Consider the following 57117-nt stretch of genomic DNA (forward strand, 5'->3'; position numbering starts at 1 on the left):
GAGTTTGCACATTGCGCTGATTTTCTGCGTGCTGATTGTCTTGGTACTGCGGTTCAGTCGCTTCGCAATTTCGCCAACACTTGATCCACTGGCGAAGAGGCGGATTACCTCCAGCTCACGCGGCGACAGTAACTCCAATGGCGAGGGACTCCCTGCAGCAGGCATTGAGCTGTCAAGTGGTAGATCCGGTGAGCGATACTGCCGCTGCGCAGCCAGGGTCGCCAGGGCCGTGTTGAGTTCCCGAAGATCCCCACTTTTGCGCACAACGCCGCTGGCGCCAGCGCGGTACATTTCTGCAACGATGGTCGGGCTGGACACCATGGTCAGGATCAACACTCTGACACTTGGAAAACGCCGGGCGAGGTAGGAAATCAGCTTGATGCCATCGCCAAGATCATCGTCACTGGGCATGTTGTAGTCCGAAATCACAATATCCGGCTCACGCGCCTGCACAAGCGTGACAAGGGCTGCCGGCGTCTGGGCCTGTCCAATCAACTCAAATCCCGGGTTCCGGTCGATGAGATCGCGTATATCGGCCAGCACGATTGGATGATCATCGGCGATGACAATTGTGGTGTTCATATGCTCTGGGGATGCCAGCTGGGATCTCGGATGATCTTCGACAGTGGCCGACGGCCACGGGGGGGGGGGGGGGCAGCATCACTTATGCGTAGATGGTTGCGCCGTCCTCGCCTGAAAGACGAGTGCCACGTGGCGCAGTCTCCGCCCCTGCCAAGCAGGCCAGCAAGGTGTGGACACTGCCCCTGAGTCCCCGAACGCTGTCCCGCATGCAGAGGGTCATCCTTGCGGCGATCATTGCTCAGCTATCAGATAGCACCACGCTTGATGCAGAGCAAGGACTGCTCTCGGGGAACCAGATCAGTCCGCTGGTTTGTGAAGGCACACCAAAGGGCTGGCGATGGAGGGCACAGAAGCGGCCTGGATCAGAGCCGTCAGAATTGGCTGCACCTCAGCGTCGTCAGCCTCAGCTCTGATGAAGATCGGGGCGCGCAGATGCGCTGCAGCCAGGGCACGTTGCAGCTGTGCGCGCTGGTGGCGCAGGCCAGGCGCCAGGACAACCAGTTGTGGATCGATTCCATTTAGGAGGCAGACTTCCACAAACCGCGTTGCCAGATCGGGCTGGAAGAATGCAGCTACCGACTCATAGGCAGATGACTGCAGCAGGCATAGGCCCAACTCCAGTGGTACTGCCATGTCGATGCGCATGCGGCGGCGGAACTGCCGCGCGACCCTCGTCCGGCACCCGTCTGTCCCACCCAGCAACAGCATCCTTGCCATGCATCCCCCACCCCAACTACGCAGACATCACACAGTTGAAGCCACAGTCGCCTTGGCACCATCAGGCGGGTCTGAAATCCGATCGGGCGGAGGTTATACAGCCGGTCTGCGATACAAGAGTGCTTTGTGATATACGTCCGCTTGAAGCTTGGACCGCTTGGCGTAGCGGCCCGGACCGAGCCCCTCGACGCACACCTGGCGGCAGCCGGTTTGCCGAAGCCATTCCCACTCCACACGCCCACTGCCTGCCCTGGGATTCCTGCGTGAAGATCGATTCGCCGCCTGTCAACATGGTGTTAAAGAGGATTGCCGGCTCCGATTGGCTCGCGGTCGCACTTGCGGCGCTTTTGATCTTGGCAGGCAGCACGCTTGTGCTGCTGGTCGAGCGTGCAATCCAGTTGGCGCAGAGCAATGTCGCCCTGCAGTTCCGCGAATTGGAAGGCGCCTTCAGCGAGCAGGAGCGGTTCCTGCTTGGATGGAAGCTGCACGACGCGGATCTTGCCGCGCACTTGGGCGCAACCAGCGCGACTTCGGGCACTTCACAGTTGGACTGGACACTGGTGGGCCAGGGAACTCCGAATGCGAACGCAGAGCCAGCAGCGCTGGCCCGCGGATTCATCGACTTCTATCGGGATTTCTGGTCTCAGTCACGCTATCGCCCATCCCAGTGCCTGCTGGTCAACGGAAGCGGCACGCAGGGCGTGCTTGTCCCTTCCAAGTACAGCTCCCAGTATCAGAAACGCGGTGCTCCCACGCAGTTGCGCTCTGCGCTGGCCAGGGTACGCGAGGCGGTGCAGAGTCGCCCTAGATTGAGTGCGGGCCACGTGGCCTGGACTGAAGAGCCTTGGATCGACGGCCAACTGCGCTACGTTGCTGTAACCCGTGCGCCGGAGGACGGTTCGCTTTGGGGCGAAGCGGGGAGCAGCACCGTTCCCGCCATTGCTTGCCTGATGGAAACCGATGGGCTGCTGGCCGATCTGCAGGCTGGCGGCGCAAGTGAATTCACCCGGCTTTCGTTGTTCACACCAGCCGGAACACCACTGGTCGGTGATGCCAACGTCGCGCGGAAGGGACCCGCCAAGCGTTTCGGCCCGCAGGGTTTGGAGCTTCGCATGGAGGGACGCGGCGGTTGGACGGCGGTCTATACAGTCAGTCTGCGGAAACTGCTGCTGGGCAACGAAGGGACATTGATAGCGGGTGCCCTGCTGGCATTGGTGACTGGCCTGGCCGCTGCGCTGCTTTTCAGGGCACGTCGCCGGGGCATTCTCGGACAGTTGCGTGCGCGCGACGAGCAGCTGCTGGAAAGCCAGGAATTCAGCCGCGCGTTCCTCGACAGTGCGCCGGTCGGCGTTTGCCTGCTGCGCAGGCACGATGGCAGCATTCTGCTCGACAATGTGCGGGCCCGGCGCTTCCTTGGGGGCGACCACGACCACGGTGGATGGCAGGCCGCGTGGCGGCATCAGGTCCAAGCCGTCGATGGTGAGGGGGATATCCCCTACACCACACCCGACGGCCGCCACCTGATGATTAGCGCTACGCCGGTGAGGTTCGACGGCGAGGATGCCCTGCTCTGCCTGTTTGTTGATGTGACGCTACAACAGCAGAGCGAACAGGCGATGCGCGCTGCACAGGCCGACTCTGAGGCGGCCAATCAAGCCAAGAGCCAGTTCCTGGCAATGATCAGCCATGAAATCCGCACCCCGCTGTACGGCGTGCTGGGCACTTTGGAACTGTTGGGGTTGACCACGCTTGAGCCTCGCCAGCGCGAGTATCTGCGCACCGTGGAGGCTTCGTCTTCTACATTGTTGCATCTGATAGATGACATCCTGGACATCAGCAAGGCCGAGGCCGGCCAGTTGCAGCTGGTTGAGGGGTCTTTCACCCCGGAGGACCTGACCGAAGACATTGTCACCGCCTGGAGTGGTGCTGCCCGCAGCAAAGGCCTAAGTTTCTATGCCGTCATCGATGCGCAGGTGCCAGCCACCATGACCGGTGACGCTGCGCGGATCAGGCAAGTGCTGAACAATCTGATCAGCAACGCCATCAAGTTTACAGAGCAGGGCCGTGTGACACTGCGCCTGAGCAAGCGCTCAGCAGAGGATCACGAACTGCTCTGCTGGCAGGTTTCCGATTCGGGAGTGGGCATCTCGTTAGAGAACCAGGCACGGCTCTTCGAACGCTTCTACCAAGTGCATCAGGGCAATCATGGAAAGCAAGGCACGGGGCTGGGTCTGGCCATCTGTGCGCTGCTTTCGGCAATGATGGGGGGCAGAATCGCAGTCACCAGTGAACTGGGGCTGGGCAGCAGCTTCACACTGGAGATTCCGGTCCGTGATGCCAGCGCCGCACCGGCCCTGCCGGCGGCAACGCAGTGGCCATTGACGGAAACTCTACTCGTGCGGGGCGAGCCGCCGGCTGTGATGCACAGCCTGGTCGAGCGCCTTACACGGCGAGGATTTAGTGCGATAGCCTTGGGTCCACAGCACACTCCGCCGCCCGGCGATTCTTCGCCGCTGCTGGAGATACTGCTGAGCGGTACATTGATGCCAAGTGCATGGGGCGGCCCGCACGTGGTGGCCACCTACTCGGGAGGTGAGCAACCTGAACTGGCCGATGGATGCTGGTGGGTAACGCCCCACCGATTGGATGCAATAGTAGAGGCGATTGCCATGTCTACCGGTACAGCGCCGGGCATCCATATGACGCATCCGTTGCAGGCGGTGCGCCAATTGGGATTGACGGTCCTGGTAGCCGAGGACAATCCGATCAACCAAGCCATCCTGCGCGACCAGCTTGAGCAGCTGGGGTGCCAGTCCGTCATTGCCGCAGATGGACGCGAAGCGCTGGGGTACTGCGGCGAGCGCTCCTTCTCGCTGCTGTTGACCGATCTCAACATGCCGGTGATGGACGGGTACGCTCTCGCCACCGCCGTCCGCCAGAAGGGGCTGAATTTGCCCATCGTAGGCACTACTGCCAATGCCGACCCGGGCGAACGGGAACGTTGTCGACGCGCGGGCATGAATGGGCTACTGATCAAACCGATCACATTGAAGGAACTGCAGTCCATGCTGCTGAACCTGCCGTCAATCTCGAGCCAAAACAACGGTGGACGAATGACGCCAAACAGCGCTCCACCAGTTGCAGCAACGATCGACGAGCTGGCTACCGCGCAGCCGCTGGTCGTGCCATCGCGGCACCGTCTCTTGTTCCTAGAGACCATGAGCCAAGATCTTGCGAAACTGCGTTACGCCATCATGCAAGAGTCTGCCGCTCAGACCGCAGCAGTCCTGCATCGAATCTGCGGAGCGCTGACGATTGCCGGTGCGTCACAGCTTGCTGAGCTGGGAGCTTCGGCCGAAGACGAACTGCGCCTTAGCCCACCATTGCCATTAGCTTGGGATCACGTGCGCCGGTTCGCCGCCATTCTCGAGGCATCCCTGCTGGGCATGTCCGATGCGGCTTCTTAACCGACGCGGATGCTCATTAGAGAATTCTTCACTGCAGGCTACCCAAGATATCTCACTGTCCTCTCCTACCCCCGATAAACCGTCCTAATCCCCTACCCTGATCAATGGTCGCTCTCGGCCAGAAGCGAACGTTGGTTGTCGGCTACCACGCGCCGTCCAAGAGATGAGAAGGAAGCTTCTCTAGTGCCCCCTGCGGTGCATCCACTTTCCAATACACGAAGCAACAACCGCACCCATCAAAGTTCGGGGCAGATAGCCATGTTGGCTCGCCAGTGTTCCAACCATTGCTCGACAAGCTCCCACTCGGCGTTGAACGTAGCCACGGCTCCGGCGTCGTCGGCCTTACCTAGCAGGACACTTATGACAGCTCGCGGCATGGGAGGAAAATGTCTGCTTTGGGTCGAAAGCGGAGAATAGCGCCGGACCAAGCCCCGACGCTGTGCTGATGTCTGCTCCCTGCCAAAAGCGGACGTAGCGCGTGCCTCTGCTTCCAAGCTGCGTAAGAAGAGCCTCGCCTACATCGGGCACGGATCGACCTCTTCTATCCTACGAGGCCCCGCCCGCCTTGAGAGCCAGCATGCACGACAAGCTTTGGGGTTGGCGCGCTTGCTGATGGCGATTCGAGCTTGATACGGTCGCAATAGTTGCGATAGATAGGGGGAGTGACAGCGCGCTTGTTAGCGTGTCCTTGTTCCCATTCCTGGTGCTGCGAATGGAAAAGCGCGGCCTTGCCGCTGCGGCACTTTGCGTCCTCTTGGCCGTCGCAGTGTGGATGCACTGGCCCGAACCTGCAGGCGAGCAAGTGCGGGTCTATCAAGTACTGCACGCGTTCGATAACCGGTTGCTGCGAAGTGATGCGCTCGGCTTCGTGGCCGCAACGGCCGAAGAGGGTTTCGAACTGCACACGCGCTATTCCGAAGCGACATCCTTCTAGATCCGATGCAAAGGCGTTCGGGTGCTGACGGTGGAGAACGCGTCGCCGCGTGTGATGATCCGGATCCCTATGGATGTACTGCAGCGTGCGCCTGATATCGCATACCTGCACACCAACTTCCGCCGTTGGCTGACCCAAGACCCGAACCGCGCGCGGTTGCAACTGGTCAACGTGGAGGGCGTGACCCGCACCCGTGGCAGTGAACTGCTGCTGGGCTATCGCTGGCAGGACATCAGGGTGACCGGCAGTTATGTCTACACCGATGCGCGCGACCCCAGTGAGGAAGGTGCTGGCCGCCGTCCGGTTTCACTAACGCCCCGGCACAGCGCAGGCCTGGTGGCCATGTGGGAGCAGCATGACCGTGGCCGAATCGGCCTCGAGGCCTACTACACCGGCGTCCAGGCGCTTGATGACAATCCCTGGCGTAGATGCAGCCGGCCGTCCCTGGAAGTCGGTGCGCTGGGAGAAATCGTGCTGGGAAAAGTCAGCCTGTTCCTCAATCTGGAAAACACCCTCAGCGTCCGCCAAAGCGGTTACAACTCGATACTGCGGGCCCCGTCGCGCCGACGATGGCCAGTGGACCGTGGGTGCTTGGGCACCACTGGAAGCACTTGTGGTGAACGGTGGTTTGAGGATGAAGTTCTAGCTGGCGATGTTCTTGTCGGCCTCTGGCCTGCCCGGCAGGCCAGAGGGGTAAAGAGGGGCATTACTCAGGTGCCGACGTGGAACGGGTTACAGTGTTCGGTAAGCCCGAGATGCTCCAGGGCAATCTCCAGCCCCAGCGCATAGCTCTGCGCACCGTAGCCGCTGGCCACGGCCAGCCTGCGGCCAGAACCTGACGGGATACAGGCCTCGCGCTCTGCGCCGTCATCATGCACTTCCACGTAGGCGTTGTGCAGATGCGGCAGCAGACGCTGCAGGCGCGTGCTGTCGGCACAGGCACCCGGGTCCAGCAGGGTTACTTCGCCGCGGCTGTGGTCGGCCACACGCAGCGCGTCCAGCAGCTCCTGCTCCGACCCGCAGGCGCGGATGGCGATGGTGGTGCCGGCATCGATTGCACGTTCCACCAGCGCCTTCAACACCGGGCTGGGCAGCGGTGTCGCGGTGCGGATAAGACGACCGGTCGCTTCCGGGCCACGAATGATGAAAATGGACATGTTTCAGGCCTCCAGAGCCAGGCGATGGCGGATGATGCCGAGCGACAGCGGGTAACCACCCTGCGTGCTGCGGTGGTCGGCCACCACCGCCGCCGGCGCGTGCTGCAGGCGCAGCCGTGATTCAAGATCGAACCCGGCCATGCCCTGCACCTCGATGTACTGCGCCGGCAGTGTTTCCAGCGCGGCACCCAGTGCACCGGACTGCTCATGCCACTGCTGCTCATCCACGTTGCCCAGCTCAAGCACGACCCAGTCGTTGGGGCGTGCTTCAATCTGGCACAGGCACTGGCTCACCTCTTCCACGCAGCTGCATTCCCTGCACACCACAGCATGGTTGCCCAGGTGTGCGGGCAAGTCCGGCGTTTCGTTGCTGCGGGCTGCGTGGCGTATCACGATGACGGTCATTGTCGTTCTGGTTTCACACCCTGCGGTGCGGTGATGCCATGGTCTTCGCGGCGGCCGTAAAATCGCCAGACGTTTTTGCGAGCCCCCACATAAAATCACCGTAATGGACCGCCACCAGTCCCCCGGCTGCAAACAAGCCGTGAAATTTTATGAAGAATTTACGCGGCATATCAGCCGGGGAATGGGCTTTTTACAGGCATCGATTCGACAATTTCTCATCGGCTGAACAGCCATTCCGTGAGTTGTCCTTTCATGTCTCTGCATCTTTTCCCGGGCCAGCCCTTCAGCGCCCAGGCGATTGTCGCCCGCGGTATCGCTGGGCTTGCCCTGTTTGCCGGCGCGGCGTTCAGCAGTAACGCGGCCACCGTCACCGGCTCGGCGGCCATTGCCAACGACTACGTCTGGCGCGGCTCCAGCCAGACCCAAGGCGACGCGGCCGTCCAGGCTGGTTTCAAGGCCAGCGCAGAATCAGGCTGGTACGCATCGGTGTGGGGCTCCAATGTCGAGTTCGCACCGGACACCCATGCCAGCAGCGAACTGGATTTCGTTGCCGGCTGGTCGGGTGGCCTGTCTGATGACTGGGCACTGGACGTCAACCTGACCCATTACCGGTACCCGTCCACCACCGTGGACCTGAACTGGACCGAATTGAACAGCACCGTCACCTGGAAGCAGAACTATTGGCTGCAGGTAGCGTACTCGCCCGACGCGCTGGCCACCGATGAGCGCGGCATCTACGCGCAGCTGGGTGCTCGCCTGCCGGTGAGCGACACCGTGCGTCTGGAGGCAGCGGTCGGCCATTACTGGCTAGAAGACGCCTACAACGACAGCTACACCCACGGCCAGCTCAGCGGGATCTGGGCCTTCAAGGCGCCCTTCGAACTGCGCGTGACCGCCCACGCTACCGATTCGGCGGCCAAGCGCATCTTCCCTGACCTGGCCGGCTCGCGCATCGAAGCCGCACTGCAGGCATCGTTCTGAGCTGAGCCAAGCATCGCATCGTAGTCACCTCACCCCTGCCATCGGGGGTGTGCGTGCTGGCCGCTCCAGCCGCACGACCTGCGATCCAACCACAACAAGGTGGGACATCCCATGTTTGAGTTCCTTTCCGTGTTCGCGCTGGCCCTGCTGCTGGGCTGGCCTATCGGTCGCTATCTGGCGGCCGTCATGCGTGGCAACCCCATGTGGGGTGACCGCGTCTTCGGCCTGATCGAACGGCCTCTCTATCGCATCCTGGGTGTCGCACCTGGCCAGGGCATGGGGTGGAAGCAGTACGTCAAAGCCTTCCTGATCAGCAACCTAATGCTGGGCGTGCTCACACTGGCGATCTTCATGACCCAGGCCTGGTTGCCGCTCAACCCCAATGATGCGCCGAACATGCGCTGGGATCTGGCGCTGCACACCATGGTCTCGTTCCTGACCAACACCAACCAGCAGCACTATTCCGGCCAGGCCCAGCTGTCCTACTTCGCGCAGATGACCGGCATCCTTGGCCTGCAGGTGATCACCCCGATGATGGGCCTGGCGCTGGTGGTGGCGACCCTGCGCGGCCTGTTTGGCGGGCGCACGCGCGAGGCACTGGCCAGCACGGCCAACGCCGCCTCGAACAAGACGCCGACGGCTGACGTCGAGCCGGATCTGGGCAACTATTGGGCCGATATCATCCGCCCCGCCGTGCGCCTGATGCTGCCGCTGTGCCTGCTCTGGTCGCTGCTGCTGACCTGGCAGGGTGTGCCGTCCACCCTAAACGGTGGCCCAGTGGCAACGCCCATCGACGCTTCAGCCGGCATGGCCGAGCAGAAGATCCCGCTGGGCCCGGTGGCCTCCATGGTCGCGGCCAAGCAACTGGGTACCAACGGTGGTGGCTGGTATGGCCCCAACAGCACCGTGCCGCTGGAAAACCCGACCGCCATTTCCAACCTTCTGGAAACCCTGGCGCTGATTCTCATTCCGGTCAGCATCGCCTTCATGGTCAGCGCCTTCACCGGCCGCCGCCGCTTCACCGCCTTGGTGGTCGGCACCATGCTGTCGATGTCACTGGTGTCGGCCGGCGTGGCCCTGTGGTCAGAATCGCTGTCCTCCACCACGACCGACATCGCCTTGATGGAGGGCAAGGAAGTGCGCTTCGGCGCCGAGCCTTCCGCGCTCTGGGCCGCGCTGACCACGCAGACCTCTAACGGCTCGGTCAACGCCATGCATGACTCGCTGGCGCCGCTCACCGGCATGGTCACCATCAGCAACATGCTGGTCAATTCCATCTGGGGCGGCGTGGGCTGCGGCCTGCAGCAGTTCATCGTCTACCTGTTGCTGAGCGTGTTCCTGGCCGGCCTGATGACCGGACGCACGCCGGAGCTGTTCGGCCGCAAGATCGAAGCCCCGGAAGTAAAGCTGCTGGCCGTGCTGGTGCTGCTGCAGCCGCTGGTACTGCTGACGCTGACTGCCATTACCCTGGCCGTACCCAGCCTCACCGGTAACTCCAATCCCTCCTTCCACGGCATCAGCCAGGTGTTCTATGAGTTCACCTCGGCCTTCGCCAACAACGGGTCCGGCTTCGAAGGTCTGGGAGACGCCACCTATTGGTGGAACCTGAGCTGCGCCGTAGTTCTGGCCCTGGGCCGATACCCTGCGCTGATCATCCCACTGGTCATCTCGGCCATGCTGGCACGAAAGCGTGCCGTGCCTGAAAGCCCGGGCACGCTGCACGTTGAGACGCCGACCTTTGCACTCACCCTGATCGCTGTGGTCGTCATCCTGACCCTGCTTCAGTTCATGCCGGTTCTGGTTCTGGGCCCCATCGCCGATCACCTCGCGCTCAAGGCCTTCTGAGGATTCCACAATGACTGATACTTCCATGCACAAGGGGCAGCGCCCCGGCCGCCCGGCGTTGCTCGATGCTGCCGGCTTCAGGGCCGCTGTCATTGCTTCCTGCGCCAAGCTTTCCCCTGGCCACGCCTTTCGCAACCCGGTGATGGCCGTGGTGTGGCTGGGCACCCTGCTCACCGCAGGCCTCACCCTTGGCGGCAAGGCTGCCGCCGGCCCCGGCTGGGCGGTTACGGCGCTGCTGCTGGTAACTGTGCTGTTCGCCAATTTCGCCGAGGCCGTTGCAGAAGCACGCGGCCGAGGCCAGGCCGCCTCGCTGCGCCGCGCACGCAAGGATCTGGTGGCACGCAAGATCGCCGATGCAGCCAGGTCCGCCAGCGAGGTCTCGGTGCCCGCGGCCGAGTTGCGGCCGAACGACCTGGTAGTGGTGTCGGCGGGCGAGATCGTGCCGGCCGACGGTGAGATCATTCGTGGCTTGGCCACCATCAACGAATCGGCGGTCACCGGCGAGTCGGCCCCGGTGCTGCGCGAGGCCGGTACCGACCGCTCCGGCGTCATCGGTGGTACCAAAGTACTGTCGGACGAAATCGTGGTGCGAGTCACCGCCGAGCCTGGCAACAGCTTCTTGGACCGCATGATCTCGCTGGTAGAAGGTGCCAATCGGCAGAAGACCCCCAACGAAATCGCGCTGGGGCTGCTGCTGATCACGATGACATTGACGTTCCTGATCGTCGTGCTGACCTTGCCGTCGATTGCCGGCTTCGTAGGCATCACGCTGGATCCGCTGCTACTGGTGGCGCTGCTGGTGTGCCTCATTCCGACCACCATCGGCGGCCTGCTGCCGGCCATCGGCATCGCCGGCATGAACCGTGCGCTGTCTGCCAACGTGCTGGCCAAGTCGGGCAAGGCCGTGGAAGTGGCTGGTGACGTGGACGTGCTGCTGCTGGACAAGACCGGCACTATCACCCACGGTGATCGCCAGGCAACGGCCTTCCACCCGCTTGCAGGCGTGGACCTGGACCGTCTGCGAGAAGCCGCGCTGCTGTCCTCGCTGGCTGACCCGACTCCGGAAGGCAAGTCGATCGTCAAGCTGGCACGCCAGCCCAACACGCCCATCGAAGAGCCGGCCAACGCACACTTCGTGCCGTTCAGCGCACACACCCGCATGTCCGGCGTCGATCTGAGCCTGGCCGATGGGCAGGTGCGCGCCATCCGCAAGGGCGCCATCGATGCCATGGTGAAGTACGCGCAGTCGCTGGGCTCGGAGCCCTCACCTGAACTGTCCGCACGCGTGGAACAGGTTGCACGCAACGGCGCCACGCCGTTGGTGGTAGCCGATGGTCGACACCTGCTGGGCGTCATCGAACTGTCCGACGTGGTCAAGCACGGTATCAAGGAAAAGTTTGCCCAGCTGCGCGCCATGGGCATCAAGACCGTGATGATCACGGGCGACAACCCGTTGACCGCTGCAGCCATCGCCGCCGAAGCGGGTGTGGATGACTACATCGCCGAAGCGCGTCCGGAAGACAAGCTGGCCCGCATCCGCCAGGAACAGGCCTCCGGTCGTCTGGTCGCCATGGTGGGTGACGGTACCAACGACGCACCTGCGCTTGCACAGGCCGACGTGGGCCTGGCGATGAACTCGGGTACGCAGGCCGCCAAGGAAGCCGGCAACATGGTGGATCTGGATTCGGATCCGGCCAAGCTGCTGCAGGTGGTTGAAGTGGGCAAGCAGCAGCTGATCACACGCGGTGCGCTGACCACCTTCTCGCTGGCCAATGACGTGTCCAAGTACTTCGCCATCCTCCCGGCGATGTTCGCGGCCGTACCTTCAATGGCCGCGCTGAACGTGATGCACCTTTCCAACCCGACCAATGCCGTGATTGCGGCGCTGATCTTCAACGCGATCATCATCCCGATCCTGATTCCGCTCGCTCTGCGTGGCGTCCGCTTCCGCGCCGCGAGTGCTACGGCGCTGCTGCGCCGCAACGTGCTGGTCTACGGCTTGGGCGGCGTGCTGCTGCCGTTCCCGGCCATCAAACTGATCGACATGGCGCTGGCCGCGCTGTTCGGTGCCTGAGGACAACCCATGAACAACATCATTGAACACAATCCGTCCAACGCATCCTCCGCACGTAATGGTGTCTGGCGGGCATCGATCGGCCTGGCGATCATCTCGCTGCTCGGGTTTGGTTTCGTCTACTCGCTGGCCGCGACCAACCTCGGCAAGCTGATGTTCCCTGCAGCCGCCAACGGCAGCCTGATCAAGCGCGACGGCAAGGTGATCGGCTCATCCTTGGTGGCACAGCCATTTGCTGATGATCGCTACTTCCAGTCTCGCCCGTCGGCAGCGTCCTACGACGTGATGGCCGTGGCCGGCAGCAACCAGGCGCGCACCAATCCGGAACTACGCAAGCGGGTGGACGAGGCCCGCGCGGCCGTCGCAGCACGCGACGGCGTTTCGCCCGACGCCGTGCCCAGCGATATGGTTACCCAGTCCGGCGGCGGCATCGATCCGCACATCTCGCCGGCGGCCGCGAAGAACCAGGTGAATCGCGTGGCCAAGGCACGCGGCATGCAGGCCAGCGAGGTTGAAGCGTTGCTTGCCGAGCACACCGAAGGCATGCGCTTTGGCCTGTATGGCGCTCCGCACGTAAATGTGCTGGAACTGAATATAGCGCTCGACAGCGCAGTACCGGCCCCGTCCAAGAACTGACAGCTGCACGCCGCTATCTGTCGCCCCTGCCCTCGTGCGGGGGCGGCGTTGCCTTAGAGCGCAAACGCGCGCACCCCTGACGGAACCTGCCCATGAACGAAGACCGCAGCGCCAAAGCTGATGCCCTGGCGGGAGAACTACGCCGCCAGAACAGCGGTCATCTCACCGTATTCCTCGGCGCTGCGCCGGGCGTAGGCAAGACCTACGCCATGCTCTCCCGCGCGCGCGAGCTGCATCGCCAGGGCATTGACCTGGTGGTTGGCATCGTCGAAACCCATGGCCGCTCAGAGACCGCTGCGCTGGTGGAAGGCCTCGAACTCATCCCGCGCAAGCGGATTGAATACCAAGGGCGCAAACTGCAGGAACTTGATGTCGACGCCATCCTGGAACGGCGCCCGCAGGTTGCCCTGATCGACGAACTGGCGCACCGCAACGTGCCCGGCAGCCGCCACGAGCGGCGCTGGCAGGATGTCATCGACCTGCTTGACGCTGGCATCGATGTATACACCACCGTCAACATCCAGCATCTTGAAAGCTTGAATGACGTAGTGCATCGCATCACCGGCATCCGGGTCAGCGAGACCGTCCCGGATGCGCTGTTCGACCGCTTGCGCGACATCCGTCTTGTCGACCTGCCCGCACGCGAGCTCATCGAACGCCTGAACCAGGGCAAGGTCTATCTGCCAGAACAGGCCACGCAAGCGCTGCAGGCCTTCTTCTCGCCGTCCAACCTCGCCGCACTGCGCGAACTGGCGATGCAGACAGCGGCAGACCATCTTGAGGAGGATCTGCGCGAGTCGCAGATCGCGCGCGGCCTGCCCGGCATCGCGCTGCGCAACCGGGTGCTGATCGCCATTGATGGGATGGGTGCCTCAGAGTATATGGTGCGTGCCGGCCGCCGCATTGCACAGCGCCGCGATGCGCCATGGACCGTAGTGACCGTCCAGTCCGGCAAACCGATGGATGCAACGCGCCAAGCAGAGCTTGACCGCGCATTCGCGCTCGCCCGCAGCCTGGGCGCGGACGCTGAAGTCGTGCATGGCTCCCACGTCGCCGATGCGCTACTTGACCACGCCGAGCGCTGCGGCGCGTCCACCATCATTGTCGGCCGCACGCGCGAGCGTCCAGTGGCGCGGATGATCAACCGCACGCTCACGCAGCAACTTCTGCAGAGGGGGGCGCATTACGAGCTGGTCATCATCAGCTCGCCCGAAGTTCGAGCCCGCGCCCGCCGGCGCCTGCGCGTTCCGGATCGCTCGTTGCTGCGGCATGACCTGACCGCAGCGGTGCTTGCCACACTTGGTGCGATCATCGCCTCCTGGATGGCGCAGCGCTGGCTGGGCATTGATGACATGTCCATGGTGTTCATCGTTGCTGTGATCCTGGTGGCCACCCGCACCAGTATGCTCGGTGTCGTTGGCACAGCGGCGTTGTGCTTCTTCAGCTACAACTTCTTCTTCATCGAACCCACGTTCACCTTCAGCATCAGCGCCAACCGCGGCGTGGCAACAGTGGTCATTTTCCTGGTGGCAGCACTCGTCTGCGGCAGTCTGGCAACGCGTCTACGCGCACAGATAATGGCGCTGCGCGCTGTCAACGCCCAAGCAACAATGATGGAGCGTCTGGGCCGCGGGCTGAGCAGTGCCGCAGACCTGGGTCAGGTGCTCCACGTGGGACGCATCGCGATGGAACGCAGCCTGGGCGTCTCGGTCTGGATGCAGTCCGGTGATCGCATCGAGCAATCCCCCGGCACCGTGCTGCAGGGCACCGACCGCGCCGCCGCCGATTGGTCGCTGGGTCATCGCCAGCAGGCAGGCCGCTTTACCGACACGCTTGCTGCGTCGCAATGGTGGTTCGTTCCCCTGGTCGCCAACCGCACTGTGGTCGGCGTGATGGGCCTGCGCTGGGGTGAGAGCAATGCCCGGCTGGCACCGGAACAACGGCGCCTTGCCGAGGCCATGATCGACGACGTGACTCAGGCCATCATGCGCACACGCCTGGTCGCCGATCTGGAAGGGGCCAGGGTCAGCAACGAAACCGAGCGCCTGCGCTCTGCGCTGCTGTCATCGGTTTCACATGATCTGCGCTCCCCGTTGGCGTCCATGATCGGCTCTGCCAGCAGTCTGGTCAGCTACCCAGATGCGCTCTCGGCCGAGGACAAGGCCAACCTGCTCGACACGATCCTGGAGGAGGGCGATCGCTTGGATCGCTACATCCAGAATCTGCTGGACATGACCCGGCTGGGTCACGACGGGTTGACCCTCAACCGCGACTGGGTAGGCGTGGACGAACTGATCGGCTCGGCATCCGGTCGCCTGCGCAGGTACCAACCGGGGGTGAAGCTGGACGTTACCATTGCAGCCGACGTGCCACCGATATGGGTGCACCCTGCACTGGTGGAGCAGGGGCTGTTCAACATCTTGGAAAATGCGGCGAAGTTCTCGCCACTTGGCGCATCCGTGGATGTCCATGCGCGACTGGTCGGAAAAGACCTGCAGCTCGACGTGCGCGACCGTGGCCCCGGCATTCCCGAGGATGAGCGCAAGCGCATCTTCGACATGTTCTACAGCGTTGAGCGTGGTGACCGGAATCGGAAGGGTACCGGTCTTGGCCTGACGATCGCCCAAGGAATGATTGGTGCACACGGAGGTTCCGTCGAAGCCTTCTCCGGGCCTGATGGCGTAGGCACCGTCATCCGCATCACCCTGCCGATGCTTCAACCGAGCGTATCTTGAGCCTGCCAAATGCCCGCAAAATCAGAAGCCAACGCTGACGTCCATGTGCTTGTCATCGACGATGAGCCGCATATCCGGAGATTCCTGCAGATCAGCCTGAAGGCGCAGGGCTACACGGTCCTGATGGCGGAGACGGGTCAGGGGGGCCTGGACATAGCACGTAGCTGCGCGGTAGACATCATCGTTCTGGACATCGGTCTTCCCGATATGGATGGGCACGCAGTACTTGCGCAACTGAAAGAGTTTTCGCAGGCGCCCATCATCATGCTCACGGCCCGGTCCGGGGAATCAGACAAGGTTGCGGCGCTTGATGGCGGCGCCCATGACTATGTCACCAAGCCTTTCGGCATCCACGAGCTGATGGCTCGCGTCAGGGTACTGCTGCGATCGGCAGACAGGGATGCGGAGGCCCCATTCTGCTTCGACGATGGCTCCCTTCGCATCGACGAACAAACCCATATGGTGACATTTGAGGGCAGGCAGCTTGTGCTCTCGCGCAAGGAGTACGCCTTGCTGCTTCTGCTTGCACGCAACGCGGGACGTGTGGTCACCCAGCCGGTGATACTGACCGAGATATGGGGCCCATCCCATAACCGCGACGCTCACTACATCCGCATCCTTCTGGCGCGACTTCGACCTAAGATCGGGGATACGGCTGCAGCTCCCCAGTACATCAAGACGCTGCCAGGTGTGGGGCTTCAGTTCAATCCAGCAGAGTGAGCCAGTCTTAGCAGTCAAACTCCGTGGCATGAGCACAGGAATTACGCGGCAGGAGTGACCACTTTTGAACTCAAGGCCTGGGGCTGCCGGTCCGATGCCTGGAAGGCTTACGTCTGCTTTCGGCCAGAAGCGGACATCCGGCCGGAAGCGGACATGCAGTCCTCCAAGCCCACGGCCTGGCAGCAGTACAGTTCCCGACTACTCTGCCATCACGCTTGGCTCAACCGCCCTGTGTAAGCCACCCGGAAGGCGTTCTTCCCTAGACCCCATCGTTAAAGGCTGGCCAGGCCGAGCATAGCGTAGCGGCCCATATCGTTGCGTTTCGGGTGGGGCGGAGCCGCGGTTTCGTCGTATAGCGCACGCTCGCGGGGGACGCACCGCAATCCCAACCCAGGATTGCCACTGCCCGCGCGGCGCTGGGCGCTGACTGTCGCAATTGGCTTTATTGGGTCGGCAGTTATAGGCTTGAACCCCTTCCCTTGGAATAGGCCTGTGGCTTTGACGACTCTTAAATCAATCAACGCTGAGATCAAGCAGCTCGAAGCGCAGAAGAAGCTTGTTGAGAAACGTGACAGTGAGGTGCCACAGGCACTCGCTGTTCTCCAGAAGTACTCTAGGGTCCTTACGGCCGCTCAGCGACGCCAGCTCGCGAAGCTCGTGGGAAGCGATGGCGATGCGGACGCAGTTGCACCAGTGCGCGCTGCGAAGCCCTCGAAGTCGTCCGTCAAGGGACGCTCACTCGGCAAGGTTGCCCCGAAGTACCGTTTGCCTACCGGCGAGACTTGGACGGGTAGGGGACTGACGCCGAAGGTCTTTGCTGCGTGGGCTAAGTCCACTGAAGGCAAAGCCTGGAGTGCTGCGAACGTTGGCGAGAAGTATCCTGCCGCCAATTCAGTCAAGCCACAGGCTAAGGTCGGCAAGGCTGTGCTTAAGAAGGCGCGTAAGGTCGGCGCCAAGAGTAAGGCGGCGAGTGCTCCGGCCAAAAAGGGCGCCAAGAAAATTGTTCGAAGGGCTGTTCGTAAGACAAAGTCGGCCTGATTTGCGAGCGGGTCTTCGGACCGACTGGATTCAAAGAAATTTCAAACCTGTACTACCACCTTGAGGACGCTACCGAGAGTCCTTGCGGATAGGGCACCGCTGGCAGCCTTGTAGAAAGTACACGTGATGACGAACAGCAAGGTCGAGTGATCTACTGCGTGATGGTGGTCGCCACAGCAGTGCTGGCGGGGGTGGTGAAGTGCACCGCCCCAACCAACTGTATCAACTGCAGCTTCATGGATCTTTGATCCCAATTAGCGACATACAGAACGCACAAGGCCCGGCTAGTCCGGGCCTTGTGCGTTTCTGCTGTCAACTACAGAGGAAATGACGATGGTGAACTCATTTGAGCGTCTGACCAGGCACATACGAGGCCTTTGGTTGACAACCTTAGGCCGGAGGCTTGGGCGCTGCGACGCTCCGACAAACGCCGATCGAGGAGGCGAATGTGGAAAAGTGAAGATGCTGCGTAGACCGCTGGCAAAGAGCGTCACCCGAGCGGCGATTGCCATCGGCAGCAAGACAGGAGGTCGATCATGATGCAATCCCACGGTCGAGTGGATCCTCCAGACCGTAGCCAGTACGCTGCGATGGAGGCGGCTTCCCAGCTTCGAGATGACCGGGCGATCGCCCGAGCCCTGCGGATACTGCAGCGCCGAGCCTGCAAGCCAGGGCAAGCTATGAGTGATTTTGCCACGTGCGGTGCGTTCTTCCGCCTTCGATTGGCTCATGAAACGCGCGAGCACTTTGAGGTGGCGTTTCTCGACTCACAGCACCGGCTTCTGGCGGTGGAAAGGCTGTTCTCGGGAACAATCGATGGTGCCAACGTGTATCCAAGGATTGTGCTTCAACGAGCACTGGCCTTGAACTCAGGAGCTGTGATCCTGGCCCACAACCATCCCAGTGGGAACCCAGACCCGTCAGCTGCCGATAGAGCGATTACGACACGCCTCAAAGAGGCTCTTGGCCTGATCGATGTAAGGCTGCTGGATCACTTCGTCGTGACGGCAGACCAGGCGCTATCGATGGCTGCGCGGGGAATGATCTAGCGGCGCGGTTGCCACTCCATTGAGGCCTGGCAAGTAAACTTGGTGCTGTTGAGCCTCACTAAACGTAGCCCGTATGTTAGGAGGCGTCCCCATAGGCTGCAATTTTGTCTATGAACGCTTGCCGCCTATCGGCTGGTAGCTTTGTCAGCGAAGCGAGTGCCATAGCTAGTTCGGCCTGTTGCTTCTCGCCGAGTGCTCCCAGGCACAAGATCGCATCTGCCATCGCTGAGCTTCCTGCAACAAGGTAGGCGGGTGGAACCTCAAGTGCAGCTGCCAGCGCAAAAAGCGACTCAAGGCTCACAGCCATTGATTCGCTTTCATACCGGCTTATCCGTGCCGACGCTGTGTCTTTATCCAGCCCCATGCGGACTCCTACTTCACGTTGACTAAGCCCCCGCAGAGCACGGGCTTGTCGCAAGCGTGCAGCAACCACGCCGCGAGGAATGGGCGTATGGCTGTTCATGAACGGTTGGAGGGCTTGGGCCGCATGCCAACAGGATGACGCCACTTCTACGCACGGGGTAGACTCTACGTGACACGTAAGTCTGCCGCAACCACAAAACCAGTCATTGGCCGCCCGCAGCGGATTGCGTGTCGCTAGCAGCGGGAATCAGCCAAACGGCAGATCAATTAACAAGGAGCAACACACTATGGGCGTCATTCTCTACAACCTTCTGATGACCTTTTTCCTGATCCCTCTCACGATCAGGGCATACCTGAGCCTGAAGAAGAACCGGCTCCCGCTGCCACACTTCCAAAACAACGTCGTGGTCAACCGGGTCAAGCTGCGCAAGGCAATCGGGATCTGGTCGCCGATTCTCTTCTGGGCCTTCCACGGCGGCTGGCTGTTGTTCAACTGGTCCATTGATGCCTGGATCGGCGTGCTGGCAACCATTGCCTACATGGTCTCCAGCGCTTTGCTCTCCAGCCAGATCAAGGTCAAGCAGATCGGCGTCATTCCCGAGCAAGCCGCTAGTGGCGACGGCCCTGCCTGAAGGGCTTTGATGGGTCAGCTAATGGCTGGTCGTTTCGTATGTTTGGAGTGGAAATGGAAAAAAACGATAGATGAGCAGCGAGCAGCCTGGGCGAGGGAACGAGCTGCGGAGCTGTGGGCCAGAATCAGTACGTTGGAAGCTGATTTGAGTGGCTGTTGGCGAGCTCGTTCTCGTCGGCGGCGAGCAGCCGACCGGCTGATCAAAGAGGCGGGTTTCTATGAGCGGCTCGCGTCGCAACTCGATGGGCTGATGGTCGCCAACGATTCGTTGCCGTTCTAGCCCATTTCCTGAAGCAGAGGAGAGGCTGGCAGGGGGCAATGCCCCCTGCCAGGATGCGAGTCATATTCATTTTTTGCATCGCAGGCGTATCAGTCAGCCTCGGGTTGGTCGATGTGGTGGAGCGTCAGCCAGCCGGGGAGCAGGGGGCACGCCGGCCATGGGGCTTGTCCAGCCGCCTAGACTGGGTCACGGTTGTGGGCTCTGGCTCCGCAACTAGGCAGTGCGGCGAACATGGCAAGGACTTAGACTCGGGTCATCAATGGTTAGGAGGGAATGGGCCGGTAGAGGTGCTTGTTCTGGGGCGTTACGGAGCGTAACGTGAGGTGGTCCCAACGGACTGGGAGAAGCGATTCGGGCAGACGATGAAGATCGAGTTCCTGACGATGCACAGGTCGAAGGACAAGGCCGCCGACTACGTTGTTCTGCCGGGCATGGTCAATCGTAGCTTCCCCAGCATCAAGCAGGACGATTCGGTGATTTCGATGGCGATGCCCGATGGTGACAGCTTCCCGTTCAGTGATGAGCGTCGTCTGTTCTACGTCGCTCTGACCCGTGCACGACGAAGCGTCACCATGTCCACGGTTCGAGGTAGGCACTCGCCGTTCCTGAGCGAGCTGTTGAAGGAAGGCGTTGTCCAGCTTGCTGGAGTGACGGGAGAGTCGATTGAAGAGGAGCAATGCCCTGTGTGCAAGATCGGTGTCTTCGTAGACCGGGTCGGACCCCGAGGGACCTTCAAGTCATGCTCGAGCTATCCGCATTGTGAGAACAAGCCGAAGCGGCGAGCCTAGCCCACCAAGGCAGAGTGTCTTTCCCGAACACATGCATGGGCCATGGATGCACGCAGGGGCTCGGATTGGCGGTGTTTCAATTCAGGTTACAGCCAACGTCAGGCGGGGCTGGAATGTCCACCCCCCTGAGCTCTTCATCAACACCGTGTCCTGGATGCTGCGCAACTCTGTGGCGATCAAATAGCCTGATCACTTCAAAGCATGAGCTAGCTTCGCTTTGAGTGCGCTGATCCGTCTGGACACAGAAGCATGGCCGCGAAGGCCAGACTCGCGTGCAATGGTTGATGCGTTCTTCCCCATGCGGAGGGCCAGGACGAGCCGCCGTTCCTTCTGGTCGAGCATGGCGAGCATGTCTCGGAAAAGAACCTGCTCATAGGGCTCATTCTCCGCGAGATCGTAGGCCGGCGCATCATCGATTGTTTCTACGATATCGACCTTGAGTTTTGCGCGCTTGGAGTAGAAGCTTCGCTCGAAATCCTCCTTGATCCAAGAGTTTGCGTCTGAAAAATCCTCGTGGACGCGGTGCGAGTGAAGAAGCTCGATCAGCGGGTCAAGTGATTCCATGACGCCATCACCATCTACTGCGCAACGAATAACATCCTCTCTTTCATCACTGTCGAAGACATCCCAAATGTCTCCGCCCTCCAGCGGGCGCTCTACTTTGAACTTGTGTCGTTCATTTTCGGGCAGCGGGGCAAGGATTCGCTCGCGCAGGATATCTACCGGCTTCCATGATTCTTCCTCATGATCTGTCGGCTCAAAGAAGGCGTCGCGTCGATCCAGCGCAAGACGATAGATTCGGTGCGCCCAGTACCTGGTATCCCCAGCAAGCAGGCGCAGTGGCGAGTTCGCCGCGAAGGCATTCGCTCCAAGCCGGGCACGTGGCGATAGAACCGACCACACGTGATGAGAGAAGGCGGCACGTGCACGCGCCCCATACCCTGCATCCAGTGAGCGGTGACCGAAGATCAAGTTCATGGCAGTCCGGCGACGCTCCAGATTGTGTTGCTGAAGCAGGGCATCCGGAAGCAACCCGGCGAGCATTACATCCAGTTCAGAGATCCCGCCGCTGGTTGGTACCAGAATCATGTTGGGGTTGCGGCGATCCTCGAGGCATGGAATCGATGCCTTGAGACCATCCATCGCCCTGCCGGAGCGAAGGAATCCGGCCCGCTGTGTCGAGTTCCATTCGTGGATATGGGCAGTCTGCTCAAGCCGTCCCTCTGCGGGCTCATCCACGAAGACCAGCTCAAGTGGTCCGTGATCCCAGCGATCAACCTGAGTGACTTCGGCTTGGTAGAAGTGAGCATTGGAGATGTGTCGCATAGCTACCTCGGATAGGGGTTACCTATATCCGGCACCAGCAAGCCGAATTGTGACTTGGCCTTCATTCCCTCATGCATTTCTTGCCTTTCCTGGGAGTGCACCCGCAGTTACGGGACTTGAGGGTTCCTCGCAGCACCGCGGCCGCCGCCTTGAGGAAGTTAACAAAAAAATAACAATTTGGCGAATCTTATTCCTCGGGGGGATTGCTTATCAAGCCGAAGTGGACTCGCTCCATCGGTGTGGGATCAGGCCACACACGAGTGCTCGCAGCGGCGAACCATTCAAAGAGCGAGAAAACCGTATCGATCTGATTCGACCGCGGAGTACGTTAGGTCTTGGCCAAACGGGTTCGGTCACGTGGGGGCGGCCGCAAATCTATGCCGGATTTCGCTCGGTTCGCGCCTGGGACGAAGGGGACGGATTCGATCCCCTTTCGATAACCTATTGATTCATCTAAAGATGAGCGCGCTGACTTCACTTGAACGGAGTCATCGAGATCGCTCATTCCCAAAACGTTGATTTTTTGAGCATGGGCTTTGCGTGTGCCATCGGCTCAAATGCGTCCCAGCTGGTTACCGCCAGCTAGGACTCCGGCCGGATTCCTTCCTACCGCAACTCAAGAGGAATCCAATATGAATCTGCACGACTCGTCTCTGGCGTACTTGCCAGATGGAACCAACTCACTCGGCGATGTCTCGGCCGGCCTTCGGACACAGATCGGCTTGCTGGAACGTCCGACCTTGAGGCTCAAGGAACTGTTGCAGTTCCTCTCGGTCGGCCGCAGTCAGGCCTATGTGCTGATGAAGACAGACCCGGACTTCCCCAAAGGCGTTCCCCTGTACGACGGAGAGAATTCGCCCAAGTTCTACTGGACCCACGAAGCCGTCGCCTGGTTGCAGGGCCGTGTTGCCAAGTCCGGCGCTAGCAAGGGAGGGCTGTGAGCATGAACAGTCTCGCCGACGCCCTGGCTGGCATCCACACTCCTTTGGACCGCCTCCAGCACGCCTTGGCTCAGGATCTGAGTCTGGGCAAGAGCAAGCTGGAGATGGACTTCCGTGAGGCCTACCCGGTACTGGAGCAGCACTTGATGCAAGGTATGCGCAAGCGGTTGGCGATGGAACGCTTCAATGCTGCATACAGCCATAAACTGAACCAGCCCCAGTTCCGCAAGCTGTTGAATGCGGAGCGGGAACGCCGAAAGGAGTCCGGTGATGTCGTGGTCTGCTCCTGTTGTGGGCGCCCCGTCCAAGAGTCGGCAACCGCCGATCAGGGAGAGTCCGAATGACGACATCCTTCGGCAGGGTCGCCCCCCGCTACCCCCTGAACGTTTTCCTGGTGGTGGCGCGAGAGGCCGGTAACGAGATCTCCCGCAACGTTCAGGCACCGGAGGCGCTGATCGGGATGAGCTTGATCAACGCCATCTCCATGGCGTGCCAGGGACTGATCGACGTCAAACTACCCACAGGTCAAGTCAGACCGGTATCGCAGAATCTTCTGATCATCGCCGAATCGGGCGAGCGCAAGTCGACCGTGTCTTCGCTGCTGTTTGCCCCCTTCCGCGATGCGGATACTGAGGCGATGGCATCTCACAAGCTCAAGAAGGATGCTTATCAGGCTGAGCTGGGCGCGTGGGAGGCGAAAAACAAAGGCTTGCGCAGCGCTGTAGCGCGAGCGGTCAGTCGTGGCCTGGACAGTGACCAGCTGGAGGCTCGGTTGCTGGAGCATGGTCGCTCCAAGCCGATCGAGCCTCGATTGCGCTACTTCATGCGGCAAGAGATCACCGGCAAGGCGATCACCGAAGCATTGGTGGGCGACGGCGAATCGATCGCGATCAGTACCGATGAAGGCCACGTCTTGTTCCGAAGCGAGGCCATGTCGCACCTGGGCCTGTTGAATCGCCTGTGGGACTCCCCGAGCGTCTTGGTCCGTGACAGGGCAGACGAGAATCTGCTGGCCATGAACCCGCGCGTGTCGGTCAGCATCATGACCCAGCACGAACCGCTCAAAGCGTACTTGGACCGGAAGGGTTCAGTTGCCAAAGGAAGCGGTCACTGGGCGCGCTATCTGGTGGGCTGGCCGCAATCAAACATGGGCTTCCGTCAGGTGAGCGGCGAGGAGCCGACCTGGGAGCATCTGCCGGTGTTCCAAAAGCGGATCCGCGTGCTGCTGGATCGGTATCGAGCGCGGATCGAATCAGGATCGATAGAGCGAGAACTGATCGAGTTCAGTCCGGATGCGAAGAGCCGCTGGGTGGAGTTGGCGCAAGAGACTGAACTTCTCTTGCGCCAGGGTAGCTATCTGAGCGACATCAATGACTTTGCTGCCAAGGTGATGGAAATCTTGGCACGGCTGGCTGCAGCGATGCACTACTTTGCGGAGGAGGCCGGTCCGATCTCGGTCGATACGCTCAATCGAGCGTTCGAGATCGTCAAATGGCACGAGAGCGAGTATAAGTACCTGTTCTCACCTGACTCTGCCGTGCCTCAGGACCTGGTCGATGCCCGGGCCGTCGCCCACTACCTGAAGACGCGGATCTGGGGCGGCCTGTTCTCCAACACCTGGATCCCGCGCAATCACGTCTTGCGCAATGGGCCCGTACGGAAGCGTGACCGGCTGGCCGCTGCCTTGGAACTGCTCCAGACGCGTGGGGCGATACGCATCGGGACGTCGTACGGTGACCGGAAGTGCCACCTGCAGTTGATCAACTGCTTCTTCAGCCAGCAGCTGATGGCATTGTAGAATGGGGCGGGGTACGGGGGAGGCGAGGACACTCGTCTTCCCCGTGCCACTGCATAGGCCGCCTTTTTTCTTCTGCAGTCAGGCCAAGAGCTGAGCGATTCTGCGACAAAATCGCAGAGGCGCTAGTGTTGAGAGAGGACGGGCGGGGTGCCGGCATCATGGCCAGCCCGATACGCCACATACTGGGCCTTCTCCCCATCAGCCAACTCTTTGACCAATAGCGGGCCCAGATGGCGCTCTGCCCGCCGGTCCAGCCCTTGGTCTCGAAGGCTGCGGTGGTCGACTCTGGTGCTGTGACCGCACTCGGCCAGCATCTCATTCTGGGTATCTGCCACCAGCTTGCGCCTGGCCGTGACCACCTGGCGCAGCTCCATGGGGCTCTTGCCCCCGCTGTCCTTCCTGCAGCCGCCTTCAGCCGGATGATTCGGGTTGTAACGCGAGAACGTTCGATCCGGGGTACGTTCGATTCCATCCGGGACGCGGTCGGAACACATCAGGTGTACGTGCGGGTTCTCGATACCGCCTAGCGCGCCAGCAGGTGCATGGATCGCGTACTGATACGGTTTGGCTCCAGCCAGGCGCTGAGCCAGACGCTCAGCCAACTCAATCAGTTGCGTTTGGGTCAGCTCGCCGGGCAGTGCGATCTCATGCTCGCGATAGGCAGCGCCGTTGGCGCGCTCGTGGCGATCGGCCATGCTCCAGAACGCTCTGGGATCGTTGTCGGCCCATGTAGGTAGATTGCCGTGACTGGCGTGGACCAAGTCTTCCCGTTCGCTGTGCGATCCCTCTCGCAGGATGTATCCGCCGTGTCTGCGAGCGGTGCCCTTCTTTCCGCTTTTGATGCTGTAGTGGAAGCTTGCCATTGGTGTATCACCCTTTCTCTATGGGTAAAAGAAAAGGCCGACAAGATTGCTCTTGTCGGCCTGTGCGAAGTGGAGTGGTCCGTTAGCAAATGCAGTGTGCTAGAGAAACGGTAAGTGCGCGTGCTACAGCCCCTCATGCCCACTGATGCCATCTACTAGCGAATTACAAATGATCCACCTATCGATGCGGTCATCGCTGGCCTGATGGTGGAACGTTTCCCATCTCCATATACATAGGGTCAATGGAATGGAAAATTATCTATCGCCACCCAAGTGCTCTATTACAAAGTCCTTGGCGTTGAGAACGCAAACATAGTTGAGTGCCGCCAGCGCCATTGACATTGCGACAATGTCGTTCAGCTGAAGCGCCGACTGGAACGTGTGAAGCATGGCTGTCTGATACCGCATCCAGGCATGGTGACTCTCTATGGTGCCTTCGAACGAAGCCTGATATTCATAGAACCGATTGAGGTAGATCTGCATCACGCCTTGGTGCTGATGGGGGTCCTTTAGATCGAGTCCTTTGTCGAACAGGCGCTGTGGACTGTCGCCTTGATCCGTTTGCCCGTACCAGTACGGCTTGTACTTTTTCCCCTTGGCTTGTTGATAGCGGAAAGAAGCCAATGCTGCAATCACATCGTATACAGTCAACAACACTGCTTCCGGATCGGTGCAGTCAAATGAACGATAGGCATATGAGATAAGCAGCCTCTTGGCGCGATCCTCGTGACCCTTGAGCTGCTCGACGGTTGTGGCAACGCGGGTCGCTTTGTGAACAAGCGCACACATCTCCTCCGGATGCTCTAACAGCAGATGGTGGAACGTACTGACCGAGAACGCGCGGGCAGTCGGGCCTTGGTGCCATTTCGAATCATGAGCTGCCAGGAGGCACAAGCGCTCGGCGTCATCTCGGATGTCACCTATTTCCAGCTTGATGTGAGTTGTATCCAGATGCCGCGTGTGGTGCTGAACAAAGTGCCGGAACGGTAGAGTCTGGAGATAGACGTACATAGCCTCATTGGCACGGGGCCTCATGTCCTCTGATTGCTCAATTCGAATCGCAGATAGCAACTGAGCAAGATGGTCGAATGCAACCGCCATCAATGGCTCGCTGCCGCACAGGCCGTCACGTAGGACTTCCCGCACGGCATCGTTGGTCTGTTCGACATGCAATAGAAGCTTTTCGGCTACAGAGTGGGCCTCTCGATCACCAATCAACCTTAAGAACATACGTACGCGCGCAGGCTCGATCTCTGTGGCCAGAGCTTCTGTCAGACTCTCGATGATCCTAGAGGCCTCGCTATCGCGCGGAATGGTAGTGACGGTGCTGAACTCCATTGTAGCGTCAGCTGCCGTGGCGGGTGGTGTGAGCAGGCCGAAGACATTTCTGCTGCTATTGAGATCGGTCAAGAAGAGCAGACGGACGGTCTTCAGGACTACGAGCGGTAGAGGTCGATCCTTGTCGGTGACATCAATGCCGATCGACTTCTGAAGAAAGGCCAACGTCCGCTTTAGGCTTCTGGAGGTGATTGGCTCACCGTTGGCCTTAGACAGCTCCGCATCCAAATGCTTCAACAGGTCGTTTAGGGTGAGAGTCTTGTCCACATCGTTACGGCCAAACTCGAATGAAAAGCTGCTGGTCGATGCCGCTTGAGATGATTTTTTGTCCATATCGAAAATCATACTGAGTTGGAGTGGGGGATCTCATCAGAGAGTCACCATAGCTTCACGTCTCTAGAGGGCTGAATCCACTCCTGGTGGATCTGCGTCGCGAAGTTGCTCATGTTCGGTGCTGAGACCTCAAACCGTCACGGCTGGACTTCCAATATGCCCGCAATGCTACCGCTAGAGCCGGCCCTGCAGGCTGTTCACCGCCATCAAGCGTGCTAATCGGTTGACCCTGGCGGTCTCGTCTTTCGGCCACATCGTTGCGCATGCGGTGAGTTCTAACGTGTTGCGGCTCTCCTGGTAAAGTTGGTGCGTTCATGCCGCCATGCTTTCATTGTTGACTTGTCGGGCGATCGCACTCCCGTGGTGTGCCGGTGCCCCGAAGGCCAGAGCTCCCTTGGGCTCTGTGTCTCTGGCTTCTAGCGGGTCAGAAGCGCCTCGCGAGTCCCCAACCGCCGCTCACGCTGGGGCAGGTGACAGAGGGTTGGCCCGCATGCTGAACCACGCCCCGTGTGAACCCAGTACTGAAATTCTCTAGCTCGATGATGAGCAGTCAACATCGTCTAAATGGAGCTTGCATTTCCTGCGAAGCCGGGTTGAAACCATTCTTCTGCCATCAGTGCAAAAGAAGTCGTGATGCTCTCAGCGGCAGAATGGCCGGATCGGGGTAGGGTGATTTAAGTGTTTCGGAATTTTCCTATGGCTAGCTTGCCGGGATGCTGAGAAGATTGGCAGCAAATGGAAATTTCTCATTTGGCTTGCTTCGCAGCTTCGCCTGAGGATTTCCTCAGGTGAGCAAGAATTATCTCAGCAGAATTTTTAAAGTTGCTTACTCAGTAGTGCTAGGATTTCAAGAAGAGGCTAGAGCAGGAAGAGCTCGGCAGTGGGACAATTGTCGCTTCTGCTGCAGCCGGTTGGCTTCATGGAGGCTCGCCTATGCTGCGTCGCCAGCCATCCGAGAAGTGGCAGGGATTCGCGGTGGTCACTGACATGCCCAATGCCGTCACTAATGACACTCTGCAGATCGTCGGTTCTTAGACGAATTCGCAACCGCTCTACATGTGCAATCGAACTCTCTATGGGTGTCACGCTGGGGCCAGAAAGCACCTGCTGCACGATGGTGCTTGCCTCGGGTAACCGATTTGCAGAAGTTAGTGAAGACGCATAGGCGAGCTTCGCAATCGCATCGATGGCATGGTCGGACGCAGCGCCTTCACTTGGAGGCTGAACGCCACTGTCATGTTCACAGAGAAGGCATCGGTGGATCCAGATGTCACGTTGCCCACTCTTAATTGCAAGCGCCTCATCCCACGAGCTCGCGGAATCGCTAAATCGTCCAGCGGCACGGTACGCCGCGCCGAGATTAGTCAGGATCACCCTCTGGAGTGATGAATTCTCCGGACCTTTGAATGAGTCACGGTGTTGCTGCAGGAGAGAAATGATCCGGGGAATTTCCCTTTGATCGGAATTATCCGTTGCAATTACTAGGGCGTTGGCAAGCTCATTGATCTGAACGCCGAGCGCCAGGTGAGGGCGAGAGGATCGTGCGACTCCAAACCAATGGGCGGCGCGATGTGGATCACCCAGCGCGGCTGCTGAATCGGCAAGTGCTACCGCTATTTTATCTAGCCTGTCGCCAAGATGTTCGCTCGCGAATACCTCTAGGTCCGAAATGTCCGCGCCTCCGCGCTTGGCGCGAAGCCGAACGCAACCGCCAACGGCCTCTGCGCGCGTAGCATCCGTTGCTGAAGAGAGGGCGAGATTGACGAGTCTGTCGGCTACGTCCGTCTCGTCAAGTTCCTCCGCTGCCAATGCCCCAAGAATGAGGAGTTGCGCATTGGGCACTTGGCCTTCGGCCTCAGTCTTGGCAATTGCCAGAACGTCCGAATAGCTTTCCATGCCGTAGAGCGCGCGGCACCGAATACGCTTGACCGCATTCTCATTTGAAGAGCCCACTCGCGCGTCGAGTATGGCTAGTGCCCGCAGTGGCATCCCATTATTAATCCAATCCTCTGCGGTTCTGAGGTCATCCGGTAGTGATTGGTCAATCTCAGCGGTCAAGCTCGGCATCGTGCCGTTCACGAGCCCTAGGTACTCACTGATTACCCGCACATCTGATGGATGCATCACGAAGTCAATGAGATGCTTCTTCAGCAACGATGAAGCTTGGACGATAGATGACAGATCTTCGAGCGCGATTATCGATACCCTGTTGGACTTTCCGTGCAGGCGAGCATTTCTGGCATGCTGCTGCAACCTCGCATCTCTGCTGTTTAGGGTAACAATGCTGTAGTAGTCGAGGGGGGGCTCGAACTCGTGGCACAGCTTCAACTCCTTGTCGAAGATACCTGTGGTGAGCTTTGATCGAGCATACGCCTTGCACTGGTATCCCCAATGACCGAGGTTGGGACTACGGGCGTGAACGTACACGTCGACGCCATTCTGGATCTGCCCGCTAACGCCAATCCGCTGAGCCTCCAGCTCGGGCTGATGCTTCTCGTTAACGTGGAGGAGCACGAGCTCCTCAAGCATCTCGCTGTCAAGTGAATTCAACCAGCTATTGATAAGGTTGCTTGCCATGAGCGTCTAGAGATCCATTGCCAGTTATAGCCGGAACGCGAGGTGTACGTGCACGGCAGTTTAACTTACCAGCGCAGCCAAGCAGGATAGAGTCGCCCAAGCCTGGGCATCTTTTCTGGTTCAATCCTATCGATGCTGGCGAGTTCGGGTGCCTTGCTTCCGGCCCTGTGCCTCTATCGGATCCAACCTGCCTCGCGGACGCCCGTCGCGGCCGCTGTGCTGGCCCCGGAAGCGTTGTGTTAAGGACAAACTTCCACTTCTAGGCGACTATGGGGTAGATGCTTGGGTGCGCAGGCACTCCAGGCCAACTCTTAAGGCTGCTCTGGTCAAATTGGCCTTTCCAGGAAATCAGAGCCGACGGCCCAACCGTCGCGACGTACCCCAACTCCGATCCGGAACCCACTTGGAAATCGACCCTCTGCGATGCCGACCAGGCTATGTGGGCTAGCAGCTGCTTGACGGCAAGAAGCGCTGAGAAATGAGAGAACCGTTGGGAGACATGGGGTGAGCGTGGGAATCGAATCCCAATTCGCCCAGCCGACGCGGTACGGTCCGTGGTGGTCAACCACATCTATTCTCTTCCTCGCTGCCGGAGAAAAGCATCACCGGAAACAGAACGAACACCCCTAGAGGAACCAACGCCATCACAACGAACCACCCAGACTCATGAATGTCGTGCAGTCTTCGAACGGTCAGCGCGAGCATTGGCAGAGGGAAAAGTATGAGTGCAACGACGATCCCCATGTCCGAGAAGCGAGGACAGTTCCCAGCTGTGTAGATCGGAGCCGATCAGCCAGTATCCGGCATTGACCAAGCTATAGCTGAGCGCAGCGACGAGAGCCGCAAACAGAAAGAACGACCAGAATTCTGTCCGGTTGGATCGGCCTGAAAAATAAACGCCCCGTTTGATTGGCAAAAGTGCAGCGATCATTCGCGCTCCGTACAACGGGTGATGAGAACCCATGGCTAACGATCTTTTAGCATCTCCAAACTAAAGGTAGTCAGAGCAACTCCCCAAATCATGCGAAACTTGGCGCAGTGGATTTGAGGCCGAACGACCGATGCAACTCACCCTTGGTGATGCGGAGGGCCTGGGCAAGCGCAAACAGACCCGGCGCGAGATCTTCCTGTTGGAGATGGTACGGGTAGTACCGTGGAAGGTGCTGCTGGCTCAGATCGAGCCGTACTACCCGCGCAGTCCGCGTGGGCCGGCCGGCGTACTCGATGGAGACGATGTTGAGCGTCCGCCTGTTGTAGCAGTGGTACGCATTGAGCGATCCGGGCATGGAGGGAGCGCTGCACGAAATCGCTGCGATACGGCTGTTCGCTCAGCTCAGCTGGCTTAATGTGATTCGGGATGAGACCACGATCCTCAACTTCCGTCGTCCGCTGGAGAAGCATGGCTTTGCGGCGAAGGAGTGCCCTACCAAGCGATGGCGCTTTGATGCGAGGGCCTCCCCCTCCGCTTCGGTACTGCACCAATGCCGCCGCGCGCCTCTTAGCTCGAGTTCACCGGAGCAATCATCCATAGGGGGCCGTGAGCATCCGCGGCGAATTGGGGTACATTTGGGGGTGCGTAGGCTAAGTTGAATCAATAAAATATCTTGTAATCAATAGTTTGGGGGTTCTTTGTGGTTCGGATAAGCCCATCGTACAGTCAGCGCCCCTTTGCTTTGCTCTTTCTGGACTTCGGCTGGAGTCTGGCAGCGCGCTGCTCGAGGTACTCGCCCAGCAGGCCGAGCGCCTCGGAGAACTTGATCCGCTCCCGGCCTCTATCCGACGTCCCCGCGCTCGCATTTCGACACGAGCGTCTGCGTGTTGCCCAGCCGTTCGGCCAGATCGACCTGCGACACGCCGGCCCGTTCACGGGCCCCCTTGGGACCCGGACGCCGTGCAGGTCCGGGACGTGTGCGCCAACTTCACTGAGGAGTTCGGCATCGTCGCCTGTGGCCGGGCCAACGCCAAGAATGAGTGTGGCGGGTACATCGGCCCCCTGGGCTTTATGTCGGGCGACAAGAGCGTCATCCTTTGGGGGATCACTTCGCCGTTGAAGAGTCGGGCGTCTGCCTGCAGGTCGAGGGTGGCAATTGGACAGTGGCCGTTGACAGCGCATAGGATCATTAGAGGGCAAGGGAAGGGAATGCCATGGGGAGACAGGCAAGCCGCCGATGGATCGAACGGGCTTGGGGCGCGTGTTTGTTTGCTCTGGCCCCGCTTGCCTTGGCCGCTGATGACCCTTCGCCCTTGCATGCCCAGTTTCAACTGCCTGACGATCGTGTCGACTATGTCGCCGCCAAGCTGGTAGTGGATAGCATCATTGATCCGTCCACTGACACTGTGGCAGTGCGTCGGCAAGTCGATCAGTGGGAGCACGCTGTACGCGGCAATGTGCCTGGCAACCCGACGGCGCGACAGGTCCTCGACGCTTTGCTCAAGACGCTTTACATGCCGGGCGAGTGGAACCAGGGGAAGCCTTTTACCTACGACCTGTCGGACCCACTGGGTAAGAATCCGAAGAACAAGCAGCTAGCTACCTACTTGGCCACGCGCAAGGGCAACTGCGTCTCAATGCCCATTCTCTTTGTCATCCTGGGCCAGCGGCTGGGGCTGACTGTCGCGCTTGCTACGGCGCCCAATCACCTGCTGGTGAAGTTCGCCGACGACGCAGCAGATGTGGTTGAACGTTGAAGCCACTGCGGGCGGCTTCAAATACGACAGCAGCTACCAGCATGAAACGGGGATCACCGAGGCGTCATTGGACAATGGACTTTACTTGCGCCCGCTGCTGCCGCACGAAGGGATAGGCGCCATCGCCAGCACACTGATGGAGCACTACGGGGCGAAGAAGGACGCCGATGCGCTCATGGCCGTGGCCGATCTGGCGCTGGCCGCCAATCCGAAGGACCCGGTAGCGATGATATGGAAGGCGAATGCCTACTACATCCAGACCCAGCAACGCATCCGCTCCAGGTATTCGAATGCGGAAGATCTGCCACCTGAGTTGCACGGGGAATTTCACCGTTTGACTCGCGAGAATCTGGCATGGCTTGCCAAGGCCGAATCACTTGGTTGGACGCAGAAAACGCCGGAGCAGGAAGCTAGCTACCTACAATCCATCCAGCGCGAACGCGCGAGAAGAGGACTGTGATGCGCATTGCCATTCCAGGGCTGTTGACCGTGGCGCTGTGCGCCATCGCTTCCAGTGCGTCGGCCCGGTTCGTTTCAGCCGATCCCGTACAAGCCGATCCAAATACGGGCGCCAACTACAACCGCTACTGGTATGGGAACAACAATCCCTATAGCTTTACCGACCCGGACGGGCGCCTGTCGCGTGGTACCGGCTGGACGGACAGGCAATGGAATCAGTTCGACCGCGCCCAGCAGAGCGCCGCTGGCAGCTTGGAGAAAGCGGCGGGCAAGATCAACGGTGCACTGGCCGAAGGGGGCAAAGCACTCCAGCGTGCGGAGAAGTCTTTCCAACGCAACTTCGGTGCTGGCTCAGCCACTCCAGAGAACATGGCGAAAGCTGCCTCAGATATGAGCTCAATGGCTGCGGCATTGCGGGATACCAGTGCGGGCGCCATTCCAGCCAATGGCATGACGGGTGCGCAAATCAATGCGGCTTATGGGGTTGGTGCAGATACGTTGGGGGGCGTGCCTTCCACCGGGCCGAAAATGGTCATCGTCAACACCACGCACGCCAGTTTCAATGATCCGTCGAGGTTGGCTTGGGGCGCGGGTCACGAAGTCGGGCATGCCGTGCTGGGGTACAAGGACCAGTTCTTCAATGGCGACGTGGCCTACAAGTTCGGATCCCCCCTGCAACAGAAAATCTTCAAGACGCTGCCCAGCCAGCAGCGCCTTATCAATCCTGACCACATCATGGACCACGCTCGATGAGCAGGATTCTGGCAGTCACCTTGCTATGCGTGGCGATAGCTGCCTGCGCCAGCCCATTTCGACGCGCGGAACCTCAGGATTTCAGGGTTTCGGTGGTGGATAACCCGGCGAAGAAACGATACGACGTAGCCTTGGCGTCTGCCGTTGGCGCGCCCTTGTGCCTTTCGAAAGAAGGCTGGCCTGCCGAAGACGGTACATTTCCGATGGGGTACGAAGGCGCTGTCTTGACCACAACCACGGGACCTCTACATCCGAAGGCAGCTATGACCACCTACTGCCCCGGAGGATGTGGTGAAGTTCGCTTGGAGCCAGGCCAGACCTTGCGGGCAAGCGTTGCCTACGCCGCATTCGGTGATGCCGAGGTTATCGCAGTTGACCCGGTTCGCTCGCTCTCGTTTCCCGTTTATCCCTACTACTGTGCACGGTAGTTCCGGCTGAGAGCGGGGCTTGCGACGTCGTGAAGCTTCGCGCTGATGGCCCCAATGTTCCGCACTACCGAGCCCCACGCACCTGCAACGCCACATACTCGGCCAGCCCCCGGCAGGCCAGCATCAGCCCTTCGCGCGCACCGTCGCCGATATCGTCTTTCTCTTCCCCATCCACGCGCACGCGCTCGGCGGCGTGGTACAGCTCCAGCAACGACACCAGGCCCACTGCGGCGCGATCCCTGCGAGCGGCAGCCACCGCTTCACCAGGTGTGCCTGCCGGCCCCGTCCACGGCTGTCCATCGGCGGCGTCACCGGCCTGGATGCGCTGCAGGCAGCCGGGCAGGTTGATCGGCGCGGGCGCCTCGTTGGCGGCGGCGAAAGCGGCTTCCAACGGCTGCGCCAGTTCGGGCGGCAGGCGCAGCGCGGCCTCGCCCAGGGTGGCGGTCAGGTACGGGTGATGGGTCTTGGGCATGCGGGCGTCCTCGTCGGCAACAGAGGTGCCACCCGAAGAGGGTGGCGGGCGATGCGTGGCTTCCAAGACCGGAAATCGATGAGCCGGTGGGCACAGGGCCCCCACGCACCGCCCGCCGTCGATTGGCGAACGGATTGCCAGCCGACGCCGCTTTTGGGAAGACGGCGCCGGCTGGCAAGCGTATACAGCTTCGATTAAACGGGCTTGGAAGTCCCGACCACCTTTGCAGGTGGCGATTCATCATGCGCACGCGAAATCCCCGCCTGCCAGTCGTTTGTTTCGATGGCATCGGGTGATCTGAAAGGAAAAATGAATTATCGCGTTTGGCCTGATTCGAGCAGTGCAATGCCAGAAGCGACATATCGCGCGAGGCTGCAACCAACGATGAATCCTGATGCGTCATTGCTCTCGCACGGCATTTCATGGCCCCGGAAGTAAAGCTGGCTTAACTTCCCCGGCAAGGCTTCCAGAACACCCTACCAGACATGAATCCCCACGCGTGCCACCCGGATCTTGATATTCCTCACGGACAGCCCGCAGCGCTCCACCGCATACTGCCGCCACACGCCCATCCTGGGCCCCTTCAGGATCCGCACATGCGTCGCCACGCCCTGTCGCTCACCGTCGCACTGTTGTCCACCGCTTTCGTTACCCCAGCTATGGCCGCCGTGCCGTTCTTCAACGCCAGCTGCCCGGGCGGCATCGACGTGCACGCCGACGAAGGCGGGCCGGTCTATGTGCAGGGCCGCGCGGCCACGCTTAAGCGCTTCAACGACCGCTATTTCGAAGCACGCGATGTCAACAGCGGCATCACCCTGTCGATCAGCCGCAACGATGACGGCTCGCCGCAGGTCAGCTACACCGGCCGAGGCGGCGCCAATGGCATCTGCCAGGTCAGTAGCAGCGGTGCGCCCGCGCCCGCCACAAACAGCGCCCGCCCTGGCGACGCTGCCGCCGGGGATGCCGCGCTGCCGCGCGAAGTCACTTGCGAATCCACCGGCCAGCAACAGGTGTCGTGCGATCTGAATACCCGTGGCAATGTGGAAATCGTGCGCCAGCTCAGCCGCACCCGCTGCGAGGAAGGCAAGAACTGGGGCCTGTCGCGGCACTCGGTGTGGGTCAATGGCGGCTGCCGCGCGGTGTTCCGCAATGTGTCTTCGGTGACCACCCCGGCGCCGGCAGGCGATACCGCACTGGGCGCCTGCAATGTGCGCAAGGGCGCGCAGGGCGCCCTGGTCACCCAGATGCCGGTGGGCAGCGATTACCAGGAGCTGATCATCGATTATCCGGATGGCCGCTTCCTGTGCATGATGCGCAACAACGGCCAGGTGCAGAGCTTCACCCCGCTGCGCCGCCGCGGGGGTTGAGTTCGTCGCGCCCGCCGCCCTATGGTGGCCCCCCCTTATTGACGTCGGGTGGCATCACCATGTCCCATCTTCTGGCCAAGGCTGCTGAAAAGGCGGATCTCGACCGGATCGATGCCTTGCTGGATGCAGGCGCCGATATCGAGTGGCAGCACAAGGGCACGGGGCGCACTCCGCTGCTCTCGGCCGTCATTGCCGGAAAATGCGATGCCGCAGCGCGATTGCTGGATCGCGGTGCCAACATCGAGCATGCCTGCAGGGCACTGGGCTACACCGCGCTGGGTTGGGCCGCCGCGCATGGCGATACTGACATCGGCGACCTGCTGATCGCACGCGGCGCCATGCTCGACCCTGCTTCGCCGGAACAACGGCGTACGCCGCTGATGCTGGCATGCGCCCGTGGGCACCTGGCGATGGTCGAACGCTTGCTGGACAGCGGCGCGTCCGTGGCACCGCTGGATTTCGAAGGGTGCAACGCGTTGGCGATGGCCGATGAACGCGGTTACGCGGAGGTGGTGGCGCTGTTGCACGCCGCCGGTGCGACGCCGCCGCCTGCGTTGATGGAAGCACCGCCGCTGGAGTGGCCCCAGCCCGACGCCGGAGGTGAGCCCGCGTCGGTGGTGCGTGGATACTTGTTGGCATATCACGAGTGGGAAACGCGTGGCTACAAGGATTCCCGTGCCGGTGGCGGACTTCTGCTCAGCTCGGGCTTCCAACAGGAGAAAGCGGACATCCTGGCGGCCTGGTGTACCGACCGCAAACGGGTCTATTCGACCGGCGTTTCGGTCGGGAACCCCCCGCGGTACGTACCGGAGGATCTCTTGGTGTCAGTTGCGATGCCGACGGTCTCGAGGGCCGAGGTGCTGGTACGCGACGACCCTCAGAAGGCGCGTTCCCTGCGTTACGAACATCTGTTCGTACTCAAGCGTGTGGGTGGGCGGTGGCGGATCGACCTGCGGAAGAAGCGTGTGTTCCACATCGAGACCTGGGCGGCAGCCATCCTCTAGTGTGAAAGGAGCCTGGACACGAACCCCGCCCTGCTGCACCGCCGCGAGTGGTGTCACACAGCTCTGGCTAGACTGTGCTTCTTTTTCCCCCGCAGGAGGCACCCATGGCCCATCCCATTTCCGTATCCCTGATCGGCGTTCCCACCGATGTCGGTGCGGGCCATCGCGGTGCACGGCTGGGGCCGGAAGCGCTGCGCGTGGCGGGCCTGCCGGAGGCGCTGGAAGCGCGCGGCGTGGACGTGCGCGACCTGGGCAACCTGGATGGCCCGCGCAACCCGTGGACCGCGCCGGTGCAGGGCTACCGCCATCTGGAGGAAGTGGTGGCGTGGAACCATGCACTGATGGAAGCCAGCTATGCCGAACTGCAGGCCGGCCGCATGCCGATCATGCTCGGCGGCGACCACTGCCTGGGAATCGGTTCGATCACTGCCGTGGCACGCTGGTGCCGCGAGCAGGGCAAGACCCTGCGCGTGCTGTGGCTGGATGCACATTCCGATTTCAATACCAGCGATGTCACCCCCTCGGGCAACATCCACGGCATGCCGGTGGCCTGCCTGTGCGGCCTCGGCCCGGAGGCGCTGACCCACCTCGGCGGCAGCGCACCGGCGATCACTCCCACCCAGGTGCACCAGATCGGCATCCGTTCGGTGGACCCGGAAGAGAAGCGCCTGATCAAGACCCACAAGGTGGATGTCTACGACATGCGCTACATCGACGAGAACGGCATGAAGCGCACGGTCGAAGCAGCACTGGCGGGCATCGACGAGAACACCCACCTGCATGTCAGCTTCGACGTCGACTTCCTCGACCCGAGCATCGCGCCGGGCGTGGGCACCACGGTGCCGGGTGGGGTGAACTACCGCGAGGCGCAGCTGGTGATGGAGATGATTGCCGACACCGGGCGCATGGGTTCGCTGGACATCGTCGAGCTCAACCCCTTGCTGGACAAGCAGAATGCCACCGCCGAACTGGCCGTGGACCTGGTCGAAAGCCTGTTCGGCAAGTCCACCCTGATGCGCGACTGAGCTCTCCGCCTGAACGGATCGATGATCCGTTCACACGCGCTCCACGCCCCTGCCGCCAGATTGCACATCACGCGGCGGCAGTGGCATTGGCTCCTTCCGCCGAGCGACCGAACCCCATCCGCGAATGAAGCGGTATAGCGGCGAACCCAAGGAGAAGCCCATGAAGCGCGTAGTTGCCCTGATGCTGTTGTCGATGTTCTCGGTGGCCCTGCTGGCCGGTTGCAACACCGTTGCCGGTGCCGGCAAGGACGTGCAGAAGGCTGGCGAAAAGGTTGAGGATGCCGCCAAGGGCCGTTGAGCCTGAAGTGGAACGGAAAGCAAAAAGGCCGGCGGGTGCTCCCCCCGGCCTTTTCTCTTGCGCGTTTTTCTGCAGCGTACGTGTCGAAGCGTAGTGAACCATTCAAGCAGGTGAGCAGTGCTTTCATGGTCGGTTGACCGGCACTCAACAGCCGCTGCGCGAAGCTGTAGCCACGGTAAGAACGCCGTTGCAACCAAGGACTCCCAGCAATGAACAAAGACATCATTTCCGGCAAGTGGTCGCAGCTGAAGGGCAAGGCCCAGGCCAAGTGGGGCGATCTGACCAACGACGACTTCGATGTGGCTGAAGGCAATGCCGAGTATCTGGCCGGCCGTCTGCAGGAACGTTATGGCTGGGCCAAGGATCGCGCTGAGAAGGAAGTCCGTGAGTTCCAGGATGCCGTGAGCAAGGACTACCCGGACTACAAGTAAGCGCTACGGTTTTCCCCCACGGCACAACGCCCGCACCGAGAGGTTGCGGGCGTTGTGCTGTCTGGGCGGCCGATCAACGCGCCGGCGGGTCCGGCACATAGCGGTTGGGGAACGCCTGCGGTTCGCGCGGCAGGCGCGACGGCGGTGTATCGACCAGGATGCCGCGCGCGCGCAGATTGCGGGCGCTGTCGTAGCGCAGCTGCAGAACCTGCGCCGGGCTGCGGCTGGCGCGTTCGAAGTCGGTATCGCGTACCGACGACTGCTCGCGTGCGCCGTGGCCGGTGCCCAGCCCAGGGGCCTGTGACTTGCTGGCATAGCCCTCGATGCGGCTGTTGCTGGCGCTGGCATCGGCCGCCGCTTCGGCCGTCGGGGCCGGTGCCGGCAGCGGCAGGCTGCGGCGCAGGATCGGATCCGGACGCCAGCGGCGCGCTTCCTCGAACACCGCCACGCCGACCACGCCGACGTTGTCCGGGCGACCGGTGCGGCTGGCATAGCTGCCGCTGGGGCTGCTGAACACGAACTGCGCCACTTCATCCTGGCTCTTGCGCCAGCCGGTGATGTCGGCGCGCTGGCCGGGGTTGAGCACGTAGCCGGTCTGCGACGGATCGGCATCCTCGCCGGAGATGGCGTTGACGCCGTCTACCGACAGCACCACCAGCACCCGGCGCGGGCTGTCGTTGTACAGGCGCACGGCGTAGCGGTGGCCGCGCTCGCCGGCCACCCAGCGCTGGCCCTCGGCGGGGTAGCTGCGCAATTCGGTGCCGCGGTCGCGGTCGACCAGAGACATGCGCACGGGGCCGCCCTCGTAGGCCGGCGGCGGCACCGGGGCGGGGCGGAAGCCGGCCAGGGGCAGGATCAACAGCAGGGGCAGCAGGCGTTTCATCGGGCGTCTCCAGCGGGGTTGCGTGAATGAACGCGCCGCAGGCCCTGACGGGGTTGGTGGCGTGCAAGGTAAACTGGCCCCGTTCATCGAAGGTTACCCCACGCAGTCATGACCACCCGAGTCCTTACCGGCATCACCCCCTCCGGCACGCCCCACCTGGGCAACTACGTTGGCGCCATCCGTCCGGCCATCGCGGCCAGCCGCGCGCCGGGGATCGAGAGCTTCTTCTTCCTGGCCGACCTGCACAGCCTGATCAAGTCCCAGGACCCGCAGCGCACCCAGCGCGCGACCCTGGAGATCGCGGCCAGCTGGCTGGCCTGTGGCCTGGACCCGGAACACGTGTGGTTCTACCGCCAGAGCGACATCCGCGAGACCACCGAGCTGATGTGGTTCCTGACCGCGATCGCCAGCAAGGGCATCCTCAACCGCGCGCACGCCTACAAGGCGGCGGTGGACAAGAACCGCGAGGAAGGCGTGGACGAGGACGCAGGCGTCAGCGCCGGCCTGTTCATGTACCCGGTGCTGATGGCCGCCGACATTCTGATCTTCAAGGCCAACCAGGTACCGGTGGGCCGTGACCAGATCCAGCACATCGAGATGGCGCGCGACTTCGCCCAGCGCTTCAACCACGTGTATGGCAAGGAGTACTTCCCGCTGCCGGACGTGGTGATCGACGAGCAGGTGGCGACGCTGGCGGGCCTGGATGGCCGCAAGATGAGCAAGAGCTACCACAACACCATTCCGCTGTTCGTGCCGCGCGAGGAGCTGAAGAAGCTGGTGTTCTCGATCCTGACCGACTCGCGCGCACCTGGCGAGCCGAAGGACACCGAGGGCTCTGCGCTGTTCCAGATGTACCAGGCCTTCGCCACCCCGGAACAGACCGCCGAATTCGCCAGGGCGTTCGCCGCCGGCATCAGCTGGGGTGACGCCAAGCAGCAGCTGTTCGAGCGCATCGACAGCGAGCTGTCGCCGTTGCGCGAACGCTACAACGCGCTGATGGCCGAGCCGGAGAAGATCGAGGCGCTGCTCAAGCGCCGTGGCCAGCAGCTGCGCGAGCAGCTGGCGGCACCGCTGCTGGACGAGCTGCGCCACGCCGTGGGCCTGCGTGACCTGTCCACCGCAGGCGATATCGCCAGCGAGGACGCCGGCGTGGCCCGCGTGGCACCGCCACTGTTCAAGCAGTACCGCGAGAAGGACGGCCGCTTCTACTTCAAGCTGACCGCCGGTGACGGCACGCTGCTGATCCAGAGCGAAGGCTTCGATTCGCCGCGCGATGCGGGGCAGTTGATTGCCGTGATCAAGCAGGCGGAGCAGGGTGACCAGCTGCAGAGCGAACTGTTCAAGCTGGAAGCCGAAGTGGACGCCGTGCTGGCGGCCCTGGCCATGCTGCGCGAAGCGTAAGGGTAGTGCCGGCCGCTGGCCGGCAACTGCATAGGAAATGCCGGCCAGCGGCCGGCACTACCCGCGAACGAAGGTCATGGCATGATGTCCGCGCGCCTCCGGCGCGATGACATGGAGTCTGCGATGGCCTGGTTGTCGCTGCTGCTGTTCCTGCCCTGGTTCCTGCTGCTGGGCAGCCTGTACTGGCTGTTCCCGCGCCAGCCGCGCACGCCGCGGCGGCGCCTGTTCGATGGCACCACCCTGCTGCTGGCCTTCGCCCTGAGCATCGCCTCGATGCTGTGGGGGTATCGACTTGGCATGGCACAGCCCGGCGCCGGCCCGATCTGGCCGCAGGTACTGGCGGTGCTGTACGCCTACGGCGCATTCCTGGCGGTGCTGGTGCTGGCCCTGCTGCTGCGGCCGCGGTTCGCATTGCGCTGAACCTGGCCCTTGCGCACCCGATGGACCTGCGGTTGGTTGGCCTGCGCTTGCCCTTGCCTGCGCTTGCCCTTGGTAGAGTCGACTGTGAGTCGACCGCTCTTCTGGAAGCCCGCGCTGCGCGCGACAGTCGACTGACAGTCGACTCTACCCGGCCACAACCCGGCACCACCCGACCAAAGCCGCATCGAACCCGGACCGCCCGCGCGCCTACCATGGGCGTCTGTTCCCGATCCTGCCAGGTGCGTGCCGATGATCGCCGACCCCAGCATCCACACCATCGATACCGGCTTCCAGCGTCCCGACTTCGACGCGGCCTATCTGATCGTTGAAAACGACCGCGCCGCGTTCGTCGACTGCGGCACCGGCCTGTCGGTGCCGGCGATGCTGCAGGCGCTGGCCAACGCGGGTCTGGCCGTTGACGCGGTGGACTGGCTGCTGCTCACGCACGTGCACCTGGACCACGCCGGCGGCGCCGGCCTGCTGATGCAGCAGCTGCCCAACGCAAAGGCAGTGCTGCACCCGCGCGGTGCGCCGCACATGATCGACCCGACCCGGCTGATTGCCGGTGCCACGGCGGTGTACGGTGCCGAGGAAATCGCGCGCAGCTATGGTCGTATCGAGGCCATTCCCGAACATCGTGTGGTGGTGGTCGAGGACGGCCACCGTATCGACCTGGCCGGTCGCGAGCTGGCGCTGCTGCACACGCCGGGCCACGCGCTGCACCACTACTGCGTGTGGGATGCGCGCAGCCGCAGCTGGTTCACCGGCGATACCTTCGGCATCTCCTACCGCGAGCTGGACAGCGCGCAAGGTGCCTTCATCTTCCCGACGTCGTCGCCGGTACAGTTCGACCCGGAAGCGATGAAGGCCTCGATCCGGCGCATGCTGGGCTACGGCCCGCAGGCGATGTACCTGACCCACTACGGTCGTGTGGAACCGGTGGAGAAACTGGCCGACGACCTGTTCGAGCAGATCGATGCGATGGCCGCCATCGGCCGCCAGTGCGATGGCCGGCCGGACCGTCACCGCTGCCTGCTGGCTGCACTGCAGGCGCTGTACCTGGAACGTGCACAGCTGCATGGCTGTGCGCTGGACGATGCGGCGGTGACTGCTGTTCTGGCGATGGACATCGAACTCAACGCGCAGGGCCTGGCCTGCTGGCTGGATCGCATCAGCAGGTAGATCCACGCCATGCGCGGGTGACGCCGCCCCAAGCCGAGCCGTGATGTCACGACCACGTTACACTCTGGTGACTTCCAAGCTAGCCGTGGTACTGCCGTGAATCCGATGCGCGTGTTGCTGCTGTCGTCCTGCCTGTTTGTCGGGGGCCTGGCCCATGCGGCCAACGATCTACCGGGTGGCGGCATCGATCCGCAGGCGCTGTCGCGTCACGTGCGGGTGCTGGCGTCGGACGAGTTCGAGGGCCGCGCGCCGGCCACCGAAGGCGAAGAGCGCACCGTGCAGTACCTGATCGAGCAGTTCCGCAGCTACGGCCTGCAGCCGGGTGGCGTGGATGGCAGCTGGGTGCAGCCGGTGCCGCTGGTGCGCGCGCAGCTGGACGGCCCGGCCAAGGCCAGCCTGTCGCTGAAGCAGGGCAAGCGCGCGCTGGCCAACGGCGTGGACGTGACCCTGCAGAGCCTGCAGCCGCGCAAGCGCGTGCAGATCAAAGACGCGCCACTGGTGTTCGTCGGCTATGGCATCGACGCACCGGAACGCCACTGGAACGATTACAAGGACGTGGACCTGCACGGCAAGATCGCCGTGGTGCTGATCAACGACGCCGATTTCGAAGCCGATGCGCCGGGCGCGTTCGATGGCAAGGCGGTGACCTACTACGGCCGCTGGACCTACAAGTTCGAGGAAGCCGCGCGCCGTGGTGCCGAGGGTGTGCTGATCGTGCACGAGACCGCGCCGGCCGCCTATGGCTGGGCCACTGTGAAGAGCTCGGGCACCTCGCCGCTGTTCGACATCGAACGCGGCCAGGCCGAGGCGATGGCGCAGCACACGCCGCTGCGTGGCTGGATGCAGCGCGAACTTGCCGAGGCGATCTTCGCCGACGCCGGCCTCGACTTCGATGCCGAGAAGCGCAAGGCGATGCGTGTGGACTTCCGCCCGGTGGCACTGGACAACGCGAAGCTGAGCGTGGATTTCGCGCTCAAGCGCGAGCAGGTGGTGACCCGCAACGTGGTGGCCAAGCTGCCCGGTGGTGAACACGCCGACGAGGCCGTGATCTTCTCCGCGCACTGGGATGCGTTCGGTATCGGCCAGGCCGACGCCAAGGGCGACCGCATCCGCCGTGGTGCGATCGACAACGCCACCGGCGTGGCCACGGTGCTGGAACTGGGCCGCGTGTTCGCCGCCGGCCCGCAGCCGCAGCGCACGCTGTACTTCGTGGCCCTCACCGCCGAAGAGAAGGGCCTGCTGGGCGCCAGCTACTACGCCGCGCATCCGCTGGCGCCGCTGGACAAGACCGCTGCAGTGCTGAACATCGAGATGTTCAGCCCGGATGGCGCGACCCGCGACATCGCTTCGTGGGGCAAGGGCCGGGTGTCGCTGGAAGGCGACCTGGAACGCGTGGCCAAGGCCCGCGGTCGCAGCTACAGCCCGGACCCGAACCTGGAGGCCGGCTTCTTCTACCGCGCCGACCACTTCGCCTTTGCCCGCCTGGGCGTGCCGGCGATCACCATCGGCCCGGGCCTGGACAAGCTGGACGGCGGCGTTGAAGCCGGCCGCGCGCTGCGCGAGAAGTATTTCGCCGACTGCTACCACCAGGCCTGCGATGCCTGGACCCCGAGCTGGGATCCGAGCGGCCACGCGGCTGACACTCTGCTGGTCTACGACCTGGGTGCCGAGCTGGCCAACAGCCGCCGCTGGCCGACGTGGGAGAAGGAATCGGAGTTCCGCGGCGCGCGCGACAAGAGCGAAGCGGCCCGCCGCTGAGGCTCGGGACCGGCGGGGTGTCATGTCATTCCGCCGGGGGTAGAGTCGACTGCCAGTCGACTATCGCGCGCAGCGCGGGTTTTCCGGTGCCGACAGAGAGAGCAGTCGACCAACAGTCGACTCTACCGATTGCCGATTGCCGATTGCCGATTGCCGGCCAGCGGCCGGCACTACCTGCGCCGGCGCAGCAGCGTCCATGCGCCCCAGCCGGCGGCCGCGAGCGCTGCCAGATAGCACGCCACCATCGTGCGCAGGCCAACCGGCGACCCTGCATTGATGCCGCGATGCAGGCGCAGTTGCAGCGAGCTGTGGCCGCTGCCCAGGTCCACCGCCAGCTGCAGCGCCAGCGCGGCGCAGAACACCAGCAGGGCGACCCCGAAGCCGGTGCGTGGCCATGCGGCCTGTGCGTTGGGGCGGCGCAGCAGCCAGGCCAGTGCCGTGGCTGCGGCCAGCGCCGCCGCGATCCACATCAGTGGCGTGGCGGGAGATGCAGCGGCCACCGGCAGTGCACCGGTGGCCGCGATCACGGCAACGCGCTTACTTGCGGGTGCCGTCGAGCCAGTTCGGGCCCTTGTTGGTGAGGAAGAACACATAGACCACCAACGATACCGCGATCGTTGCGGTCACGTAGATGGCGAACCAGTCGACGTGGCCGGTCTTCAGCGCGCCCTGGTACAGCAGCGGGGCGGTGCCGCCGAACAGCGAGTTGGCCAGCGCGTAACCCAGGCCTACGCCCAGCGCACGCACGTGGGTGGGGAACAGCTCGGCCTTTACCACGGCATTGATCGAGGTGTAGCCGGTGAGGATGACGAAGGCCAGTGCCAGGGTCAGGAACGCCAGCGTGGCGTCGTGCTGGTGCGGCAGCTGGGTGATCAGGTACCAGCTGTACAGCACGCCGCCGACACCGAAGAACACCAGCAGGGTCTTGCGGCCGATGATGTCCGACAGCCAGCCGCCGACCGGCTGCAGCACCATCAGGAACGCCAGCACGCCCAGGTTGATCAGGGTGCCGGTCATCGGGTCGTTGCCCGCGAATGCGCTCTGGATCATTTTCGGGCCGTTCACCGAGTAGGTGTAGAAGGCCACGGTGCCACCGGCGGTGATCAGGAAGCACAGCAGCAGCGGCCGCCACTGGTGCACGAACAGCTCGTACATCGAGCCGGATTTCTGCGCCTTGCCCTCGCGCGCAGCTTCGATCGACGACTCCGACAGCGATTCGTCCATGCCGCGGCGCAGCCAGAACACCACCACCGCGGCGATGCCACCGATGCCGAAGGCGATGCGCCAGCCCCACTCCGAGATCTCCGGCTTGCCCCAGAAGGTCAGCATCAGCAGCAGGGTCAGCTGGGCCAGCACATGGCCGCCGACCAGGGTGACGTAGTGGAAGGAGGACAGGAAGCCGCGACGGCCGGGAATGGCGGCCTCTGACATGTAGGTGGCGCTGGCGCCGTACTCGCCGCCGGTGGCGAAGCCCTGCAGCAGGCGCGCGAACAACAGGATGACTGCGGCCCAGATGCCGATGCTGGCGGCGGTGGGGGTGATGGCGATCAGGAACGAGCACAGCGCCATCAGCGTGACCGAGACAGTCAGCGCCAACCGACGGCCGTGGCGGTCGGCGAAGCGGCCGAAGAACCAGGCACCGATCGGGCGCATCAGGAACGTGGCGGCGAAGATCGCCCACACGTACATCGTGGAGTTCTTGTCGTCCGGCGAGAAGAACTGCGATTCGAAGTACACGGCGAACACCGAGTACACGTAGACGTCATACCACTCCACCAGGTTGCCGGCGGAGCCTTTGAGGGTGTTGGAGATCGACCTGCGCAGGGCAGCGCGGTCGTTCGCGGGTACGGCAGGTTGGGACGTGGTGCTCATCTGGGTGGGAATCCTCGATGCGGCGCGTCCGTGCGCAGGGAAAACGGCGCCCGGCCTTGGGGCGGCGCGGCCGGGCAGCCCTCTTGGTACTGCATCGGCCGTCAACACGGGGTAGCAGACCAGAGCAGGGTGCATGGATGGATGACAGCGTGCCACCGTCCGGGGTGCCGGACCATACTCAAAACGTCCTAGAATCCGCCTTCCCCCGGCTCCCTGGTGTGTCATGTCGGTTCCCCCCTCTTCGTCTGCGGCTGCCCCCCGGGGTGGCCTTGTCGCGCTGGCATTGCTGCTGGTCTACGTGGTCTGGGGCTCGACCTACCTGGGCATCGCCAAGGCCCTGCACGGCGGCGCGCTGCCGCTGACGATGGTTTCCGGCAGCCGGTTCATCATTGCCGGTGGCCTGATGTTCCTGGCCTTGCGTCTGTTCTGGAAGATGCCGAACCCGACCCTGCGGCAGTGGCGCAACCTGGTGGTGATGGGCGTGACCATGCTGGTGCTGGGCAACGGCATGGTGGTGCTGGCCGAGCGTGAGGTGTCCTCGGGCCTGGCCGCGACAGCAGTGGCCTCGGTGCCGCTGTGGATGGCGCTGTTCTCGGCGCTGCGCGGGCAGCATGCCAGCCGCGGTGAGTGGCTGGGCATCGCCATCGGCTTCCTCGGCGTAGTCTGGCTCAACGCCGGCAGCAGCCTGACGGCCTCGCCGACCGGGCTGGTGCTGCTGCTGATCGCGCCGATCGGCTGGGCCTTCGGTTCGGTGTGGGCGCGCGGCCTGGACCTGCCGGGCCCGTTCATGACCGCCGCCGGGCAGATGATCTGCGGTGGCGTGCTGCTGGTGCTGATCGGCCTGGCGGTCGGCGAGCGCCCGACCACGCTGCCCGATACCGGTGGCCTGCTGGCGATGGCCTACCTGTGCGTGTTCGGTTCCATCGTTGCCTTCACCGCCTACGTCTGGCTGCTGCAGAACGTGCGGCCGGCGCTGGCCGGCAGCTATGCGTACGTCAATCCGGTGATCGCGGTGCTGCTGGGCGCGCTGCTCAACGGCGAGCGCTTCGGCTGGCGCGACCTGCTGGCGATGGCGGTGATTCTCCTGGGTGTGGTGGTGCTGACAATGGCAAGGACGAGAAAGAAGTGAGCATGGACGAGAAAGAACAACGCCGGGGCCTGCTGGTCACCGCATCCACCTTCGTGATCTGGGGCCTGGTGCCGGTCTATTGGCACCTGCTCAACGAGGTACCCTCGTTCCAGATCATCGCCCACCGCATCATCTGGAGCACCGTGATGGTGCTGGGCTGGCTCTTGATCAGCTCGCGCCTGGGCTGGTGGCAGAAGATCGCCGCGCAGCCGCGCGCGCTGCCGATCCTGCTGGTGTCGAGCCTGACCATCGCGTTCAACTGGGGCCTGTACATCTGGGCGGTCAACGCCGGCCATGTGATCGAGACCAGCCTGGGCTACTTCATCAACCCGCTGGTGAACGTGCTGCTGGGCGTGCTGGTGCTGAAGGAGCGGCTGCGGCGCCTGCAGTGGGTGGCGGTGGCGATGGCGGCGGTGGGCGTGGCTTGGCTGACCATCGACGCGGGTACGCCGCCGTGGATCGCGCTGGGCCTGGCCTGTTCGTTCGGCCTGTATGGCCTGCTGCGCAAGCTGGTCTCGGTCGATCCGGTGGCCGGCCTGGGCGTGGAGAGCATGTACCTGTTCCTGCCGGCGCTGGCCTTCGCGATCTGGGCGGAAAACGGCCATGGCGGCGCGTTCTTCCACGGCTGGGGCTGGCGCAATGACCTGCTGCTGATCTTCGGTGGCGCAGTGACCGCAGTGCCGCTGATCGGTTTCGCCTACGGCGTGAAGCGCATCCCGCTGTCGCTGGTCGGCATCCTGCAGTACATCGCGCCGAGCCTGCAGCTGCTGCTGGGCGTGTTCTTCTTCCACGAAGCGTTCGATACTGCCAAGGCGATCGGCTTCGCCGCGATCTGGGCCGGCCTGATCCTGTTCGTCGGTGACAACATCCGCACGATGCGCGCCAAGCGCTAGCGCCGGCGGGGCTGCGGGGTCGGATCCCTCCGCAACGCGGAGGGCTCTGACCCTGTTCTATCCGTCGCGTGGGGTCAGAGCCCTTCGCAGGGCGAAGGGATCCGACCCCGCTTCCCGAAAAAAAGAACGGCGCCCCGAAGGGCGCCGTTCTGCTTCCATCCACCGCCAGGAGAGAGAGATGGCGGTGGCGGGAACGCGGTTGCAGGCTTAGAAGCGCTGCTGGTACTTCATGTACATGAAACGACCGATGTCGAAGCCACCGTAGTAGGTGAAGCTGCTGTTCGGCTGGCTGTACATGATCGGACCCTGGTGGTCGAAGACGTTGTTCACGCCCAGCGACACGGTGCCGTCCCACGGCAGGCTGTAACGCACCTGCAGGTCGTGGAAGGTGTTGGAGCCCACCTTGCGGCTCGGCTGCGCATCGGTGTACGGCGAGACGAAGCCGGCCATGTTGCAGTCCGGGCCACCGGCCAGGTCATACGAGCAGGCTTCCTTCATGCCCGAGTAGTAGCGGGCGGTCCAGCCGATGCCCAGGTCGCCGTACTGCCAATCCAGGTTGAAGGTCGAACGCACGCGGAAGTTGCCCTGCCAGCCGGTCTTCTGCTCCACCGGCGTGGTGGCGGCGCTGTCGTTGCGCTGCTCCAGGTAGTCGGTGTAGGTGGTGTTCCAGGTTGCGGCAAAGCGGCCGAACGCGGTTTCCGGCAGGCGGTAACGCAGGCTGAAGTCGTAGCCGGCGGTTTCGCGGTAGCCCGCATTGACCAGCGAGCGGTCCAGCGACGTCACCTGACCCAGCGTCTTGGCGCTGGTGGAACGGGTGAAGCGGCCGCACGCCGAATCCACGCCCTGCACGTAGCACTGGTTGAGGATGTCGGTGGCCGACTCACCCACGATCGCGTTGTCGATGCGGATCTTCCACCAGTCCAGGCTGACGTCCAGGCCCGGCACGAACTCGGGGCTGTACACCAGGCCCACGGTCCAGGTCTTGGCGGTTTCCGGCTTCAGGTTCGCATTGGAACCGGAGTCGAAATCGGCGATGCCCTGCTGGCCCGGACGGTTGGCGACGTTGCCTTCCGACGCGGTCTGCTGGCGGAAGTCCGCCGGCACCTTCAGCGCCTGGCAGCGTGCGGCCACGGTCGCGCTGCTGGCAGCGATGCCGAACGAGGTATCGCACGGATCGGTGAACGAATCACGGCTCTTCACCGCACCGCCGTACAGGTCGTCCACGGTCGGCGCACGGAAGCCGGTGCCGTAGGTCGCGCGCACCAGCAGGCTGTCGATCGGCTTCCACTTCAGGCCGAACTTGCTGTTGGTGGTCGAACCGAAGGTGTTGTAGTCGGTGTAGCGGCCGGCCAGGTCCAGCGACAGTTCACGCGCGAACGGCATGTCGGCCAGCAGCGGTACCTGCAGCTCCAGGTAGACCTCGTTGAGCGAGTAGTCGCCACGGGTCGGCTGGCCGGTGGTGCCGGCAATCTGGCCCTTCTGCACCATCAGGTCCGGGGTGTAGCTGGCTTCTTCGTTGCGGTGCTCAAAGCCCATCGCGGCCATCACGTCGCCGGCCGGCAGGGTGAACACCGAACCGGAGATGTTGGCGCTGGCAACCTTCGTGGTGCTCTTCATCTTGTCGACGAAGCGGGTGAACAGGTAGTCCTGCACGTCCTGGTTGCTCAGCGAGCCCGGGCCCGCATAGCCCATCGGCGCGGCCGGGTTCCACGGCACGCAGCCGGCGATCACGGCGCCCGGGCTGCCGCAGCGTGCCACGGTGCCATCCATGAAGGATGGGCCGACCGCCAGGTCGACGTGCGGCTGGTACATGCTGCCGGTACCGATGCGCTCGCCTTCATTGCGGTTGTACATGTAGCTGACGTTCCAGTCCCAGTAACGCGAACCGGTTTCGAAGCTGCCTTCCAGGCCGATGCTGGCGCGCTTGGTGTCCAGGTTGTTCTCGGTCGCACGCGGCATTTCTTCGGTGCGGTGCGAGAACAGCACGTCCTGGCCCCAGTGGTTGAACGCACTGTCCTTGGACAGGGCAGCACGGGAACCGTTGCGCGCCTGTGCGGTGGACACCGAGTAGGGGTAGCCGGCCAGGTGCTTGGTCGACTCGCGCTTGCTGTACAGCGCGTCGGCCACGATGCGCAGGTCATCGGTGATCGAGAAGCCACCGTTGGCGAACACCGAAGTGCGCTCCAGGCCGCTCAGCAGGCTCATGTTGGTCTTGGTGTTGGCACCATCGGCCGGATTGGGCGTGTGGAAATTGCCCTTCTGGCTCGGGTCGCCGCCCGGGCCCACGGTCAGCGACTTGCCGTCGACGGTGACGCTGCCCCACTGCGTGGTCTGGTTCAGTGCCTTGACGTCGTCGGGATGGCGCGGGCCACCCGGGTAACGGCTGAACTCGCGCTCGCTGCCGAGGATCTCGTCTTCCTTGGTGCGCTCGGCGCCGACGCTGAACCAGCCGCGGTCGAAGGTCTTGCCGAAGGTGGCGCTGTAGGAGCGCTTCTGGCCGTCACCTTCACCGTACTGGCCGACGTAGACGCTGGCTTCGCCACCGTCGAAGTTCTTGCGGGTGATGATGTTGACCACACCGGCGATGGCGTCCGAGCCGTACAGCGCGGACGCGCCATCGGTGAGCACTTCCACGCGCTCGACAATCGCCGAGGGAATCGAAGCCAGGTCGGAGTAGCCACCGGCGCTGACGCCCATGCGGCGGCCGTCGATCAGCACCAGGCTGCGCTCCGGGCCGAGGTTGCGCAGGCTGACGTACGTGCCGCCGAAGTCGCGCGAAGAACTCAGCGACGACGAGCGGCTCAGGCTCGGTGCGCCGGCGGCGGTGACGTCCTGCAGGATGTCGGCGACGTTGATGTAACCCTTCTTCTCGATCTCGGCGCGGCTGAGCGCGACGACCGGCTGTGCGGTCTCGACACTGGCCTGGCGGATGCGCGAGCCGGTGATTTCGATGCGATCGAGGTTGGTCGGGGTATCGCCGGCGCTCTGTGCGAAGGCGGGGGTGGTGCAGCTGGCGGCCAGCGCGATGACGATCGCGTTGCGCAGCGGATTGGTTTTCAGGGACATCCGTGAAATCTCGTGTTTCAGGAAAAACAAGCGCCCGTTCTATGGACGCGTGGGGTGCTGCAAACCAACGTGGGGGGGCGATTCTAGAATGTTTCCATTCGTAACTGTTTGCCTCTGCGCCGCGGATGTGCGCGAAAATGAATCGCAACCAACAATCCACAGATGGGATGTGCGCAACGTCACGCGCGTTGCGCTTTCGATGGGCAGAGGCATCGATAGCGGCGTATTTCCCGCAATCTGTAGCCGTGCGCGTGCGCCGGCATCCATCCACGCACGGCGTGGATCTACTGGACGTCCTGGCTCACCACCAAGCGTGGATGACGCGCAAAAGAAAAGGGACGGAGCCTTCGCTCCGTCCCCTGCGTGATGCGCAGTCCACCGCTGTGTGATGCTCAGGTTTCGCGCAACGCCGTGGTGATCGGCAAACGGGCCGCGCGCAGCGCCGGGAATAGGCCGCCGACCAGGCCGATGCCCAGCGCCCATTTCAGTCCGGTCCACAGCAGTTCCGGCGACACATGGAACTTGAACACCACCGCGCTGAAGTTGCTGCCGATGGTGGACACGCTGTAGCCATTGAACAGCAGCCACGCCACCGCACACCCCAGAAGGCCACCCAGCAACGCCAGCAGCATGGTCTCCAGCATCACCGCCGTCACCACCGGCAGGCCGCGGAAGCCGATCGCGCGCATGGTGGCGATCTCGCGCGCACGGGTGGCCACGGCCGCGTACATGGTGTTGAGTGCGCCGAACACTGCACCCACCGCCATGATCGTGCCGATCACCTTGCCGAGGATGTCGATCAGCTTGGTCAGCCCGCCGCCCTGCTTGCTGTAGTAGACACGGGTGGTTTCCACGTCCAGTTTCAGGCGCGGGTCGGCGGCGACCGCTGCCTTGAACTGCTCGAAGCCGGCCTTGCCATCGGTACGCACGCTGATCGACTGCCAGGCGCTGCGCTGGTAGGTGGTGGCCAGCGTATCGGCGTCGGTCCACAGCTCCGAATCGTGCGCATCGCCGGTGGCGAACACACCGACCACGGTCCAGGTCTGGTTGCCCAGGGTCAGCGTCCTGCCCACGTCCATGTCGCGGAACTGGCCCTTGGCACCCTGGCCGACCACGATCTCGCGCAGGCCGGCTGCGAACTTGCGGCCTTCGATGATCTTGACCTTGTCATGCACGGCCCAGGCCTGCGGACCAACGCCGCGGAACTGCGCGTTGACGTCGGTGCCGTCGGACTTCGACACCAGGTTGACCACCTGCGACAGCTCCGGCGACAGCAGCGGCCGGCCTTCGCCATCGCGGCTGATGCCGGGCAGGGTGGACAACGTCGGCACCTGCTCGCGGGTGATGACCGAGTTGGTCTCGGCCTGCGAGCCGCCGCGCAGCACGATGGCGGTGGTGTCGTCGCCGGTGTTGTTGAGCGTGGCCTGGAAGCCTTCGCCCATCGCCAGCATCGCCACCAGCACGCCGACCACGCCGGCGATGCCGACCACGATCACCGAGGACGCGCCCCAGCGCTGCGGCAGGCTGGCCACGCCGATGCGGGTGGCGGCCAGCGCCAACCGTCCGCCACGGGTCAGCAGCAGCCACAGTGCCACCAGCACGGCCACGGCCAGCACGCCGACCCACGGCAGGCTGATCCACAGCACCAGGCCGATCACCAGCAGCAGCACCGTCAGGCCGTTGCCCAGCCATTTCTTGAGTTTGCTCTTGAACATGTCGGTGTCCTCCTCAGCGGCCGGCCAGTGCGTCGACGATCTTCAGGCGCTTGGCACGCAGCGCCGGCAACAACCCGACGATGATGCCGATCACCACGATCAGGCCCAGCCCCATCAGCCAGGTCGGCGTCGGTACGTGTGGCGGCAGCATGCCCATGCTCTTCGGGCCGATCGCCGGCAGGATCAGTGCGGCCAGGCCCATGCCGATCAGGCCGCCCAGGCCGATCAGCAGCACCGACTCCACCATCACCAGGGTCAGCACGGTGCTGTCCTTGAAGCCCAGCGTCTTCAGCGTGGCCAGCTCCGGCACGCGTTCGCGCACCGCCTGCGCCATGGTGTTGCCGGTCAGCAGCAGCAGGGTGAAGAACACCGCGCCCATGATTGAAGTGACGATCATGCCGATGTCGGCGAACTGCTTGACGAAGGCCTGCTGGAACGCCGACTCGGTCTGGGTCTTGGTCTCGTGGTCGGAGTTGGCCGAGATTGCATCAATGGCCTGCGCTACCCGCGAGGAATGATCCGGGTTGTCCAGCGTCACCGTGTACCAGCTCACCTGGTTCTTGATGTAGTCGTTGGATTCATCGAAGTACTTCCAGTTCATCATCAACTGGCGTTCTTCGTTGGCCGCCAGCGCTCGGTCCTTGGAACGGTAGATGCCCTTCAGTTCCAGCGGCCAGTCGTTGCTGCCGCCGCGCGGGAAGATCGTGGCCTGCAACGGGATGGTGTCGCCGATCTTCCAGCCGAACTGCTTGGCCAGGGTCTCGCCCACGATGGCGCCGGTGCGGGTCTGCTTCCAGTCCTCCAGCTGTGCCGGATCGATCTGCAGTTCGCGGTAGACATCGAAGTAGTTGGGCGACACCGAGAAGTTCGGGAAGAAGTTCTTTGGATCCTGGTAGATGCCGCCGAACCACATGCCGTAGGCCACGTCGCGCACGCCGGCCACCTGGCGGATCTGGGTTTCCAGGCGGATCGGCAGCGACTGGGTGATCGACAGCCGCGAGGCCACCACCAGGCGATTGGCGCCTTCCACGCTGCCGCCGGACGAGAACGCCACGCGCACCGAGTCGAGCATGCCGAACAGCAGGAACGCGGCCACCACCGACAGCAGGGTCAACAGGGTGCGCGTGCGGCTGCGGAACAGCTGCGCCCACACCAACGAGAAGTATTTCATCGCCGTGGCCTCCGTCAGTGGGCCAGCGGCGCGTCGGCCAGCTCGCCCTTGTCCAGGTGCACCGTGTGCGTGGCGTACTCGGCGGCCTTCGGGTCATGGGTGACCATGATGATGGTCTTGCCGTGTTCGCGGTTGAGCTGCTGCAGCAGGCCGAGGATCTCCTCGGCGGACTGGCGGTCGAGGTCGCCGGTGGGTTCGTCGCAGATCAGGAAGGTCGGGTCGGAGACGATCGCCCGCGCGATCGCCACGCGCTGCTGCTGGCCGCCGGACAGTTCATTGGGGCGATGGCTGCGGCGGTCGGCCAGGCCGACCAGGGTCAGCGCGATCTCGGCATTGCGGCGGCGCTGCGCGGCATTGAGATGGGTCAGCAGCAGCGGCAGCTCCACGTTCTTCTGCGCGGTCAGCATCGGCATCAGGTTGTAGAACTGGAACACGAAGCCGACGTGGTGGCTGCGCCAGGTCGACAGCTGGCCGCCGCTCATCTGGTCGATGCGCTCGCCTTCGATGCTGATCTCGCCGCCGCTGGGGTTGTCCAGGCCGCCGATCAGGTTGAGCAGGGTGGTCTTGCCCGAGCCGGACGGGCCCATCAGCGCGACGAAGTCGCCGCTGGCGATGTCCAGGTCGATGCCGTGCAGCACCTGCACTTTCTCGGGGCCACGCTGGTAGGTCTTGGTGATGTTGCGCAGTGAAACCAGGGTCGACATGGGTGGTTCTCCACGGAAGGCGGGAAACGGGGAAGCGCACCTGCGGTGGCCGCAGGCGTGCGTCGAGCGGTGTTGCCGGCGGCGCCCATGGGCGCCAGGCCGTTACTGCGCTTGTTTCTGTTGCACCTTGGCGCCATCGCGCAGGGTGTCCGGCGGGTTCACCACCACCGACTCACCCGCGCTGACGCCCTTGAGGATCTGGCGGTCCTTGCCCATCGCCTGGCCGGCCTCGACCGTGCGCTGCTGCACGCGGCTCTGGTCGCCCAGTACGAAGGCAACCGAGGCGCCCTCGCGCTGGACCACCGCGCCAGCCGGCACGCGCACGCCCTGCGGTTTGGCGGCCGCCTGCGGCTGCGCCTGCTCCAGGAAGCTGACCCGCACGCCCATCTCCGGCACGATGCGCGGGTCCTTCACCTTCAGCGCCACGCGCACCTTCACCGTGGCCTTGCCGCGGTCGGCAGTGGGGATGATGGCGATCACCTCGCCCGGAATCTTCCACTCCGGATAAGCGTTGAGCGTGGCTTCCACCGGCATCTTCGGTTGCACGCGGCCGATGAAGGCCTCGCCGACCTCGACTTCGATCTCCAGCGAGTCCATGTCGACGATGGTGCCGATGCCGGTACGGGTGAAACCACCGCCCGCCGACAGCGGCGAAACGATTTCGCCCGGCTGCGCGGCCTTGGCGGTGACCACGCCGGAGAACGGCGCGCGCACGATGTTGTTGTCCACGCCCAGATCGGCAATGGCGAGCTGGTCGTTGGCGACCTTGACGTTGCGCTGGGCCGTTTCCAGCTGCGCACGCAGGCTGTCACGCTGGGCCACGGCCTGGTCGTACTGCGAACGTGACACCAGTTGCTGGCCGACCAGCGCCTGCAGGCGGCTGGCTTCGGCGGCGGCCTGCTTCTGCTGTGCCTCCAGCCCGGCCACCTGGCTGCGCGCGGCCTGCAACTGCGAGGCATACAGGCTGCGCTGCGCATCGGCATCGATCGGATCCAGGGTGGCCATCACCTGGCCGGCTTCGACCCGCATGCCTTCCTCGATCATCACCTCGCGCACCTTGCCCGTGATCTTGGCCGAGACCGTGGCCATGCGCCGGGCGACCACGTAGCCACTGGCATCGAGCACCGAACTGCTGGCGCTGCCCTGCTGGATGGCCACTGCGGGCGCGGTTTCCACTTCCACGGCCGGCGCGCGGCCGAACAGGAAGGCCACGGCAGCGGCGATCAGCAGCACGACCACGATGATCGCGATCCACAGCCAACGACGGCCACCACCATTGCTGCCACCACCGGAGGCGGGCGGCGGCGACTTGCGGTCGATACGGAGTTCCTTCAACAGCTCGGCAGAAGCGTTCATTCGTTCCATCACAGGCGTTCGGGCGGGTGTGGCCGGAAGCGCGGACGGCGGCGGTTCCGGCGGTGGAGCGTGCGGCACAGCATGAAGGCAGGCACAGCGATGACGGCAGTGACAGCTGTCATCCGATGACACTGACGGCGGCAACTGCGAAATGTGACCACGGCGGCACAGGATGGCAACGTCCCCGCTACCGGTACCGCCCATGGATCCGATCGCCCCGTCGCTGGCCCGCCTGCAGCAGGTGCAGGTGCGCTACCGCGACCATACCGCCCTGCAGGGCATCGACCTGCAGGTCCGCGCTGGCCAGGTGCTGGCATTGCTGGGCCGCAACGGTGCCGGCAAGAGTACCGCGATCAGCGTGCTGTTGGGCCTGCGCCGCGCCGATGCCGGCCAGGTCGAGCTGCTCGGTGGCGACCCGCAGCAGCGCAGCAGCCGCCTCGGTCTGGGCGTGATGCTGCAGAGCACCAGCCTGCCGCCGATGCTGCAGGCGGACGAACTGGTGGCGCAGGCCAGCGCCTGCTATCCGGACCCGATGCCGCTGCAGGAGGTGCTGCAGCGCGCAGGCCTGCAGGCACTGGCAGGCCGTCGCTACGGTCAGCTGTCCGGTGGCCAGCAGCGCGCGGTGCAGTTCGCCATCGCGCTGTGTGGCCGCCCGCGCGTGCTGTTCCTGGACGAGCCCACCACCGGTCTGGACATCCAGGCGCGGCAGGCGATGTGGCAGGCGATCCGGCAGCTGGTGGCCGAAGGCTGCGGCGTGCTGCTGACCACCCACTATCTGGAAGAGGCCGAAGCGCTGGCGCAGCAGGTGCTGGTGCTGGAGCAGGGCAGGGTGCTGGCCGATGCACCGTTGAGCGAGCTGCGCCTGGCCGATCGGCCGCGCCGCATCCGCTGCCGCAGCGTGTTGACTGTTGAAGAGGTACAGCAGTGGCCGGGCGTGCAGCAGGTGCAGCGTGATGGCGAGCACCTGCAGTTGCTGGCGAGCCCGGCCGAGCCGGTGGTGGCGCGCCTGCTGGCCGCCGATGCACAGCTGCGTGAGCTGGAAGTACAGGGCGCGGCACTGGCCG

At 62.9% G+C, this 57117-nt stretch carries 51 protein-coding genes and 2 pseudogenes (2 of these 53 running past the window's edge); 32 read left to right on the forward strand and 21 right to left on the reverse strand.

What is annotated here, in order from left to right; translation table 11 throughout:
- Together AC5P99_RS09800 and AC5P99_RS09805 are read right to left on the reverse strand one after the other, a co-directional pair.
- Positions 1–582, reverse strand: partial view of a response regulator gene (locus AC5P99_RS09800; protein ID WP_495213090.1) — the 5' portion only. It extends 60 nt beyond the left edge of the window; the window shows 582 of its 642 coding nt (coding positions 1–582); its start codon is at positions 580–582; its stop codon lies off the left edge, out of view.
- A 297-nt stretch (positions 583–879) separates the two neighbouring features.
- Positions 880–1227, reverse strand: coding sequence for a hypothetical protein (locus AC5P99_RS09805; RefSeq protein ID WP_495213091.1), 348 nt, complete (start codon positions 1225–1227; stop codon positions 880–882).
- 335 nt (positions 1228–1562) lie between these two features.
- Between AC5P99_RS09805 and AC5P99_RS09810 the strand changes: the two genes are divergently transcribed.
- The 3 genes from AC5P99_RS09810 to AC5P99_RS09820 all read left to right on the forward strand — a co-directional run bounded on the left by AC5P99_RS09810 (position 1563) and on the right by AC5P99_RS09820 (position 6489).
- On the forward strand, positions 1563–4766 hold the full coding sequence (locus AC5P99_RS09810; RefSeq protein WP_495213092.1) for a hybrid sensor histidine kinase/response regulator: 3204 nt from the start codon (positions 1563–1565) through the stop codon (positions 4764–4766).
- A gap of 712 nt (positions 4767–5478) precedes the next feature.
- The gene (locus tag AC5P99_RS09815) at positions 5479–5700 is read left to right on the forward strand and encodes a hypothetical protein (protein ID WP_495213093.1); all 222 of its coding nucleotides are present in this window, start codon (positions 5479–5481) and stop codon (positions 5698–5700) included.
- Between the two features lie 69 nt (positions 5701–5769).
- Positions 5770–6489: a TonB-dependent receptor domain-containing protein gene (locus tag AC5P99_RS09820; RefSeq protein ID WP_495213094.1), complete on the forward strand. Its 720-nt coding sequence runs from the start codon at positions 5770–5772 to the stop codon at positions 6487–6489.
- Here AC5P99_RS09820 and AC5P99_RS09825 read toward each other — a convergent pair.
- Together AC5P99_RS09825 and AC5P99_RS09830 are read right to left on the reverse strand one after the other, a co-directional pair.
- Positions 6411–6857 carry a 3-dehydroquinate dehydratase gene (locus AC5P99_RS09825; RefSeq protein ID WP_495213095.1) on the reverse strand — a complete coding sequence of 149 codons (447 nt, stop codon included), beginning with the start codon at positions 6855–6857 and terminating at the stop codon, positions 6411–6413. The genes AC5P99_RS09820 and AC5P99_RS09825 overlap by 79 nt on opposite strands.
- A gap of 3 nt (positions 6858–6860) precedes the next feature.
- Positions 6861–7160 (reverse strand): hypothetical protein, encoded by a 300-nt coding sequence (locus AC5P99_RS09830; protein WP_303748463.1) that lies wholly within the window; start codon positions 7158–7160, stop codon positions 6861–6863.
- 354 nt (positions 7161–7514) lie between these two features.
- Here AC5P99_RS09830 and AC5P99_RS09835 point away from each other — a divergent pair, with 354 nt between their 5' ends.
- From AC5P99_RS09835 to AC5P99_RS09870, 8 genes are all read left to right on the forward strand, one after another.
- Complete coding sequence (locus tag AC5P99_RS09835) at positions 7515–8243, forward strand: TorF family putative porin (RefSeq protein ID WP_495213096.1); 729 nt, start codon at positions 7515–7517, stop codon at positions 8241–8243.
- A gap of 111 nt (positions 8244–8354) precedes the next feature.
- Positions 8355–10088, forward strand: coding sequence for a potassium-transporting ATPase subunit KdpA (gene kdpA, locus AC5P99_RS09840; protein WP_303748461.1), 1734 nt, complete (start codon positions 8355–8357; stop codon positions 10086–10088).
- Between the two features lie 10 nt (positions 10089–10098).
- Positions 10099–12162 (forward strand): potassium-transporting ATPase subunit KdpB, encoded by a 2064-nt coding sequence (kdpB, locus tag AC5P99_RS09845; protein WP_495213097.1) that lies wholly within the window; start codon positions 10099–10101, stop codon positions 12160–12162.
- A gap of 9 nt (positions 12163–12171) precedes the next feature.
- A complete protein-coding gene (kdpC, locus tag AC5P99_RS09850; protein ID WP_495213098.1) occupies positions 12172–12798 on the forward strand; it encodes a potassium-transporting ATPase subunit KdpC in 627 nt (208 codons plus the stop codon).
- A 92-nt stretch (positions 12799–12890) separates the two neighbouring features.
- The gene (locus AC5P99_RS09855) at positions 12891–15533 is read left to right on the forward strand and encodes an ATP-binding protein (RefSeq protein WP_495213099.1); all 2643 of its coding nucleotides are present in this window, start codon (positions 12891–12893) and stop codon (positions 15531–15533) included.
- Between the two features lie 9 nt (positions 15534–15542).
- Positions 15543–16253: a response regulator transcription factor gene (locus AC5P99_RS09860; protein ID WP_303748458.1), complete on the forward strand. Its 711-nt coding sequence runs from the start codon at positions 15543–15545 to the stop codon at positions 16251–16253.
- Between the two features lie 492 nt (positions 16254–16745).
- Positions 16746–17291, forward strand: coding sequence for an H-NS family nucleoid-associated regulatory protein (locus tag AC5P99_RS09865; protein WP_495213100.1), 546 nt, complete (start codon positions 16746–16748; stop codon positions 17289–17291).
- A gap of 536 nt (positions 17292–17827) precedes the next feature.
- A complete protein-coding gene (locus AC5P99_RS09870; protein ID WP_495213101.1) occupies positions 17828–18340 on the forward strand; it encodes a JAB domain-containing protein in 513 nt (170 codons plus the stop codon).
- Positions 18341–18416: 76 nt separating this feature from the next.
- Here the strand turns inward: AC5P99_RS09870 and AC5P99_RS09875 are convergent, their stop codons facing one another.
- A complete protein-coding gene (locus AC5P99_RS09875; RefSeq protein WP_495213102.1) occupies positions 18417–18803 on the reverse strand; it encodes a helix-turn-helix domain-containing protein in 387 nt (128 codons plus the stop codon).
- 187 nt (positions 18804–18990) lie between these two features.
- Here AC5P99_RS09875 and AC5P99_RS09880 point away from each other — a divergent pair, with 187 nt between their 5' ends.
- Together AC5P99_RS09880 and AC5P99_RS09885 are read left to right on the forward strand one after the other, a co-directional pair.
- Complete coding sequence (locus tag AC5P99_RS09880) at positions 18991–19335, forward strand: hypothetical protein (RefSeq protein WP_495213103.1); 345 nt, start codon at positions 18991–18993, stop codon at positions 19333–19335.
- Positions 19336–19850: 515 nt separating this feature from the next.
- A pseudogene (locus tag AC5P99_RS09885) lies at positions 19851–20402 on the forward strand (3'-5' exonuclease); the annotation flags it as partial.
- 189 nt (positions 20403–20591) lie between these two features.
- Here the strand turns inward: AC5P99_RS09885 and AC5P99_RS09890 are convergent.
- Entirely contained in the window at positions 20592–21728 is a 1137-nt protein-coding gene (locus tag AC5P99_RS09890) for a hypothetical protein (RefSeq protein WP_495213104.1), read from the reverse strand.
- Positions 21729–22360: 632 nt separating this feature from the next.
- On the opposite strand from AC5P99_RS09890, the gene AC5P99_RS09895 reads away from it, so the two are divergent.
- The 3 genes from AC5P99_RS09895 to AC5P99_RS09905 are packed head-to-tail and all read left to right on the forward strand — an operon-like array spanning position 22361 to position 24467.
- Positions 22361–22669: an AlpA family phage regulatory protein gene (locus AC5P99_RS09895; protein WP_495213105.1), complete on the forward strand. Its 309-nt coding sequence runs from the start codon at positions 22361–22363 to the stop codon at positions 22667–22669.
- 2 nt (positions 22670–22671) lie between these two features.
- Complete coding sequence (locus AC5P99_RS09900; protein ID WP_495213106.1) at positions 22672–23013, forward strand: hypothetical protein; 342 nt, start codon at positions 22672–22674, stop codon at positions 23011–23013.
- On the forward strand, positions 23010–24467 hold the full coding sequence (locus AC5P99_RS09905) for a YfjI family protein (RefSeq protein ID WP_495213107.1): 1458 nt from the start codon (positions 23010–23012) through the stop codon (positions 24465–24467). Before AC5P99_RS09900 ends, AC5P99_RS09905 begins: the two co-directional genes overlap by 4 nt.
- A 122-nt stretch (positions 24468–24589) precedes the next feature.
- Here AC5P99_RS09905 and AC5P99_RS09910 read toward each other — a convergent pair whose 3' ends face one another.
- The 5 genes from AC5P99_RS09910 to AC5P99_RS09930 all read right to left on the reverse strand — a co-directional run bounded on the left by AC5P99_RS09910 (position 24590) and on the right by AC5P99_RS09930 (position 30509).
- Positions 24590–25330, reverse strand: coding sequence for a MobA/MobL family protein (locus AC5P99_RS09910; RefSeq protein WP_495213108.1), 741 nt, complete (start codon positions 25328–25330; stop codon positions 24590–24592).
- Between the two features lie 255 nt (positions 25331–25585).
- Positions 25586–27013 (reverse strand): hypothetical protein, encoded by a 1428-nt coding sequence (locus tag AC5P99_RS09915; RefSeq protein WP_495213109.1) that lies wholly within the window; start codon positions 27011–27013, stop codon positions 25586–25588.
- An 846-nt stretch (positions 27014–27859) separates the two neighbouring features.
- Positions 27860–29578, reverse strand: a complete 1719-nt coding sequence (locus tag AC5P99_RS09920) for a hypothetical protein (protein ID WP_495213110.1) — start codon at positions 29576–29578, stop codon at positions 27860–27862.
- A gap of 561 nt (positions 29579–30139) precedes the next feature.
- A complete protein-coding gene (locus AC5P99_RS09925; RefSeq protein ID WP_495213111.1) occupies positions 30140–30322 on the reverse strand; it encodes a DUF805 domain-containing protein in 183 nt (60 codons plus the stop codon).
- Complete coding sequence (locus AC5P99_RS09930) at positions 30243–30509, reverse strand: hypothetical protein (RefSeq protein ID WP_495213122.1); 267 nt, start codon at positions 30507–30509, stop codon at positions 30243–30245. The genes AC5P99_RS09925 and AC5P99_RS09930 overlap by 80 nt, the downstream gene beginning before the upstream one ends.
- Before the next feature lie 130 nt (positions 30510–30639).
- Here AC5P99_RS09930 and AC5P99_RS09935 point away from each other — a divergent pair.
- A pseudogene (locus AC5P99_RS09935) lies at positions 30640–30994 on the forward strand (transposase); the annotation flags it as partial.
- Between the two features lie 356 nt (positions 30995–31350).
- On the opposite strand, the gene AC5P99_RS09940 reads toward AC5P99_RS09935, so the two are convergent.
- Positions 31351–31431 carry a helix-turn-helix domain-containing protein gene (locus tag AC5P99_RS09940; RefSeq protein ID WP_197592592.1) on the reverse strand — a complete coding sequence of 27 codons (81 nt, stop codon included), beginning with the start codon at positions 31429–31431 and terminating at the stop codon, positions 31351–31353.
- 367 nt (positions 31432–31798) lie between these two features.
- Between AC5P99_RS09940 and AC5P99_RS09945 the strand changes: the two genes are divergently transcribed.
- Genes AC5P99_RS09945 through AC5P99_RS09955 form a run of 3 tightly spaced genes read left to right on the forward strand, consistent with a single transcriptional unit; the run spans position 31799 to position 33478 of the window.
- On the forward strand, positions 31799–32266 hold the full coding sequence (locus AC5P99_RS09945) for a transglutaminase family protein (RefSeq protein WP_159082281.1): 468 nt from the start codon (positions 31799–31801) through the stop codon (positions 32264–32266).
- Positions 32256–32726, forward strand: coding sequence for a hypothetical protein (locus AC5P99_RS09950; protein WP_138464206.1), 471 nt, complete (start codon positions 32256–32258; stop codon positions 32724–32726). Before AC5P99_RS09945 ends, AC5P99_RS09950 begins: the two co-directional genes overlap by 11 nt.
- The gene (locus tag AC5P99_RS09955) at positions 32726–33478 is read left to right on the forward strand and encodes an RHS repeat-associated core domain-containing protein (protein ID WP_049449487.1); all 753 of its coding nucleotides are present in this window, start codon (positions 32726–32728) and stop codon (positions 33476–33478) included. The genes AC5P99_RS09950 and AC5P99_RS09955 overlap by 1 nt, the downstream gene beginning before the upstream one ends.
- A gap of 492 nt (positions 33479–33970) precedes the next feature.
- Here AC5P99_RS09955 and AC5P99_RS09960 read toward each other — a convergent pair whose 3' ends face one another.
- Positions 33971–34378, reverse strand: a complete 408-nt coding sequence (locus tag AC5P99_RS09960) for a hypothetical protein (protein WP_088436816.1) — start codon at positions 34376–34378, stop codon at positions 33971–33973.
- A 596-nt stretch (positions 34379–34974) separates the two neighbouring features.
- Between AC5P99_RS09960 and AC5P99_RS09965 the strand changes: the two genes are divergently transcribed.
- The 5 genes from AC5P99_RS09965 (at position 34975) to AC5P99_RS09985 (ending at position 38503) form a co-directional block, all read left to right on the forward strand.
- Positions 34975–35745 (forward strand): DUF3011 domain-containing protein, encoded by a 771-nt coding sequence (locus AC5P99_RS09965; protein ID WP_495213112.1) that lies wholly within the window; start codon positions 34975–34977, stop codon positions 35743–35745.
- Positions 35746–35783: 38 nt separating this feature from the next.
- Positions 35784–36749, forward strand: a complete 966-nt coding sequence (locus AC5P99_RS09970) for an ankyrin repeat domain-containing protein (protein ID WP_224481934.1) — start codon at positions 35784–35786, stop codon at positions 36747–36749.
- A gap of 104 nt (positions 36750–36853) precedes the next feature.
- A complete protein-coding gene (gene rocF / locus AC5P99_RS09975; protein WP_099604909.1) occupies positions 36854–37774 on the forward strand; it encodes an arginase in 921 nt (306 codons plus the stop codon).
- A gap of 160 nt (positions 37775–37934) precedes the next feature.
- Entirely contained in the window at positions 37935–38072 is a 138-nt protein-coding gene (locus AC5P99_RS09980; RefSeq protein ID WP_005407710.1) for an entericidin A/B family lipoprotein, read from the forward strand.
- 209 nt (positions 38073–38281) lie between these two features.
- A complete protein-coding gene (locus tag AC5P99_RS09985) occupies positions 38282–38503 on the forward strand; it encodes a CsbD family protein (RefSeq protein WP_004153772.1) in 222 nt (73 codons plus the stop codon).
- A gap of 73 nt (positions 38504–38576) precedes the next feature.
- Here the strand turns inward: AC5P99_RS09985 and AC5P99_RS09990 are convergent, their stop codons facing one another.
- Complete coding sequence (locus AC5P99_RS09990) at positions 38577–39386, reverse strand: hypothetical protein (protein ID WP_187757499.1); 810 nt, start codon at positions 39384–39386, stop codon at positions 38577–38579.
- A gap of 108 nt (positions 39387–39494) precedes the next feature.
- Between AC5P99_RS09990 and AC5P99_RS09995 the strand changes: the two genes are divergently transcribed.
- From AC5P99_RS09995 to AC5P99_RS10010, 4 genes are all read left to right on the forward strand, one after another.
- Complete coding sequence (locus AC5P99_RS09995) at positions 39495–40787, forward strand: tryptophan--tRNA ligase (RefSeq protein ID WP_012478877.1); 1293 nt, start codon at positions 39495–39497, stop codon at positions 40785–40787.
- Between the two features lie 123 nt (positions 40788–40910).
- Positions 40911–41207: a hypothetical protein gene (locus AC5P99_RS10000; RefSeq protein WP_043035191.1), complete on the forward strand. Its 297-nt coding sequence runs from the start codon at positions 40911–40913 to the stop codon at positions 41205–41207.
- Positions 41208–41456: 249 nt separating this feature from the next.
- A complete protein-coding gene (locus AC5P99_RS10005) occupies positions 41457–42389 on the forward strand; it encodes an MBL fold metallo-hydrolase (RefSeq protein WP_495213113.1) in 933 nt (310 codons plus the stop codon).
- Between the two features lie 105 nt (positions 42390–42494).
- The gene (locus tag AC5P99_RS10010; protein ID WP_329769044.1) at positions 42495–44147 is read left to right on the forward strand and encodes a M28 family metallopeptidase; all 1653 of its coding nucleotides are present in this window, start codon (positions 42495–42497) and stop codon (positions 44145–44147) included.
- A gap of 170 nt (positions 44148–44317) precedes the next feature.
- On the opposite strand, the gene AC5P99_RS10015 is transcribed toward AC5P99_RS10010, so the two are convergent.
- Both AC5P99_RS10015 and AC5P99_RS10020 read right to left on the reverse strand, forming a co-directional pair.
- The gene (locus tag AC5P99_RS10015; RefSeq protein WP_049449575.1) at positions 44318–44617 is read right to left on the reverse strand and encodes a hypothetical protein; all 300 of its coding nucleotides are present in this window, start codon (positions 44615–44617) and stop codon (positions 44318–44320) included.
- Positions 44618–44684: 67 nt separating this feature from the next.
- Positions 44685–46019, reverse strand: a complete 1335-nt coding sequence (locus AC5P99_RS10020; RefSeq protein ID WP_043035190.1) for an MFS transporter — start codon at positions 46017–46019, stop codon at positions 44685–44687.
- Positions 46020–46242: 223 nt separating this feature from the next.
- Here AC5P99_RS10020 and yedA point away from each other — a divergent pair, with 223 nt between their 5' ends.
- Positions 46243–47148, forward strand: a complete 906-nt coding sequence (gene yedA / locus AC5P99_RS10025) for a drug/metabolite exporter YedA (RefSeq protein ID WP_043035189.1) — start codon at positions 46243–46245, stop codon at positions 47146–47148.
- Positions 47145–48041, forward strand: coding sequence for an EamA family transporter RarD (gene rarD / locus AC5P99_RS10030; RefSeq protein ID WP_032965507.1), 897 nt, complete (start codon positions 47145–47147; stop codon positions 48039–48041). The genes yedA and rarD overlap by 4 nt, the downstream gene beginning before the upstream one ends.
- A 207-nt stretch (positions 48042–48248) precedes the next feature.
- Here rarD and AC5P99_RS10035 read toward each other — a convergent pair whose 3' ends face one another.
- From AC5P99_RS10035 to AC5P99_RS10055, 5 genes are all read right to left on the reverse strand, one after another.
- Positions 48249–51107 carry a TonB-dependent receptor plug domain-containing protein gene (locus tag AC5P99_RS10035; protein WP_005407725.1) on the reverse strand — a complete coding sequence of 953 codons (2859 nt, stop codon included), beginning with the start codon at positions 51105–51107 and terminating at the stop codon, positions 48249–48251.
- 392 nt (positions 51108–51499) lie between these two features.
- Positions 51500–52822, reverse strand: a complete 1323-nt coding sequence (locus AC5P99_RS10040) for an ABC transporter permease (protein WP_088436368.1) — start codon at positions 52820–52822, stop codon at positions 51500–51502.
- A 13-nt stretch (positions 52823–52835) separates the two neighbouring features.
- Entirely contained in the window at positions 52836–53993 is a 1158-nt protein-coding gene (locus AC5P99_RS10045; protein WP_019338655.1) for an ABC transporter permease, read from the reverse strand.
- Positions 53994–54007: 14 nt separating this feature from the next.
- The gene (locus tag AC5P99_RS10050) at positions 54008–54697 is read right to left on the reverse strand and encodes an ABC transporter ATP-binding protein (RefSeq protein ID WP_004137569.1); all 690 of its coding nucleotides are present in this window, start codon (positions 54695–54697) and stop codon (positions 54008–54010) included.
- Between the two features lie 102 nt (positions 54698–54799).
- On the reverse strand, positions 54800–56053 hold the full coding sequence (locus AC5P99_RS10055; protein ID WP_005407729.1) for an efflux RND transporter periplasmic adaptor subunit: 1254 nt from the start codon (positions 56051–56053) through the stop codon (positions 54800–54802).
- Positions 56054–56255: 202 nt separating this feature from the next.
- Between AC5P99_RS10055 and AC5P99_RS10060 the strand changes: the two genes are divergently transcribed.
- Positions 56256–57117 carry the 5' portion of an ABC transporter ATP-binding protein gene (locus AC5P99_RS10060; protein ID WP_108269906.1) on the forward strand. 35 nt of this gene lie beyond the right edge of the window, so the window shows 862 of its 897 coding nt (coding positions 1–862); the start codon lies at positions 56256–56258; the stop codon falls past the right edge of the window.

It is taken from the genome of Stenotrophomonas sp. YJH_SMC_80, assembly GCF_059372495.1.

Excerpts from the sequence above, each read along its gene's own strand:
- AC5P99_RS09805 (WP_495213091.1), bottom strand. The coding sequence starts at position 1,227 with ATGCGCATCGACATGGCAGTACCACTGGAGTTGGGCCTATGCCTGCTG.
- AC5P99_RS09815 (WP_495213093.1), top strand. The coding sequence starts at position 5,479 with ATGGAAAAGCGCGGCCTTGCCGCTGCGGCACTTTGCGTCCTCTTGGCC.
- AC5P99_RS09820 (WP_495213094.1), top strand. The coding sequence starts at position 5,770 with ATGGATGTACTGCAGCGTGCGCCTGATATCGCATACCTGCACACCAAC.
- AC5P99_RS09825 (WP_495213095.1), bottom strand. The coding sequence starts at position 6,857 with ATGTCCATTTTCATCATTCGTGGCCCGGAAGCGACCGGTCGTCTTATC.
- AC5P99_RS09835 (WP_495213096.1), top strand. The coding sequence starts at position 7,515 with ATGTCTCTGCATCTTTTCCCGGGCCAGCCCTTCAGCGCCCAGGCGATT.
- kdpA (WP_303748461.1), top strand. The coding sequence starts at position 8,355 with ATGTTTGAGTTCCTTTCCGTGTTCGCGCTGGCCCTGCTGCTGGGCTGG.
- kdpB (WP_495213097.1), top strand. The coding sequence starts at position 10,099 with ATGACTGATACTTCCATGCACAAGGGGCAGCGCCCCGGCCGCCCGGCG.
- kdpC (WP_495213098.1), top strand. The coding sequence starts at position 12,172 with ATGAACAACATCATTGAACACAATCCGTCCAACGCATCCTCCGCACGT.
- AC5P99_RS09855 (WP_495213099.1), top strand. The coding sequence starts at position 12,891 with ATGAACGAAGACCGCAGCGCCAAAGCTGATGCCCTGGCGGGAGAACTA.
- AC5P99_RS09860 (WP_303748458.1), top strand. The coding sequence starts at position 15,543 with ATGCCCGCAAAATCAGAAGCCAACGCTGACGTCCATGTGCTTGTCATC.
- AC5P99_RS09870 (WP_495213101.1), top strand. The coding sequence starts at position 17,828 with ATGATGCAATCCCACGGTCGAGTGGATCCTCCAGACCGTAGCCAGTAC.
- AC5P99_RS09875 (WP_495213102.1), bottom strand. The coding sequence starts at position 18,803 with ATGAACAGCCATACGCCCATTCCTCGCGGCGTGGTTGCTGCACGCTTG.
- AC5P99_RS09880 (WP_495213103.1), top strand. The coding sequence starts at position 18,991 with ATGGGCGTCATTCTCTACAACCTTCTGATGACCTTTTTCCTGATCCCT.
- AC5P99_RS09890 (WP_495213104.1), bottom strand. The coding sequence starts at position 21,728 with ATGCGACACATCTCCAATGCTCACTTCTACCAAGCCGAAGTCACTCAG.
- AC5P99_RS09895 (WP_495213105.1), top strand. The coding sequence starts at position 22,361 with ATGAATCTGCACGACTCGTCTCTGGCGTACTTGCCAGATGGAACCAAC.
- AC5P99_RS09900 (WP_495213106.1), top strand. The coding sequence starts at position 22,672 with ATGAACAGTCTCGCCGACGCCCTGGCTGGCATCCACACTCCTTTGGAC.
- AC5P99_RS09905 (WP_495213107.1), top strand. The coding sequence starts at position 23,010 with ATGACGACATCCTTCGGCAGGGTCGCCCCCCGCTACCCCCTGAACGTT.
- AC5P99_RS09910 (WP_495213108.1), bottom strand. The coding sequence starts at position 25,330 with ATGGCAAGCTTCCACTACAGCATCAAAAGCGGAAAGAAGGGCACCGCT.
- AC5P99_RS09915 (WP_495213109.1), bottom strand. The coding sequence starts at position 27,013 with ATGATTTTCGATATGGACAAAAAATCATCTCAAGCGGCATCGACCAGC.
- AC5P99_RS09920 (WP_495213110.1), bottom strand. The coding sequence starts at position 29,578 with ATGGCAAGCAACCTTATCAATAGCTGGTTGAATTCACTTGACAGCGAG.
- AC5P99_RS09925 (WP_495213111.1), bottom strand. The coding sequence starts at position 30,322 with ATGGGGATCGTCGTTGCACTCATACTTTTCCCTCTGCCAATGCTCGCG.
- AC5P99_RS09930 (WP_495213122.1), bottom strand. The coding sequence starts at position 30,509 with ATGATCGCTGCACTTTTGCCAATCAAACGGGGCGTTTATTTTTCAGGC.
- AC5P99_RS09955 (WP_049449487.1), top strand. The coding sequence starts at position 32,726 with ATGCGCATTGCCATTCCAGGGCTGTTGACCGTGGCGCTGTGCGCCATC.
- AC5P99_RS09960 (WP_088436816.1), bottom strand. The coding sequence starts at position 34,378 with ATGCCCAAGACCCATCACCCGTACCTGACCGCCACCCTGGGCGAGGCC.
- AC5P99_RS09965 (WP_495213112.1), top strand. The coding sequence starts at position 34,975 with ATGCGTCGCCACGCCCTGTCGCTCACCGTCGCACTGTTGTCCACCGCT.
- rocF (WP_099604909.1), top strand. The coding sequence starts at position 36,854 with ATGGCCCATCCCATTTCCGTATCCCTGATCGGCGTTCCCACCGATGTC.
- AC5P99_RS09980 (WP_005407710.1), top strand. The coding sequence starts at position 37,935 with ATGAAGCGCGTAGTTGCCCTGATGCTGTTGTCGATGTTCTCGGTGGCC.
- AC5P99_RS09985 (WP_004153772.1), top strand. The coding sequence starts at position 38,282 with ATGAACAAAGACATCATTTCCGGCAAGTGGTCGCAGCTGAAGGGCAAG.
- AC5P99_RS09990 (WP_187757499.1), bottom strand. The coding sequence starts at position 39,386 with ATGAAACGCCTGCTGCCCCTGCTGTTGATCCTGCCCCTGGCCGGCTTC.
- AC5P99_RS09995 (WP_012478877.1), top strand. The coding sequence starts at position 39,495 with ATGACCACCCGAGTCCTTACCGGCATCACCCCCTCCGGCACGCCCCAC.
- AC5P99_RS10000 (WP_043035191.1), top strand. The coding sequence starts at position 40,911 with ATGGCCTGGTTGTCGCTGCTGCTGTTCCTGCCCTGGTTCCTGCTGCTG.
- AC5P99_RS10005 (WP_495213113.1), top strand. The coding sequence starts at position 41,457 with ATGATCGCCGACCCCAGCATCCACACCATCGATACCGGCTTCCAGCGT.
- AC5P99_RS10010 (WP_329769044.1), top strand. The coding sequence starts at position 42,495 with ATGCGCGTGTTGCTGCTGTCGTCCTGCCTGTTTGTCGGGGGCCTGGCC.
- AC5P99_RS10015 (WP_049449575.1), bottom strand. The coding sequence starts at position 44,617 with ATGTGGATCGCGGCGGCGCTGGCCGCAGCCACGGCACTGGCCTGGCTG.
- AC5P99_RS10020 (WP_043035190.1), bottom strand. The coding sequence starts at position 46,019 with ATGAGCACCACGTCCCAACCTGCCGTACCCGCGAACGACCGCGCTGCC.
- yedA (WP_043035189.1), top strand. The coding sequence starts at position 46,243 with ATGTCGGTTCCCCCCTCTTCGTCTGCGGCTGCCCCCCGGGGTGGCCTT.
- AC5P99_RS10035 (WP_005407725.1), bottom strand. The coding sequence starts at position 51,107 with ATGTCCCTGAAAACCAATCCGCTGCGCAACGCGATCGTCATCGCGCTG.
- AC5P99_RS10040 (WP_088436368.1), bottom strand. The coding sequence starts at position 52,822 with ATGTTCAAGAGCAAACTCAAGAAATGGCTGGGCAACGGCCTGACGGTG.
- AC5P99_RS10045 (WP_019338655.1), bottom strand. The coding sequence starts at position 53,993 with ATGAAATACTTCTCGTTGGTGTGGGCGCAGCTGTTCCGCAGCCGCACG.
- AC5P99_RS10050 (WP_004137569.1), bottom strand. The coding sequence starts at position 54,697 with ATGTCGACCCTGGTTTCACTGCGCAACATCACCAAGACCTACCAGCGT.
- AC5P99_RS10055 (WP_005407729.1), bottom strand. The coding sequence starts at position 56,053 with ATGAACGCTTCTGCCGAGCTGTTGAAGGAACTCCGTATCGACCGCAAG.